40 protein-coding genes and 9 pseudogenes (1 of these 49 only partly in view) are annotated in these 57,671 nt (G+C 37.0%); 20 read left to right on the forward strand and 29 right to left on the reverse strand.

Translation table 11 applies throughout. The features are described 5' to 3' along the window. Positions 1-227 carry the beginning of an aldo/keto reductase gene (locus H3Z85_19700; GenBank protein ID QPQ51477.1) on the reverse strand. It extends 763 nt beyond the left edge of the window, so only the first 227 of its 990 coding nucleotides appear in the window; its start codon is at positions 225-227; its stop codon lies beyond the left edge, outside the window. 202 nt (positions 228-429) lie between these two features. Between H3Z85_19700 and H3Z85_19705 the strand changes: the two genes are divergently transcribed. The 3 genes from H3Z85_19705 (at position 430) to H3Z85_19715 (ending at position 4,760) form a co-directional block, all read left to right on the forward strand. Next, positions 430-1,713: an NAD(P)/FAD-dependent oxidoreductase gene (locus H3Z85_19705; GenBank protein ID QPQ51478.1), complete on the forward strand. Its 1,284-nt coding sequence runs from the start codon at positions 430-432 to the stop codon at positions 1,711-1,713. Between the two features lie 34 nt (positions 1,714-1,747). After that, a complete protein-coding gene (locus tag H3Z85_19710) occupies positions 1,748-2,740 on the forward strand; it encodes an SDR family oxidoreductase (protein QPQ51479.1) in 993 nt (330 codons plus the stop codon). Between the two features lie 172 nt (positions 2,741-2,912). Next, the gene (locus H3Z85_19715) at positions 2,913-4,760 is read left to right on the forward strand and encodes a chloride channel protein (protein QPQ51480.1); all 1,848 of its coding nucleotides are present in this window, start codon (positions 2,913-2,915) and stop codon (positions 4,758-4,760) included. Positions 4,761-4,873: 113 nt separating this feature from the next. Here the strand turns inward: H3Z85_19715 and H3Z85_19720 are convergent, their stop codons facing one another. The 3 genes and pseudogenes from H3Z85_19720 to H3Z85_19730 form a co-directional block, all read right to left on the reverse strand. Continuing rightward, positions 4,874-5,821, reverse strand: coding sequence for an aldo/keto reductase (locus H3Z85_19720; protein QPQ51481.1), 948 nt, complete (start codon positions 5,819-5,821; stop codon positions 4,874-4,876). A gap of 201 nt (positions 5,822-6,022) precedes the next feature. Next, entirely contained in the window at positions 6,023-7,831 is a 1,809-nt protein-coding gene (locus H3Z85_19725) for a hypothetical protein (GenBank protein QPQ51482.1), read from the reverse strand. A gap of 306 nt (positions 7,832-8,137) precedes the next feature. Next, positions 8,138-8,847, reverse strand: a pseudogene (locus H3Z85_19730) (hypothetical protein). 146 nt (positions 8,848-8,993) lie between these two features. Between H3Z85_19730 and H3Z85_19735 the strand changes: the two are divergent. Beyond that, positions 8,994-9,494, forward strand: a complete 501-nt coding sequence (locus tag H3Z85_19735) for a hypothetical protein (protein ID QPQ51483.1) — start codon at positions 8,994-8,996, stop codon at positions 9,492-9,494. Positions 9,495-9,549: 55 nt separating this feature from the next. On the opposite strand, the gene H3Z85_19740 is transcribed toward H3Z85_19735, so the two are convergent. The 3 genes from H3Z85_19740 to H3Z85_19750 all read right to left on the reverse strand — a co-directional run bounded on the left by H3Z85_19740 (position 9,550) and on the right by H3Z85_19750 (position 14,207). Further along, positions 9,550-10,581 carry an aminotransferase class V-fold PLP-dependent enzyme gene (locus H3Z85_19740; GenBank protein ID QPQ51484.1) on the reverse strand — a complete coding sequence of 344 codons (1,032 nt, stop codon included), beginning with the start codon at positions 10,579-10,581 and terminating at the stop codon, positions 9,550-9,552. A 109-nt stretch (positions 10,582-10,690) separates the two neighbouring features. Continuing rightward, the gene (locus H3Z85_19745; GenBank protein ID QPQ51485.1) at positions 10,691-11,110 is read right to left on the reverse strand and encodes a hypothetical protein; all 420 of its coding nucleotides are present in this window, start codon (positions 11,108-11,110) and stop codon (positions 10,691-10,693) included. An 85-nt stretch (positions 11,111-11,195) separates the two neighbouring features. Further along, the gene (locus H3Z85_19750) at positions 11,196-14,207 is read right to left on the reverse strand and encodes a T9SS type A sorting domain-containing protein (GenBank protein ID QPQ51486.1); all 3,012 of its coding nucleotides are present in this window, start codon (positions 14,205-14,207) and stop codon (positions 11,196-11,198) included. A gap of 236 nt (positions 14,208-14,443) precedes the next feature. On the opposite strand from H3Z85_19750, the gene H3Z85_19755 reads away from it, so the two are divergent. The 3 genes and pseudogenes from H3Z85_19755 to H3Z85_19765 all read left to right on the forward strand — a co-directional run bounded on the left by H3Z85_19755 (position 14,444) and on the right by H3Z85_19765 (position 17,553). Then, positions 14,444-15,097 carry a metal-dependent transcriptional regulator gene (locus H3Z85_19755; protein ID QPQ51487.1) on the forward strand — a complete coding sequence of 218 codons (654 nt, stop codon included), beginning with the start codon at positions 14,444-14,446 and terminating at the stop codon, positions 15,095-15,097. A gap of 584 nt (positions 15,098-15,681) precedes the next feature. Continuing rightward, the gene (locus H3Z85_19760; protein QPQ51488.1) at positions 15,682-16,413 is read left to right on the forward strand and encodes a subclass B1 metallo-beta-lactamase IND-2; all 732 of its coding nucleotides are present in this window, start codon (positions 15,682-15,684) and stop codon (positions 16,411-16,413) included. A 999-nt stretch (positions 16,414-17,412) separates the two neighbouring features. After that, positions 17,413-17,553: pseudogene (locus H3Z85_19765) on the forward strand (hypothetical protein). Between the two features lie 140 nt (positions 17,554-17,693). Here the strand turns inward: H3Z85_19765 and H3Z85_19770 are convergent. Then, positions 17,694-18,596 (reverse strand): TssN family type VI secretion system protein, encoded by a 903-nt coding sequence (locus tag H3Z85_19770; GenBank protein QPQ51489.1) that lies wholly within the window; start codon positions 18,594-18,596, stop codon positions 17,694-17,696. Between the two features lie 54 nt (positions 18,597-18,650). Further along, positions 18,651-19,591: pseudogene (locus H3Z85_19775) on the reverse strand (type VI secretion system baseplate subunit TssG). Positions 19,592-20,062: 471 nt separating this feature from the next. Between H3Z85_19775 and H3Z85_19780 the strand changes: the two are divergent. The 6 genes and pseudogenes from H3Z85_19780 (at position 20,063) to H3Z85_19805 (ending at position 26,549) form a co-directional block, all read left to right on the forward strand. Then, a complete protein-coding gene (locus tag H3Z85_19780; protein QPQ51490.1) occupies positions 20,063-20,854 on the forward strand; it encodes a S1/P1 nuclease in 792 nt (263 codons plus the stop codon). A 323-nt stretch (positions 20,855-21,177) separates the two neighbouring features. Next, positions 21,178-22,043, forward strand: a pseudogene (locus H3Z85_19785) (RNA polymerase sigma factor RpoD/SigA). A gap of 188 nt (positions 22,044-22,231) precedes the next feature. Beyond that, on the forward strand, positions 22,232-22,825 hold the full coding sequence (locus H3Z85_19790; protein ID QPQ51491.1) for a hypothetical protein: 594 nt from the start codon (positions 22,232-22,234) through the stop codon (positions 22,823-22,825). Between the two features lie 8 nt (positions 22,826-22,833). Beyond that, the gene (locus H3Z85_19795; protein ID QPQ51492.1) at positions 22,834-23,334 is read left to right on the forward strand and encodes a GNAT family N-acetyltransferase; all 501 of its coding nucleotides are present in this window, start codon (positions 22,834-22,836) and stop codon (positions 23,332-23,334) included. 23 nt (positions 23,335-23,357) lie between these two features. Next, a complete protein-coding gene (locus H3Z85_19800; protein QPQ51493.1) occupies positions 23,358-24,476 on the forward strand; it encodes an FAD-dependent monooxygenase in 1,119 nt (372 codons plus the stop codon). Positions 24,477-24,515: 39 nt separating this feature from the next. Next, positions 24,516-26,549 carry a S9 family peptidase gene (locus H3Z85_19805; GenBank protein QPQ51494.1) on the forward strand — a complete coding sequence of 678 codons (2,034 nt, stop codon included), beginning with the start codon at positions 24,516-24,518 and terminating at the stop codon, positions 26,547-26,549. A gap of 101 nt (positions 26,550-26,650) precedes the next feature. Here the strand turns inward: H3Z85_19805 and H3Z85_19810 are convergent, their stop codons facing one another. The 9 genes and pseudogenes from H3Z85_19810 to H3Z85_19850 all read right to left on the reverse strand — a co-directional run bounded on the left by H3Z85_19810 (position 26,651) and on the right by H3Z85_19850 (position 40,427). Next, positions 26,651-29,398, reverse strand: coding sequence for a multicopper oxidase domain-containing protein (locus H3Z85_19810; GenBank protein ID QPQ53957.1), 2,748 nt, complete (start codon positions 29,396-29,398; stop codon positions 26,651-26,653). A 104-nt stretch (positions 29,399-29,502) separates the two neighbouring features. Beyond that, positions 29,503-29,977, reverse strand: a pseudogene (locus tag H3Z85_19815) (DUF3347 domain-containing protein). A gap of 119 nt (positions 29,978-30,096) precedes the next feature. Further along, positions 30,097-30,396 (reverse strand): hypothetical protein, encoded by a 300-nt coding sequence (locus H3Z85_19820; GenBank protein ID QPQ53958.1) that lies wholly within the window; start codon positions 30,394-30,396, stop codon positions 30,097-30,099. Positions 30,397-30,698: 302 nt separating this feature from the next. Beyond that, on the reverse strand, positions 30,699-31,106 hold the full coding sequence (locus tag H3Z85_19825; GenBank protein ID QPQ51495.1) for a GNAT family N-acetyltransferase: 408 nt from the start codon (positions 31,104-31,106) through the stop codon (positions 30,699-30,701). A 245-nt stretch (positions 31,107-31,351) separates the two neighbouring features. Beyond that, complete coding sequence (locus H3Z85_19830) at positions 31,352-33,511, reverse strand: TonB-dependent receptor (GenBank protein ID QPQ53959.1); 2,160 nt, start codon at positions 33,509-33,511, stop codon at positions 31,352-31,354. 120 nt (positions 33,512-33,631) lie between these two features. Further along, a pseudogene (kdsA, locus tag H3Z85_19835) lies at positions 33,632-34,440 on the reverse strand (3-deoxy-8-phosphooctulonate synthase). Between the two features lie 304 nt (positions 34,441-34,744). Next, positions 34,745-35,272, reverse strand: a complete 528-nt coding sequence (locus H3Z85_19840; GenBank protein ID QPQ51496.1) for a DUF1697 domain-containing protein — start codon at positions 35,270-35,272, stop codon at positions 34,745-34,747. A gap of 87 nt (positions 35,273-35,359) precedes the next feature. Then, a pseudogene (locus H3Z85_19845) lies at positions 35,360-36,851 on the reverse strand (hypothetical protein). A gap of 90 nt (positions 36,852-36,941) precedes the next feature. Next, a complete protein-coding gene (locus H3Z85_19850) occupies positions 36,942-40,427 on the reverse strand; it encodes a DUF2723 domain-containing protein (GenBank protein QPQ51497.1) in 3,486 nt (1,161 codons plus the stop codon). 222 nt (positions 40,428-40,649) lie between these two features. On the opposite strand from H3Z85_19850, the gene H3Z85_19855 reads away from it, so the two are divergent. The 5 genes from H3Z85_19855 to H3Z85_19875 all read left to right on the forward strand — a co-directional run bounded on the left by H3Z85_19855 (position 40,650) and on the right by H3Z85_19875 (position 47,112). Continuing rightward, positions 40,650-41,687, forward strand: a complete 1,038-nt coding sequence (locus tag H3Z85_19855; GenBank protein ID QPQ51498.1) for a cysteine synthase family protein — start codon at positions 40,650-40,652, stop codon at positions 41,685-41,687. 83 nt (positions 41,688-41,770) lie between these two features. Continuing rightward, the gene (locus tag H3Z85_19860) at positions 41,771-43,042 is read left to right on the forward strand and encodes a pyridoxal phosphate-dependent aminotransferase family protein (GenBank protein ID QPQ53960.1); all 1,272 of its coding nucleotides are present in this window, start codon (positions 41,771-41,773) and stop codon (positions 43,040-43,042) included. A gap of 75 nt (positions 43,043-43,117) precedes the next feature. Next, a complete protein-coding gene (locus tag H3Z85_19865) occupies positions 43,118-43,996 on the forward strand; it encodes a DMT family transporter (protein QPQ51499.1) in 879 nt (292 codons plus the stop codon). A 10-nt stretch (positions 43,997-44,006) separates the two neighbouring features. Then, positions 44,007-44,747, forward strand: a complete 741-nt coding sequence (locus H3Z85_19870) for a hypothetical protein (GenBank protein QPQ51500.1) — start codon at positions 44,007-44,009, stop codon at positions 44,745-44,747. Between the two features lie 175 nt (positions 44,748-44,922). Then, a complete protein-coding gene (locus H3Z85_19875) occupies positions 44,923-47,112 on the forward strand; it encodes a radical SAM protein (GenBank protein ID QPQ51501.1) in 2,190 nt (729 codons plus the stop codon). 192 nt (positions 47,113-47,304) lie between these two features. On the opposite strand, the gene H3Z85_19880 is transcribed toward H3Z85_19875, so the two are convergent. The 3 genes from H3Z85_19880 to H3Z85_19890 all read right to left on the reverse strand — a co-directional run bounded on the left by H3Z85_19880 (position 47,305) and on the right by H3Z85_19890 (position 50,082). Continuing rightward, entirely contained in the window at positions 47,305-48,123 is an 819-nt protein-coding gene (locus H3Z85_19880) for a hypothetical protein (protein ID QPQ51502.1), read from the reverse strand. A 79-nt stretch (positions 48,124-48,202) separates the two neighbouring features. After that, on the reverse strand, positions 48,203-48,484 hold the full coding sequence (locus tag H3Z85_19885; protein ID QPQ51503.1) for a F0F1 ATP synthase subunit epsilon: 282 nt from the start codon (positions 48,482-48,484) through the stop codon (positions 48,203-48,205). 89 nt (positions 48,485-48,573) lie between these two features. Next, complete coding sequence (locus tag H3Z85_19890; protein QPQ51504.1) at positions 48,574-50,082, reverse strand: F0F1 ATP synthase subunit beta; 1,509 nt, start codon at positions 50,080-50,082, stop codon at positions 48,574-48,576. Between the two features lie 206 nt (positions 50,083-50,288). Between H3Z85_19890 and H3Z85_19895 the strand changes: the two genes are divergently transcribed. Then, complete coding sequence (locus H3Z85_19895) at positions 50,289-51,209, forward strand: bifunctional riboflavin kinase/FAD synthetase (GenBank protein QPQ51505.1); 921 nt, start codon at positions 50,289-50,291, stop codon at positions 51,207-51,209. Positions 51,210-51,288: 79 nt separating this feature from the next. On the opposite strand, the gene H3Z85_19900 is transcribed toward H3Z85_19895, so the two are convergent. After that, a complete protein-coding gene (locus H3Z85_19900; protein ID QPQ53961.1) occupies positions 51,289-51,747 on the reverse strand; it encodes a hypothetical protein in 459 nt (152 codons plus the stop codon). 134 nt (positions 51,748-51,881) lie between these two features. Continuing rightward, a pseudogene (locus H3Z85_19905) lies at positions 51,882-52,234 on the reverse strand (MmcQ/YjbR family DNA-binding protein). Between the two features lie 106 nt (positions 52,235-52,340). Between H3Z85_19905 and H3Z85_19910 the strand changes: the two are divergent. Further along, positions 52,341-52,997 carry an NAD(P)H-binding protein gene (locus tag H3Z85_19910; GenBank protein ID QPQ51506.1) on the forward strand — a complete coding sequence of 219 codons (657 nt, stop codon included), beginning with the start codon at positions 52,341-52,343 and terminating at the stop codon, positions 52,995-52,997. Between the two features lie 22 nt (positions 52,998-53,019). Here the strand turns inward: H3Z85_19910 and H3Z85_19915 are convergent, their stop codons facing one another. From H3Z85_19915 to H3Z85_19940, 6 genes and pseudogenes are all read right to left on the reverse strand, one after another. Then, complete coding sequence (locus H3Z85_19915; GenBank protein ID QPQ53962.1) at positions 53,020-53,445, reverse strand: VOC family protein; 426 nt, start codon at positions 53,443-53,445, stop codon at positions 53,020-53,022. Between the two features lie 167 nt (positions 53,446-53,612). Next, positions 53,613-54,187, reverse strand: a pseudogene (locus H3Z85_19920) (glutathione peroxidase). 36 nt (positions 54,188-54,223) lie between these two features. Next, positions 54,224-54,886: a histidine kinase gene (locus H3Z85_19925; protein ID QPQ51507.1), complete on the reverse strand. Its 663-nt coding sequence runs from the start codon at positions 54,884-54,886 to the stop codon at positions 54,224-54,226. A gap of 89 nt (positions 54,887-54,975) precedes the next feature. Continuing rightward, positions 54,976-55,698, reverse strand: a complete 723-nt coding sequence (gene kdsB / locus H3Z85_19930) for a 3-deoxy-manno-octulosonate cytidylyltransferase (GenBank protein QPQ51508.1) — start codon at positions 55,696-55,698, stop codon at positions 54,976-54,978. A gap of 232 nt (positions 55,699-55,930) precedes the next feature. Next, the gene (locus H3Z85_19935) at positions 55,931-56,923 is read right to left on the reverse strand and encodes a phosphatase PAP2 family protein (GenBank protein ID QPQ51509.1); all 993 of its coding nucleotides are present in this window, start codon (positions 56,921-56,923) and stop codon (positions 55,931-55,933) included. A 371-nt stretch (positions 56,924-57,294) separates the two neighbouring features. After that, entirely contained in the window at positions 57,295-57,642 is a 348-nt protein-coding gene (locus H3Z85_19940; protein ID QPQ51510.1) for a hypothetical protein, read from the reverse strand. Positions 57,643-57,671: the final 29 nt, after the last annotated feature.

Here is a 57,671-nt window from a genome sequence, read left to right on the forward strand (position 1 = left end):
GAAAATATAAACTCGTTCCGGTCTTTACCTTTTAAAAATTCACCAAACCTTCTTTCACTCTTTGTCAGTCCGTACCACGGAGAAGTATCATAATACCGGATTCCGGCATCCCACGCAGTTGTAAGGATTTCATGGGCCTGTTCGTCGGTAATATTCTCAAAAGCGGTACCTATGGCAACGCCACCTAAGCCCAGCCTGTGTTTTGCTGTTAAAATTTCTGGTTTCATATACTCTATTTTATGGTGTTGATATATAGCTATTCTGCAAACATCATGCTGACATGTCTGCAAAAAGAAAAAACAATGTGTATAATTTACTCAGTTTAAACAATCCGGTTTTCTATGTTTATTTAATGTTAAAAGTTCTGTTTCCGGTCTATTTGGTCTTGTTCTTGAATGAATTACAGAGCACCCCTTCAATATTCACTTTATGAAAAAGCACATTGTAATTGTAGGCGGAGGATTTGCCGGAATAAATCTTATCAAATCACTCCGAAACGACAAAAGGTTTAAAATGACCCTGGTAGATAAAAATAATTATCACTTTTTTCCTCCGTTAATCTATCAGGTTGCAACCTCTTTTATAGAAGCATCCAATATCAGCTACCCTTTCAGAAAACTTTTTTCAGAAAGTAAGAATGTGAAGTTTCATATGGGAACCCTGATTAAAGTAAATCCTGAGACTAAATCCGTTGAAACAGATACAGGAACCCTTACCTATGATTATTTGGTATTGGCGGTGGGAACAGAATCTAATTTTTTCGGGATGGAAAATGTACGCCGTTGTGCATTGCCTATGAAAAGTATTGAAGAAGCTCTTTATCTCCGGAACCATATTTTACTTACCCACGAAGAGGCTGCCAGAAATAAAGATATGAACCAGGCAGAAAAATTACAGAATATCGTTATTGCCGGTGGTGGGCCTACAGGTGTAGAACTTGCCGGCATGCTTGCTGAAATGGGAAAATATATTGCAAAGAAAGAATATCCGGAAATCAAATTAAGCCTTTCCGGCATCTATCTGATTGACGCACTTCCTGCCCTCCTTTCGCCCATGAGTAAACTTGCACAGGAAGCTGCATATGAAAAATTAAAAGAACTGGGTGTAAAAATCCTTCTGAATGTTTCAGTAAAAGATTATGTGGATTCCAGGGTTATTTTAAGTGACGGAAATTCCATCGAAACAGAAACCCTGATCTGGACTTCCGGAGTCATAGCCCGAGAAGTAAAGGGAATCCCTGAGGAAAGTATCGGCAGAGGAAGAAGAATACTGGTGGATGATTATAATAAAGTACAAAATACGGAAAGTATATATGCATTAGGAGATCTTTGCCTTATGCTTTCAGAAGAAAAATTTCCTAACGGACATCCACAGCTGGCACAGGTTGCTATTCAACAGGGTAGAAATCTTGCTGCCAACTTCAAACGGATTGAAGATGAAAAAGTACTGGAACCATTTCGATACCATGATAAAGGAAGTATGGCCATTATCTCAAAATATAATGCGGTAGTAGATCTTCCGAAGCATTCCTTCAAAGGTTTTTTAGCATGGCTTACATGGCTTTTTATTCATATTATTCCTCTGGTAGGATTTGGGAATAAAGTGCAACTGGCTTTAGATTGGTTTCGTTTGTTTATCACCAACAATCCTTCCATCAGGCTCATTCTTTTCCCCAAGAGAAATACAGGAAATGGAGCCCATATGAATCCATAATATTTTTACCAATCACACTTAAATCTATATTGTTATGAAAAATCAAAGAAAACCTCCTTTTTTTGGAGAAACAGTTGTCATTACCGGTGCATCCAGCGGAATCGGTAAGGCTACAGCAGAAGCATTTGCAGCGCAGGGCGCAGATCTTGTTCTGGCCGCCCGGGGTGAAGAAGCCCTTCAAGAAACCGCAGAAGTCTGCAGAAAATTAGGTGCAACGGTAATTGCTGTGCCTACCGATACTTCCGTGGCAGAAGAAGTACAGCACCTTGTCAACGAAGCTATAGAGTTTAGTGGCAAAATTGATTATTGGGTAAATAATGCCGGGGTACTGGCTTTTGGTAAATTTGAGGAAATACCTGTAGAAGTGACCGATCAGATTGTCAAAACCAACTTATTGGGATATATGCATTCGGCGCACGCAGTATTACCGGTTTTTAAAAAACAAAAAAGAGGTGTTTTATTGAATAATATTTCAATTGGAGGATGGATGCCCGCATCATACGGGACGGCTTACACTGCATCGAAATACGGAGTCCGCGGAATGGTAGAGACTCTTCAGGGAGAAGTTTCGGATTATCCGGATATTCATATCTGTGCCTTATATCCAGGATTTCAAAAATCTTCGGGAATAGAACATGCTGCCAATTATTCAGGGATAAAACTGAGTACTCCTCCCCCTTCATTTGATCCCCGCAAACTGGCTGCTTCTATTGTGGAAACGGCCAAGAATCCTAAAGATGTTTCCTATCCGGACTGGTCTGCCGTTGCCTTTAAAAATATTTATGAAATGTTTCCCGGGGTTGTCCGTTATATTTCTTCTGCAGGAATGCGGCTGGCTTTAAAGAAAGCCCATAAAGATAAAAATACAAGCGGAAATGTACTTGAACCCTCAAAAATAAATACGGGAATCAACGGAAAAACTTTATTTTCTGTTTCCTCTGGTACCTTAACATGGATCGTGGCTGGGGCAGCAGGCCTTATCGCTGCGGGATTATTATTTTCCGGTAAGCCTAAAAAAGTTGGTTAAATGATATAAAGGCTGATCACATGGACAACAAATGAGCTTACAGGTTCTCTTTTTAAGGATTCTGAAAACAGATTTGACAGACAAGTTAAGATCAGGTTGGGATTTTTTATCAGATATTTCATAAATTTACAGAGCGGTACCAATTGGGGTATGGCTATAAAATTTTTCTACGGTGAAAATTCACAACAAAAAAAAATACCTAAGTTTTCTTAAATTTAAAAGAGATTTCCAAAAATACGGACTAGAAAAAGCGCGCAGTTATGAGCTTATTTTACATTGGCTGAACAACAGATTGAGCAGAAATCAGTTTCTTGTTTTGTCCGGAATTCTTGTAGGCTGTACTGCAGGACTGGCAGGCGTTATTTTGAAAACGCTGGTCCATAACATCCATTATTTTATTACCAATAAAGTTCATTTTGAATACCAGATACTTTTTTACATTGTTTTTCCATTTTTAGGAATTGTCTTAACGACAATGATTGTTCTCACATTATTCAAAGGGCAGGATAGAAAAGGAATTGGGGCCATTCTGTACGAAATTGCGCAGAATTCAAGCATTGTAGCATCTGTAAAAATGTATTCCCAGGTGATTCAGAGTGCCATTACCGTTGGCTTGGGAGGTTCTGCCGGACTGGAAAGTCCGATCGCCGTCACCGGAGCTGCTATCGGTTCCAACTATGCACAGACCTACAGATTAAGCTATAAAGAACGTACTTTATTATTGGCTGCCGGAGCCACTGCCGGGATTGCATCTGCTTTCAATGCCCCTATTGCCGGGATAATGTTTGCTTTTGAAATCTTGCTGACAGGAGTCGTTTTTACAGACTTTATTCCTTTAGTAGTGGCTGCCGTTTGTGGAAGCCTTTTATCCAGAATTCTATTGCAGGAAGATGTTCTTTTCAGATTTTATACAAGAGAAGCTTTTAATTATAAAAATGTCCCTTATTATCTGATTTTAGGGTTGGTGACTGGGCTATATGCCCGTTATTTTGTCATCATCTCGCAGAAAGTTGAACATTTTATCAAAGGACTGAAGCTTTCAAGGATGCGTAAAGCCATGTTTGGAGGTGCTGTACTTTCTTTTCTCTGTGTACTTTTTCCTCCTTTATTCGGAGAAGGATATGATACCGTAAAGGCTTTCACCAATGGAAACACCTACTCGATTATTGAAAACAGTTTTTTCAGATATTTTGAGATCGGAGACTGGACAATTATTGTGTTTTTAGTATTGGTTTTACTTTTAAAAGCTTTTGCAACCTCTTTTACCATATTCAGTGGCGGAAATGGCGGAAACTTTGCCCCTTCTCTTTTTGCAGGCGGTACACTAGGATATCTTTTTGCATTGGTGTGCCAGCACATAGGATTTAAAGATGTTCCGGTAACCAACCTTGTTCTTGTAGGAATGGCCGGAGCCATGAGTGGTGTTTTATACGCCCCCCTGACTGCCATTTTCCTGATTGCAGAATCCAGTTTTGGATATGATCTGTTTATTCCGCTGATGATTGTTTCTGTAATGTCTTACCTCATCGGTAAATGGTTTTCACCTATTTCTCCTGAACTCAAATCGTTAGCAGACGAAGGAAAAATTTTCACCAATAAACATGATAAAAACCTTCTTTTTGCCTTGAAAACGGAGGATTTTATTGATCGATATTCACAGATTATCAATGAAAATGCCTCTATCACAGAACTATTTGAACTGGTTAAAAGCGGAAATAAAAACATCTATGCGGTCGTAGACGATAACAAAAAACTAAAAGGGATCCTAACCCTTGATGATATAAGACCTTATCTGTTTAATAAAGAAATGGATTCTTCGCAAACTGTATTTCAGATTATGAAGGCACCACCGGCCATTCTTCACCGCGAAAACAAACCTTTGGATATTCTTCAGACTTTTGACGATACCGGAGTGTGGAATCTTCCTGTTGTAAGTGCCGGCAATGATTTTATCGGTTTTATTTCAAAATCTTCAATTCTGATGAGCTACAGGCAGCTGCTGAAAGAATATTCTGATTAATTTGCTGATCTTTTGGAATTTTGTCCGTACGATCTGCAGGTTAATACTAAAAAACAGGACCTCCGCTCGATTTGAACGGAGGTCCTGTTTTAATCTGACAATAAGTATGATACCTAATATTGACTTGCAGTAGTAAGCAGTTCAATATCTTCTTGATCTAAGACCAGTTGGGGAGCATTAAACAAGGTCTGAAGCTGTGTAGCACTGGTAGCACTTACAATAGGCGCTGTGATCAGCGGATTGGATAATAACCATGCTAAGGCAACCGTACTTTGCTGAGTCTGATGCTTTTCAGTGATCGTATCTAACGCCTGTAATACCTCAAGACCTTTTGCGTTAAGATATTTTCTTACTCCTTCTCCTCTGGCACTTTTTGCGAAGTCAGCTTCATCACGGTATTTACCGGTTAAGAAACCTGCAGCCAGAGACCAATACGGGAAGACGCTCAGATTAAATTGTTCTACAAGCGGGGCATAATTTTTTTCAAAACCTTCTCTTTCCATCAGGTTATAATGTGGCTGTAAGGCTACATATTGGGGAAGATTCTCCTTTTCGGCAGCTTCAAAAGATGCCTGCAGACGTTCCGGGGAAAGATTAGAGGCTGCAATATAACGGACCTTCCCCGCTTTGATGATCTCGTCATATGCTGACAATGTTTCTTCAACGGGTGTGGTCTTATCATCAAAATGAGTATAATAAAGATCAATATGATCCGTTTGCAGTCTCTGCAGAGATTCATCAACTGATTTGAGGATATGCTTTCTGCTGATATCAAAACCGTGTTCTTTTGTTTCTGAACCGACTTTAGTTGCCAGAACGATATCTTTACGGTTAGAACGGCTCTTCATCCATTTTCCGATAATTTCTTCAGATTGCCCGCCTTTTCCGTTTACCCACCATGAATAAGTATCTGCGGTATCTACAAAATTAAATCCTGCGTCAGTAAACTGATCCAATATGTCGAAAGATTGTTTTTCATCCAGTGTCCATCCAAATACATTTCCGCCAAAATTGATAGGCGCTACTGCCAAATCGGTATTTTTTATTTTTCTTTTTTCCATAAATAATTTGTTATTATAAACTGCTAAGAAGTCTCTAAGGTAAGGATTGTCGGGCATTTCCGGGCATTCAAAATACCCATTTTACTCATAGTTATTTTAAATTATAATTATTTTTTTATGTAATACTGGTAAATATTTCATTTTTGAAATATAATATAGCAAAGCCCTCCTACCGGAGAGCTTTATTTTTCTATGAACTGATTATTTACTACCCTGTGGAATTTCAATAGCCATAAGATCCGATTTACATCTTTGCAGCTGATGATACATATTCTGCAGGTCGTCTGCAAAGAAAGATGAGGTCGAAAACAAATGATCATAATATGCAATACCCTCCAATAAATTGTTCTTGAAGGTATTCCACCTTTTTGTCTGTGAATGATTGATTATAGCCGTTGAATCTGCAATTTCCCTCTTGAGATAGTCAATGTACATGCTCAGCTCTTTGATAAACATGTGAGGACGCTGACTATCAGAAAGAATATTTGTGTTTCCGTAGATATGCTGTACCATTTCAGAAAGGGACACCTCTTTATCAAAAAAGGCGATATTAGGTCCGGGACAAATGACAACGCCTTGTTTCTCGCCTTTTACTTTAATATTCTGTTCGATATAAGCGGAATTGACAAGCCCGACACACAGGCATGCTTTATCCGTAATCTCAGCTTTTCTTCTAACGAATTCAGCGGATGATAATGTTTTCTTTTCTGCCTCCAGTTGCTTCAACTTGATATCCTGATATTTTTTGGAAGCAGTACAGGTTCCTTCCAACGAGAATTCTTTGCTTAATGCAAGGAGCTTTTTGGGACATGAGCTTCCATATTTTCCTTGAGCTTCTTTCTCATGTTTCAGTTTTTCATTGGATGTTCCTTTTACCGTATTGAAGGGAACTCCCAAAGGGGAAATATTGCTGAGATAAAGGTCTTCTTCTTTTGATTGTAACAGGAGATTTCTGGTTTCAGGATCTACAGATGTTGCTTCAGGAACCAATAAAAACGGTGATCCCCATCCTATGCTGTCAACATTGTAACGGCTAAGAAGAAGCTGATGTTCCTCTGCCGTTCCTACCCCGCCCTGCACTGTAATTTTCATTGCAAGGGGTTGAGTGATTACAGGTTTTCCTTTTTGTTCCAATGCTTTTACCATCAAGATGTGGGCAGACGCTATAAGATCCTGTTTTTTTTGTTTAAATTCTTCCATGATGGGCCCGAGAAGCATTCCTTCAGTAGCAAAGGCATGACCACCACAGTTTAATCCCGACTCTATTCTGTATTCTGAAACCCAAAGTCCTTTTTTAGCCAGAAAATTCCCCTGAATCATAGCCGAACGGAAATCACTTACTTTAAGAATGATTTTCTTTCTGATCACGCCATTCTCATCCGGGAAAAAATCATCGAATTCTTCTATATAACTATATAACCGGGGATTCATCCCTGCAGACAATACCATAGAAGAAGCTATTTTGCTATGGGCAAATCCACGAAGCGAAGCATGGGCATCATTGTACATGACAGGGAGTTGTTCTTTTTTCACGTAATGGTCTTTATCAACTTTCGTCATGATATTGACATCAATACTCCCGGGCTTCAGATTAGACTCGATAAAACTTTTGAGATGAGTACCCCAATTATTTTTTTGATTGATAAAAGACTGAAGATTGTTTTTTAAGTCTGAGGTATTGGGAAGCATCGCAATAAAATCTTTCAGCGCTTCTTTATTCTTGCTGATTTCCTGCTTGAAAGATTCAAATTTTTCATTGACGATATCGTCCACCATATCAAGATAGGCGGTGATTCTCTTTGCTCTGTAATCCTCTGTTTTAACAGAAATTTCAAGATAATTCAGATTAAACTTTTGATTGTAAAAGTTTTTCATTTTTTCCAGAATTTCGTCATCAATGATAGAGATCACAGATGAAATTCCATATTGGGCAACACGAATGGGGCTGTCTATCGTATAAGCCAGACCCATTACCGGGATATGGAAATTGTGTAACGGTTTAGTTGTCATTATGTTCTAATAAAAGTTTTTTTAATGCAACTAAAAATTCCTAAAACTAATTCACTGCCTAAAAATATCATTTTAAAATCAATTATGCATTGAATAATATGTATAATCAGGGAAAAATGTCAAATATCATGTGGATGTCTGCCTTCGTAGCCCTGAAATCAAATAAATAAAGTTGGAAGTGGTAAAATTTTATTTCCCACAGATTTCACAGACGGACACATATTTTATGCATAACAAAGTGTTCAAAAAACTTTTGTGACTTTGTGGTTAAAGACTGTTTAAAAAACGGTACTTATATCATTTTTTCTAATCAATTTTAGAATCTCTCAGCCAGGGAGATTCCACACTCCAGAATATAATATTTACACCCAGATAGTTTTGTGCATAATTCACAAACTCTTCTTTGGTAAATGGCTTCTTTGTTTTCGGATTGGTATAAGTTAAGGTCGGTTCCTGAACGGCCATGGCGACCAAAGACAATTTTCCCTTGTACTGGTGAAAAAACGGATAAGAATTTTTCATTTGTGCCTTTTTATCGGGAACAATGTCCGGTCCTCCCAACCCTATATTATTTTTATGGGCAAAATCAAAGAGCCTGGACATGTACTGATGATCGTTTCCCCACTCACAAGGAAAGAAATTCACATATTGTAAAACTATTGAGGAACCAGCCCGCCGGTATATTCTTTTTCATTTAAAATATAATCTGGAACATATCTTGCGTGAGGTTCAAAAAATCTGTCCTGAAGCTGAACAAAGAGCTTTTTATCTAAAGAAGTTAAATATTGCAGATCTTTCTCGATCGCAGAAAAGTCATAGACATCTTTTGATTTTTCCAGCATTCTCCAATGATAAACAATCTGAACACCTCCGATATCTTTTCGGGTAATCATCTTTTCTATAGTGTGAAGGTCGCCGGATGAAGTGTAAATATAGTTTTGTGGAGCCTGCCCCTTAAAAAATTGTAACCCCAAAAATAGAAATCCTAATCCTATTCTCTTTATAACCCTTTTCATACACAGATAGATTAAAAATAAAATACTATGAATCATTTTTCATGCCTAAATCTTCCCTTGTTTTAAACTTTATAAAATTATTCCTTACTATTTAAATACTATTATTAATTTAGCACTTCAAAATTTGATTTTAAATAACTAAGGATATGAAAAAATTAATTTTACTGGGCACAATTTCAGTATTGATGATCAATTGCAACAAAAAGACTGAAGCTCCGGCTCCAAAGGTTGAAACAGATACTGTTGCCGTATCAGAACCTGTAGTAGATACACTGGGACCAAAATCTTTCTGTTATGTAGGGGTTACAGGTAAAGACAGTGTTTTTGCTTCTATTGACGATAATCTGGGAACCATTACAGGAAAGCTGTCGTATAAAAATAGTGAAAAAGACAGCTCCAAGGGAGATGTGACAGGTTTTAAATCAGGAGACACCTTAAAATTAACCTATGAATTTTCCTCGGAAGGGAAAAAAAGCAAAAGGGATATTTACTTCCTGCAAAAAGACAATACGCTGACAGAGGGAATCGGCGATCATAAAGAAGAAGACGGACAATCCAAATATGCTGATGATAAAAAAGTAAGTTATAAGGACGGTCAGAAACTCACGGCAGCAGATTGTAAAGCAGTAGCTAAAGCGATAAAATAATTTTCGAAAAGTACAATAATAAAAACAGCCTTTAGTAGGCTGTTTTTTTATTTCGTTACAATTCTCTTTCGATAATCTCAATAAACCTGTTGACAGCCTCGTCACCGGTACTCCATGAAGTGATAAGACGGATGGCGGAAGATTCTTCATCTATTTTTTTCCAGACAAAAAATTCAAAGTATTCAGACAGTATCTTGATCACCTTATTGTTAATAATAGGAAAAATCTGGTTGGTGTAGGTATCTGAAAGAAACCGTACTCCTTTTTTCACCATAGCATTTTTGATTTTCATAGCCTGCCGGTTCGCATGCTTTGCCAGATCAAAATACAGATCATCCTTCATCAGTTCCATAAACTGAACTCCCAAAAGTCTTCCCTTCGCCAGTAATGCTCCTTTCTGTTTGATGTTAAATGCAAAATCCTCCTGAAGAGCCTGGTTATTAATCACAATCGCTTCTCCTATCAGAGCTCCGTTTTTGGTTCCTCCCAGGTAAAAGATATCGGTAAGTTCAGCTACCCTTTCAAGGCTGAGATCACTTGTTTCAGAAGTCAACCCATGCCCTAGTCTCGCTCCATCCATAAACAGATATAGCTTATTCTCTTTACAGAAGTCTGAAAGTTCCTCAAGCTCTTGATCCTGATAAATGGTTCCAAGTTCTGTGGAATTTGAAATATAGAGCAGCTTAGGCATCACCTGATGTGGAATATTTTTATGATTTTCCAATACCGGGATGATATCGGAAGGAGTCAGCTTTCCATCTTCTTTTTCAATGCTCAGAACTTTATGTCCGGTAGCCTCAATAGCTCCGGTTTCATTATTCAGAATGTGCCCTGTAGAAGCGGAGATCACACACTGATATGGTTTTAACACTGAAGAGATTACAATAAGATTAGCTTGTGTTCCACCCGACACCAGATAAACATCAGAATCAGTTTTTTTTATTTTTTCTTTGATTAATTCTTTAGCCCGTAATGAGTACTTATCTTCGCCATAGCCAGCCTGCTGCTCAAGATTACATTGTAAAAGGGTCTGTAAAATATGGGGATGACACCCTTCTGAGTAATCGTTTTTAAATGAAAATTTCATAAAGTAAAAATAAAAAAATACGAGAAGATTCCCCCTACGAAAAAGAGTTAAAAATATCAGAAATAATAGTGTACCAAAACTATGATATAAGGAAATTTATTTCACAAAATCAATAGGCTGACCCACCTGATATTCCCCACGGGGGTTTTATGTATATTTTATATTTTCTTTTACAGTTTTCTTTCAAAGGTTCAATATAATAAGCTTGTCCATTTTCCAGATAAGATCCTGTAAGCTTTCCGGAAGCAATGGTGAGGGTCATCAGTTTCGTGCCATCTTCGGATTTCCCTTTGAAGGTGAATATTCTTGCTTTTCGTAGTGCTTCACTGGTTTTATCAAGCATAATATATTTTGTCTCTTTGCCTTCGATATCGTACAAGGGAAAAGTCAGTTTTCCAGAAGAAGCTGTATCCAGTTTATTTTCCTGTATGAATTTTTTAGGATTAAAAGAAAATATAAACTGACGTGATTGTCCTTGTAATCCACTACAAAAGAGGACAAAACAGAATAATAACAATATATTTCTCATCCTTAAATAATTTAATATCCTTTACTTATAAGCCTTAAAAAAGGGCTATATAAATATAACCCTTTTTTACATTGCTTTTTATCAATTATTTTTTAATGACCTTTGATTGACTGATTATTGTCTTATTGTTCAACAATTTCAACATATAAACTCCTGTTTTAAATTTAGAGAAATTGATCTCAGAATTGTTCATGACATTTGTTTCCATCAGTCTTCCGGATGCATCATAAATTTCGTAATGGCTAATCTTTTCATCACTATAAATATGAAGATAGTCTTTTACCGGATTCGGTACAAGGCCGATCTGTTTTTTAGCAATATCCCCTGTTGCCAACGCTGCAGTAATAATCAGAGAAACATTATTTTTACTCAACTGGAGGCAGGTTTTGCTTTGGGTAAGCTCGGCAATAGATTTATTGAGAAGGTTAGCTGCAGTTCCCGTGTAAGAAATTCCCTGTACAGTGTAAGTTCCAACCGGTAAACTGGTGAAGTCGGCAGTTGTACTCTGCGCCACAATCGTATTGGTGGCTGTATTAATGGCTATATAGGTGTAGCTTAATCCGGCAGGCGTATCCATAACATTAAAGAAGCTTCCAGGTCCTTCATTGCTCACTGTTACACTAGCCCCTATTGCAGTGCCGCCCAGGTTTTTTGCCGTCATAAAATACTCAACACCTTTTTCAAGGTTTACAGAGAATGATCTGTAGTAGCTCAAGCTGGTTCCTGTTCCACTATATACGCCGTTAGAAGTAACGAAATTTGCAACATTTACCTGATTTCCTTTATACACCGTCATGATTACGGCATCAGGTGAAGGATAACTTATGGTATAGCTTCCTGTTTCCGTTACTTTAAATTTGTAAGGAATTAAACTTGTACTAGCCAGAATCTGATACGGAGCTGTACTCGTCTGATTATAAATATATAATGGATTCGGGCTCATATTGGCCGTAGCAAAAGTGATTATTTTTGAGCTGTAAGAATCAGCAGAGGAAGTCTGCGGCTGTAGGTTTAGATTGGCCTGGGCACTTCCCTGGATAGCTGTTACCACTTTAGCATTTTCCACCATTACAGACGGGAATGCATTACAGGTTGAATTGATGGTAAAATTCGTATTCGATACATCAAAGAACTCTGCATAATTATTGATCACCGCAGTCACCTTTATTCTTGCTTTATCTGTATAAGGAAGAAACGGAATCAATACCGTAGCGGTACCATTATTAGGAACATCAGAAGCAAGAGTGTATGGGAAAGTATCACCTCCGTCTGTGGACAGAAGAATATTTACCGTATTCTTTAAGGTATTGGTCTGATTTACATCCCATGTTACATTCATATTAGTATCGTTATTCACCGTTACATTGGTGTTGGGATAGGTAACAGCTAAAGGTCCCTGGTCTGTTACGGTTACTACCACCTGATCAGAATCTGCTCCGCCGGAAACGGCACTGTTATCTCTTACCGTAAACCGCATTTTCATCGTTCTAGCTACGAGAGGTAATGCTTCTGCGGCATTGGTAGGAGGAGTATTCTGATTATTGAGTACAAACCTCATTTTTGGGAAATACCTTTCCGTGGTCGTAGTGCTTTGTTCTGATCTGAATAATGGCGCTGTAGTACTGTTTACGGCAGAATAGCCACCGACACCGTTTATCGTACTGCCAAATGCTCCCTTATCGTTGGCACTGGCTACATCTACCTGATCCCAGGTATAAGAAAGATGAGTATCTTCTGCATCTGTTCCGATTCCTTTTAATTTGAAAGGAGTATTCTTTGGAATACTGATTGCCGTATTTCCTGCGTTGGCTACAGGAGGGGTATTGGCTACCGCTACTGCATTAAAGCAGGTAGAATATACACTCAGTGTATTGAGAATCTGGTCGATACTTTTCGCATGGAAATAATTCAGTCCGTTATTGCCGGAGTTCGTCTGATCATTGGGCGTTGTACAGTTGTTTCCGTATGCCATAATGGTAGATCCCGCACCGGGCTCTACGGCAGAATCACCATTCCAGCCCGCTGTACAGAAAGTCGGGCTTCCGGCAGATCCTCCAACGGCGTTGTATGTATGCCATGCGCCAAACTGATGGCCCATTTCATGCACAATCAGGTTCGCTGTTAAAGATTTTGGCATTGAAAGCGTCCATTGGCTCCATGCTCTTGCTTTAAAAGAAGAATTACATGGCTGTGGCCCCGCCTGTCCCTGGGCACTGCCTCCTGCTCCCGGCATAATATTAAAGGTATGTCCGATATCATAATCTGCATAAGGAAGTGTACCGTTGGTATTCATAATGTCAAATCCTGCCTGAGAATTTGCTGCAGAAGCAAAAGAAGCATTAACAGTAAAAGGGTCTGTAGCCGCATCTGTAAATAAAAGGGTTTTGTCTGTCGTTTTACTGATCAGCGTAAAAGAGATAGACAGCTCAGATTCGTAGATCTGATTTATCAGGTTCATCATCGCTACCAGCTCAGCCAGTGCCGCATCCTGATTGCTGAAAGATGAAGTAAACTCACCTGTAGTAGCCACAGCCATTCTAAATGTTTTCATCTGACCTCCATATGGAAAACCCGTGACGGATTTCTGAACATTGAGTGCATGGCCGATAGCCTCAAGACTTTTTTTGAATTCCGTTTCATCGGTACCACACTGGAAATTCTCGCCGAACATCTCTGAGGAGTTATAAATTCTATATTCTCCAGCCTGCGTTTTGTAAGGTTCAATGATAAAGTATCCTTGGGCAGTTTTGATCATTGCCGTTACTTTATCCCCGGCCAGGGTAAGTTTTATTCTCGATTGCCTGTCTTTGGAATATCCGTCAAAAGTAACAATATCCTTTAATCTTTTGTTAACAAGGTTATTCTCAGACAAAATAAACTCCTGCTGTGATCCGTCAATAAGTGTCAAAACAATAGACTGGTCAGCAATTTTCGAGGAATTCTTTTTCTTGCTTTCCACATTTCTTTTGAAATTTTCGACATTAAGTTTAAAAGTCGTTCCCGGAAGATGGGTGGCACGCAGTTCATTCGTGTTGGAAATCTGTGCATTGATCAAAAAAGAGGCACAAACCGAAAGGAAGGTAATTTTCAATTTCATTGTTGATGGTTTTTTTTTAAAGATAAATAATATATTAATACAAAATCACCAAATATTGTATAATTTATTGAAAATCAAAACAAAGACTGTATCAGTATCATTGAAATGATAGCTACTCTCCTCCTCACTACTCACAGCTATTATAAAAAAAGCAGGCTAAGAATACACTACTTCACCTTTGATTATATGATTTCAATTTTATTTTGTTAGATTTGTATTGAAAATCATCTAACATTTTGAAAACAACCCTAACAGAAGAAAATTACCTGAAAGCTTTGTTTCATTTAGTTGACAATGAAGGTAAGGTGACGATTAATGAACTCAGCAAATTTTTAAATGTAAAAATGCCGAGCGTCAATAATATGATGAAGAAATTCGCAGAAAAAAAATGGGTCATTTATGAGACCTACAAACCATTGATTGTCACTGAAAGCGGTAGACGAGAAGCTTCTCTGGTTGTTCGCAAGCACAGACTTACCGAAATGTTTCTCGTAAAGAAGATGAATTTCGGCTGGGAAAACGTCCATGAAATTGCAGAACAACTGGAACATGTGCATTCGCAAATCTTTTTTGACAAAATGGATGAAATTCTGGATTATCCTAAGTTTGATCCTCATGGGGAGCCTATTCCTGATAAAGACGGAAATATTATTGCTCAGGATCTGCAAAAACTGAGTACTTGTGAAGTTGGCGAAACAGTCGTTTTTGCCTCCGTTACTCTTTCGGATGATGCTTTTTTAAGTTACCTGAATGACAGAAAACTCCTTCTCAACACCAAAGTAAAAATCATTAAAATAGAAAGTTTCGACAAGTCTATGACAATAGAAATCGGAAATTCCAAAGAGGTCCTCAGTAAAAAAGCTACTGAAAAGATTTTGGTTAAAAAATAAAAAATACCGGTGGATGATATCTTTACATCACCGGTATTTTATTTACTTCTTCTGCTACTATTTTCTCTGCAAATCCTGTTGTTGTTTTACTGACTCTTCATAGAATGTTGATCAATACGGTCTATCTTTGCTCTTTCCGACCCAATTTTCATTGCAGGACTGGCGGTTTTACAGCTTAGCATGAAAATGACTGAGAGACCCAAAGTAAACAAACTAACTTTTATTTTACTGACTAAAATTTTCATATATACTTTTTCTAAATAAAAACAAACTGAACAAAAAACAGAGATAACATCATGTTTATCAATACAAAAAAAATAATTACACGTACTATAATTTTGACTTTATTGGGTTAATTTTTCTACAATTTTTAATTATGTATTTTCATTTCTAATTAAAAATTGTCTTTAAGTAAAATCACTGCACAAAACTTCTTTTTAATCTGCTGAAGCGTTAAAAAACGGTTAAATAGCTGTAAAGAAACAAACTTGTATTTTTATTTTAATTAGGTTTGCATATCTATCTGCCAAGACTTTCAGTCGATCCGGAAAACAGCAAATTTTAATTATTTCTCCATAAAAATTATGAAAAAAAGTATTCAGCTTTTGATGATGTCAATGTTTTTAAGCCCATTGATCAATGCCCAGGTTAAAGATTTTGTAATTGAGCCGCCTGTTAAACCCAACCTGTATCTTTATAAAAGTTTCGGAGTTTTCGGGGGTAAAGAATATTCTGCCAATGCTGTATATCTTACCACTAAGAAAGGAGTTGTCTTATTTGATGTCCCATGGCAAAAGGAACAATATCAAACCCTTATGGACACCATACAAAAGCGTCATCACCTTCCTGTAATTGCTGTATTTGCCACCCACTCTCATGATGACAGAGCGGGCGATCTAAGCTTTTACAATCAAAAAGGAATTAAAACATATGCGACCGCCAAGACCAATGAACTGTTGAAAAAAGACGGAAAAGCAACCTCAACCGAAATTATAAAAACAGGAAAACCTTACAAAATTGGTGGTGAAGAATTTATGGTAGACTTTCTTGGAGAAGGACATACAGTTGATAATGTTGTTGTATGGTTCCCCAAATATAAAGTACTGGACGGAGGATGTCTTGTAAAAAGCAGGACAGCCACTGACCTGGGATATACAGGTGAAGCAAACGTAAAACAATGGCCGGAAACCATGCGAAAACTAAAAACGAAATATGCTCAGGCCACTCTGGTAATCCCGGGACACGACGAATGGAAAGGCGGTGGCCATGTACAGCATACTCTGGATCTTCTGGATAAGAATAAAAAGCCGGAATAATGTAAGACATTAAAATGGTTCGGAAAAAATCGAAAGATTTTTATAAAGCCTATTATTTATACTTAAAAAATCCCGAATTTTCATTCGGGATTTTTATTTTTATAATGTATTTTATTAATCTAGTACACTCCAGCCTCTCTTTGGATTGGTATTGGTAGAGACCTCTTGTTCGTTGACAATGATATTTTCTTTTCTCTGACCGATATAATCCAGTTCACTTAATTTAGAGAAGATCGTTTCCAAACTTCTCAACATCTGCTGGATATATAATAAAGGTTCTCCGCAATTATGGTGATCGTAGTTGGTCTCCGCTACGATAGAAAGCTGGTTCAGTAAGGTGTGAGGGGCAATTTCGCTCCATTCCAGACTGTAATTCAGCATTTCTTCCAGTTCGGCAGGAACCAGTAGCTGGGTCGAGTTATATAAATGAAGAGCCAGTCTCGCAAAAGACTCGATCAGATATACCGGCGGTTGCCATGGCGTGATATTTCTGAATTGGAAATACATATCTCCAAAGGTATTGACCATAGTAGTACATAGAAACTTAACGTTTTGGGCCAATGCTGTGTTCTGGTTCTTATGGGAAGCTTTTTGAATAATTTTAAAAGCATACTGCTGTAGGTTACCAATAGACTTCGCATAGCTGTTATAATACTCTATCAGAGCTGGATGGCTCTGAATGGAAGTACAGGGCGGGATAAAATTAGAATCTACCTGAGCAATATTCGCCCTTAGATCTACCTTTCCGATGATCAGATAATTACCTCCGGAATAACTGCTGTTTAAAGAGCTTACAGGAAGTAGTTCTATGTGGTGATTAGGTTGCGCGTTAGGATGACGGGGCGGAATTTCTTCAGGATCGATATCACCGAAAGGTACTTTATCAAAAGGATTAACAGAGATAAGGATGTAATAATCTCCGTCTGCCTGTTCCTCGTTCATGGATTTCGCCAATGACTTTACACTGATTCTTCTGTCGGTAAGCTCTATACGGTAACCTGCCATCGTCACGGCGCTGCATCTTTTGATTACAAGTTGTACATCATTGGTGGCAGTATTATGAACATCAAAAATAGTACGATCTGTGTATTCGTTGGAAATAGGCAAAAGACCGTAATTATATGTAGTAATTCCAAGTGAGTTGGAATCTCTGATGGTATCAATTAAGAAATTATCCTGATCGTTAAGGTGTCTTTGGGAAACTTTCATCCCATCCACCCAGTTGATCGCAAAATGTTTAATAGGCTGTATCATGTTAATACTTTTTAATTTTTTTGTGTTTATGCTTTTCTTACAACTCCTTCCTCTTCATGCTGAATCACTCTCTTACAGATCACCACTTCATTCTCGGAAATGCTGTTGGTAGAAATGTCCTGGTCGAAATCAATATATTTTCTGAAGCTGAAAAATGATTTTTTTGTATAGAAAATCCAGTAATAAGGCTCTCTCTCTTCGTCAGAAAGATGGATGATAGACCCCGGATTCTTATGATTGTAATCGTCTACTACTCTGTAAAACCAGTCTCCAAAAGTAACTCCTGTCGGAAGAGTTTTCGCTTTAATTCTGAATCTGTTGGAGTCTTCTAAATTTTTGCTCAGCTCAACATTCAGTACCATTAACCGGTCAAAATCTGCGCCTTCAAAATCCGGCAGCTTTTGTTCAGGAGAATATCTCCATGTTTTATAAATATCAAAAGGTATGCTGATAAACTGAATATAGCAGTAATAAAATACCATGGGAACCACAAAAATCAACATACTTGTAGCCGCCATGACAGCGTATCCCGTTCCTTTGCTCATAAAGTTGAAAAGCAGAGTAAACAGATAGCCTCCTAAGGCAATACAGGTAAGTGAAAGTATCGATTCAAACAAAATGCTCATTGCCACGGAATCAATATGTTTTTTGAAATACTTATGCAGCAGATTAACATGAATAATCCCGAAAATAAGATAGATAATCTGTGCAATAAGGTACCAGTAAGGATTAAAAAGATTGCCGGCAAACCCAAAAATTCCCGGAATGGCCAGACACAAACTGCATAGTAGGACGTATACTATAATTACTTTAATCTTGATCGCAGGTTTATTTCTCCTGATTATACCCAGTATAACCATCATTATAATTGCGATTAAAGGCATTAAAATATACCTTAAAAAAATACCTTTTACTGAAGAAATTTCCATTTGTTTCTTTTCGAATTTATACTTTGTTGGTAGTTGTAAATATAATAAAATAATTTAGAGGAAAGTAGAGTATCCAAGGCGGCTGGCATTTCTTTCATCATCCTCAAGACTGAAGGAATATTCAACCTTTTCTGTCACAAAATTCTCTTCCACATCCACTGTTACAGGAAGAAAATAATCATACAGCGCCTGAAGTACTTTTCTGAAAGGGCTTCCGGGAATATATTTCTCCATATCCTCATAAGGAATAGGCCCGATATTCACCACCCAGTTCCGCTGCCCGTCCATGTGCTTTCCACTCGGAATATACGTTACTCCCAATCTGGAATTTCCCAATAACATAGAATCGTCATTTTTCTCTATTTCATCAATAATGTTCGGAGAAAAAGTAACGACTACAGGCACCTGTAAAAAGGCTGTCATACATCTTTCAAACCATTTTTTACTTCCTCTTATCTGATGAAAAAACGGCAGAATATGCATAAAGATGTATGCGTTTTGCTTATCCAGCATGGTAATCAAAGGCCAAAGCTCACTTACCGTTTCCAGCAAGGCATCTGTATTACTCGTAATATCAAACTCTGATTCTTTCAGTAAGGAACTGATCTCTGTAAAAAAAACTTCCAGCTCAAAAGGACGGAAAAATTTTCTGGCGTCCTCTTCTACTCTTTTTGTCTTCGGATTTCCCTTACAACGGTATCAACATTTTTTCTGGAGGCTCCAAGGGACGGAGGATGAAAAAGACCTTCAGGAAGATAGTCATAAATACCTTCTCTATAACTTTCTATCGTAAATACTTCCTCATCAAAACCTAAGTAACTGCTGGTAATACTTTTAATATCCTTAAGATAGGCACGGTCATTCACGCCGACTCTTTCAATAAAAATATTACTTACAGCCCGGTGGTATTTCAGCAGATTGACTGCCACAGCTTCAGCCTTGAAGTCGGTCTGGAGCTTATTGTAATTCATGTCTACAATATTATTCTCATGCATAGTGTTTCCTGTGATTATGACTTGTAAAGATAATATATCTCATAAGTTTGAAAAAATATTTTAACAATAATTTTATTCTAAAAATACTAATTTATTGATATTAGTAAGAAAATTTTTCTGCAAATACCGTAAAGATACGGAGAAAAGCCGGGTAAATCAAAGTTTATAATTTACATTTTAAAGTTCATAATCAGGTATTTAAACGAGAATATCCCAACACAATATGTACATTTTAATGATCAAATAAGTTTTTGTTTAAAATCATTAATTAGCGTTATCAATTGATTGACCCTATCTATAATTTTGAACTGCCACTTCCCTGTTTGTCCAAAAGTTCTACAAATCTGAGAATTTTCTCATGGCCGGAAGGTTAAATTTTATTAACATAATATTATAACAATAAATCGGCGATAGGTAATGCTCATTCCGAACGTGGGCCGTATCTTTGCAGACTGAAAATTGTTATTTAAAATGAAAAGTATTTATTCTAAAATTCTGATTTTAGCATTCATCGCCTCTTCACTTTATTCTTATGCGTGGGGATTAACGGGACACAGAGTTATCGCTGAAATCGCCCAGAACCACCTTTCCGGAAAAGCAAGAAGAGAAATCAGAAAGATCATGGGAAAAGAACGTCTTGCGTACTGGGCCAACTGGCCGGATTTTATCAAATCTGATACAACAGGAGTATGGAAGCAGGCTTCATCATGGCATTATGTAAACATTGATCCTCAGACTGATTTTAAAAATTTCGGAGATAATCTGAAAATGCAGGCCGGACCTAGCCTTTATACCCAGGTAAACACCCTGTCAAGCCAGATTAAAGACAAAAATACATCTGAAAAAGACAGAAAAATTGCTTTAATTTTCCTTATTCACATCATGGGAGATCTGGCACAGCCTTTACACGTAGGAAGAGCAGATGATTTAGGCGGAAATAAAATCAATGTCACTTATTTCGGAGATAAAACCAATTTGCATTCCGTTTGGGACGGAAAATTAGTAGATTCCCAGAAGTACAGTTATACGGAATATTCCAGACTTCTGGATATTAAATCGAAAGAAGAAGTAAAGCAGATTCAATCCGGAACCCTGGAAGACTGGTTATATGATTCTCATAAAATTGCCAATAAAATCTATGCACAGACACCTGACGGTTCAAAATTATCCTATGACTATCAGTACAAGTTTAATGAAACGCTTGAAAGACAACTTCTATATGGAGGATTGAGACTGGCAAAAGTTTTGAACGAACTTTTTTAAATCAAAATTATTTTCAACAATTATATATATAAACGGGACTTCGGTTTCGTTTTTTTTTTCACAATCGTGAAGACTCATCAATCATAATTTTTCATAAATCTGCAAACAGATGATCATAATATACCGGCAGGTGGAATAATTTTTGCTTGTATAACAGTGAAGAAAAAACACAAAACCTACTATTTATCAATGACTTAAATTGAATATTTTAGTTTTTTACTGTATTTTACATCATGCAAAATATAAAAAAGTAAATCTTGTGTAACCTTTTTACCTTTTCAAACGTATATTATATAGTAACTCTTTTTTGAGGATAAAAATAAATGAGACAATTAAAGATCACTAAGCAGGTTACCAATAGGGAAACTGCTTCATTAGACAAGTACTTGCAGGAAATTGGTAAAGTAGAACTGATCACTGCGGACGAAGAAGTAGAATTGGCACAAAGAATACGTGCTGGCGACAGAGCTGCACTTGAGAAATTAATCAAAGCCAACCTTCGTTTCGTAGTTTCCGTATCTAAACAATACCAGAATCAAGGCCTTTCTTTACCCGATTTGATTAATGAAGGTAACTTAGGATTGATGAAAGCGGCAAAAGGTATGATGAAACTAGAGGTTTCAAATTTATCTCTTATGCAGTATGGTGGATCCGTCAATCAATTTTGCAGGCGTTGGCTGAGCAATCAAGAATTGTAAGACTTCCGTTGAACAAAATTGGTTCCATCAATAAAATTAATAAAGCATACGCTCACCTTGAACAGGAAAACGAAAGACCACCTTCTCCGGAAGAATTGGCCGAAGTTCTTGACATGAGCGAGGAGGATATCAAAGAATCTATGAAAAACTCCGGAAGACACCTGTCTATGGATGCACCTTTAGTAGAAGGTGAAGATTCTAACCTTTATGATGTATTGCGTTCAGGAGAATCACCAAGCCCGGATAAAGATCTGATGCTTGAGTCTCTGCAAATCGAGATTGAGAGAGCATTGAATACTCTGACTCCAAGAGAGGCTGATTTGGTAAGATTATACTTCGGACTGAACGGGAAACACCCAATGACTTTAGAAGAAATTGGTGAAACTTTCGACCTTACAAGAGAGAGAGTACGTCAGATCAAAGAAAAAGCGATCAAGAGATTGAAACACAACACCAGAAGTAAGATTCTGAAATCTTATTTAGGTAAATAATTTTCGCGTACAATGTAACAGGCGGAGTTTGATTTTCAAACTCCGCTTTTTTTTGTAACAATATCCGAAATATAGTCAACTAATTAAAATCATAGTTCAAATAGGAACTGAAGAGAATTTAAATGCGTATTTTTAAATATTGATGCAGAATGATTTTCTATAGTAAACACCGTTAACAAAAACAATCTATGAAAAAAATGATCTTCGCCTCTGCCATAGCTCTTTCTTTATTTTCCTGCAGAGAAAACAAACCGGAAAATGCCGTAGAAGATAATGCCGTTGACAACGCAGAATCTTCAGTGTCAGCCTCATTTAAAAGTTATCGTGGGAATGACACAACCGTTGATAATATCTATTTTGAACTGATTAAAAATGATAAAAAGCTGACCGACCTCAACACCAAAATTGTGAAAACATTTGAGGAAACAGGAAAAGCTTTAGCTCAATATAAAAGTGTTTTAAACACCTCAGCATCATTTTATCAGGATGCAGCCCAGCAGACAAAACAGATTCAGGATACCCTGATCAGGCAGCAGATAGAACAGGAAATTCTGGCCAGCTCGGAACAGTATGATCTTAAAGTTAAAAATATTACAGATCGTATCAACCAGATTACCAAAAACAATGAAACACTTACTAACTTATATACTGCTTTTAAAATCAGAAAAACGCTTCCCGAAATTGAAAAATATCAAAATGCACATCCTTTAAAAACAGATAGCCTGGATAGCTTTATCAGCAGGCAAAACAAACTTCTGGAAGAACTAAAAAATGTAAAATAACACCTCTTATGAATTATACTACGAAATGGCTTACAGATAAAACACGTGTTGAAGAACTCGTAGATTTTTTTATTACCCACAAAACAGATTCCTATATTTCCCACAGTGAAATTATGTATGGCAGAGCTCTTGATTCCGAACACTGGAATCCTGATCTGAGAGCAGTACTGAGAGCACAACTGATGGAAGATTATAACTATGATGAGACGTCAAAATTAAAGATTCTCATTGCAGAAGATGAAAACGGAAAAATTGCAGGAATGCTTGTTTTCAATGTAATCAGCAGTCCTTTTAAAAAATATGCGGTTTTAGAAGATATGCTTTTGGATCAGTCTGTGAGAGGCCAGTCTCTGGGAAGTAAATTGCTGCAGGAAGTAATTGAAGATTCCAAAAACTGGGGCATCAGCTTTATCATGCTGGAAAGTGGAGTCAACAACCATGGTGCTCATCATTTTTTTGAGAAGTATGGATTTCAGAAAGTGTCTGAAAGTTTTATGTTAACATTATAATGTAAACTTAAAAAAGTATCCTGATGAATTCAATTTCAATAATCGGAGCCGGAATCGGTGGATTGACTCTTGGGAATGTTCTCAAGCAGCATCAATACGATTTTACCATCTACGAATCTGCCCATGAAATAAAACCTGTTGGAGCCGGGATCATGATGGCAGTCAATGCAATGCAGGTTTTTGACCGGCTAGGACTAAAAGAGAAAATTGAAAGTGCAGGAAACAAAATTCACAGAATTACGATAGCCGACGAATCCTTACGGACGATTTCACAGACAGAAATTCTTGACCTGGAAAAACAATACAACTCTTGCAATGTAGCCATTCACCGCGCTGAACTTCAACGGATTCTTGCCGAAAACCTCAAAACAGAAGACATTCTTCTCAACCATTCTCTGCAAAAAATTGAAAAAAAAGAAAACTACATTATAAATTTTGAAAACGGAACCCGGATAGAAACCAAAGTTGTTTTCGGAGCAGATGGTATAAAATCCAAGGTAAGAAATCAGATTCTGAAAACCGGTACCATCAGAAGTGCAAACCAAAAGTGCTGGCGTGGTCTGGTGGATTTTGAACTGCCCGAAAAATATCATCAGGAAGCTTTTGAAATGTGGGGCAAAGGAAAAAGGTTTGGCTTTGTAAAAATTTCTGATAAAAAAGTCTACTGGTATGCCTGCATTAATGAGAAAAGTTTTAGCCGACACGCAATGATTTCTGATATTTTCAGTGATTTTGATTCTTTAGTTCTGCATATTATTGACTCTACTGCAAAGGAAAATATTATTTGTAATACTATTTCTGACCTCTCTCCCATCCCGGACTGGTATACTGAAAATCTATGCCTGATCGGAGATGCGGCCCACGCTACGACGCCCAATATGGGACAAGGTGCCTGCCAGGCGATTGAAGATGCGTACATCATCGGCAGGCTACTGGAAAAAACCGATGATTTCAATGTAATATTTGAGGAATTTCAGAAAATAAGAAGAAAAAAGGTAGATTATATCGTTAATACAAGCAGAAATATCGGAAAAATTTCTCAATGGGAAAAAGGAAATACTTTACGTAACTTCTTCATGAGATTGATTCCGGATAGCACCCAAGAAAAAATGGCTCGTAAAATTATTGAACTGGAAATGTAGTATTTATGTAAATTTAATAACCTTGAAAATAATAAAAAAATGAAAAAAATCTTTTATGCATTACTCCTCATGTTAGGGTTTCAGAGCTTACAGTCACAAGACATCCCGCTATTGGACAGGGCACTTTTTTTTGGAAATCCTGAAATTTCAGGAGGCAAACTGAGTCCTGACGGAAAATGGATTTCTTTTACAAAAGAGTATGAAGGAATCATGAACATCTGGGTAAAAAAAATTGATGAACCTTTTGAAAAAGCACGCCCCCTGACAGATAGCAAAAGACCGTTGAACGGATACTTCTGGTCTGATGATGGGAAGTACATCCTGTACGTGAAAGACAAAAACGGTGACGAGAATATGAATATTTTTGCCGTAGATCCAATGGCAAAAGCAACCAAAGGCGTGCCCGAATCAAGAAATATCACACCTCTACAAGAGGTAGCTGCACAGATTTATATGGTCAGTAAAAAAGATCCTGATCTGCTCATGATAGGATTAAATAACCGTGATAAAGCATGGCATGACCTGTATTCTTTAAAAATTTCTACAGGGGAACTGAAAAAAATATTTGAAAATACGAACCGCATCACAAGATATAATTTTGACTGGGATGAAAAACTCAGAATAGTAAATAAAACTGATGAAAAAGGAAATACCCAGTTTCTGTATAAAGATGGAGATCAACTAACGCCGATCTATGAGACATTGGTTACAGAGGAAGCATATATTCCCAGCTGGAACGAAGATAATTCTAAATTCTATCTGGTGACAAATAAAGGAGACATCGATAAGTCTACCCTATTTTTAATGGATCCGAAGACTAAAAAGACGACCAAAATAGAAAGTGATCCCAAAGGAAAAGTAGATTTCGGCAACCTATTTATAGACCGCAACACCAGAAAAATCATTGCAACGTCTTATACCGGTGATAAGACTGAAAATTACTGGAAAGATAAAACATGGGAAGACAATTACAAATTCCTCCAGAATAAATTTCCTGGAAGAGAGATAGACTTCTCCAGTTCTACAAAAGATTATTCTAAATCTTTAGTGACAGCCTGGGGAGATCAATATGCTTCCGAATCTTACTTCTTTGATGCAAAAACCAAAGAGCTGGTTTTTCAGTACACGCCAAGAGCGGAGTTAAAAAAAGTTGAAAAGTATCTTGCTTCTATGACTCCTATCACGTACAAAAGTAGTGATGGTCTTGAAATTCCGGCTTATCTTACTTTACCGGCAGGATCAACGGGCAAAAATGTACCCATGGTCGTTCTCGTTCACGGAGGGCCAAAAGGACCCAGAGATTATTGGGGCTACAACTCTATTGTACAGTTTTTGGCGAACAGAGGTTATGCGGTATTGCAACCTAATTTCAGAGCCAGCGGAGGTTACGGCAAAAAGTTTCAGAATGCAGGAGATTTGCAATGGGGAAAGCTGATGCAGGATGACATCACCTGGGGAGTTAAACACTTGATAGAAAAAGGAATCGCTGATAAAAACAAAGTAGTTATCATGGGTGGAAGCTATGGTGGCTATGCAACATTGGCAGGCTTAGCCTTTACCCCCGAAGTGTATGCTGCCGGAGTAGACATTGTAGGACCTAGTAATCTTTTTACTTTACTGGATTCGGTTCCTGCTTACTGGGAATCTTTCCGGGCGGCATTATACGGAATGGTAGGAGATCCTAAAACAGAAGAAGGTAAAAAACGTATGTACGAAGCAAGTCCTTTATTCAGTGTAGACAAGATCAATAAACCATTATTGATTGTACAGGGTGCCAATGATCCGAGGGTTAAACAGGCCGAGGCAGACCAGATTGTCATTGCTCTTCGTGAAAAAGGTAAAAAAGTGAACTATATTCTCGCAGATGATGAAGGCCACGGATTCCGTAAACCGGTGAACAGTATGGCCATGTATGCTGAAACTGAGAAATTCCTTTCTGAAGTTATCGGAGGAAGATATCAGAAAGATATGCCGGAAAATGTGGCAAAGCGACTGAAAGAAATGACCGTCGACATAAAGTCTGTTACCTATACCCCGGCAAAAGACACCAAAGAACAAAAAGTTTCAAAGTAAGACTCAAATGTATAAAACAAAGCCACTTCAGCAATGAAGTGGCTTTAATTTTTCAAACAAGATGTATGCAAAAGATGTTTGAAACTTATTGTACTATAAATTTAATAGGTTAAGGTAACACCTGCTCCCCAGCCCATTTCATTATCATAATTTCCCGAAAGTGATAACCACTTTTGTACGATATACCTCAATCCGGTTGAAAACTCTCCGTCCGAATTCACACTGAAATTACCCCTTAACCTTCTTGAAAGCGGAATATCTTCCCGGCTCAGTTCCAGCAATACTTTTCCATTTTGGTCGACACTTGCATCAGCAGTAATCAACATAGGTAATACATACTGCATCCCGACTATAAAGGCAAACTTATTTTTTGAAGCTTTCTGTTGTCCAAACCATGTTTTCTTTCCGTTGAAGCTCATTCCCATACCTTCAGCCATCTGCCTTTCCATAATTTCGTGGTTCTTTTGAACCCTGAATCCGGCATATGGAAGCGCCCACTGGAATTTTCCTAAAAATCTACCCACTTTTGCACTTCCTTCAAAATGATCAAAGTTCCAGTTTGAATGAAATTCATTAAGATTGGCCCATCTTGGTCCGAACATCGTCATGGTTTCAGCATGTATTTTATTGCTTGCTACATCCAGCATCGCCATTGAGCTGATCATCTGGTTATCTTTCATAAAATTCTTCCAGGCCAGTTTCCTGTTTGGAAGCTGTGGATTGGGTTTTGAATTTTCATAACTGAATATTCTTCCCATTCCTGCCATCATATGGTATAAAATATGGCAGTGGAAAAACCAGTCTCCATCCTGGTTAGCCGCAAACTCAATCGTTACGGTTTCCATTGGCATAATATCTACTACATTTTTCAACGGAGAATAGTCTCCTTTTGAATTGATAAGCCTGAAATCATGACCGTGAAGGTGCATCGGGTGGCGCATCATGGAGTTATTATACAATTTGATTCTTAAAATCTCTCCTTTTTTAATTAAAATCTTATCCGTTTCAGTTACTGTTTTATTATCAAGGGTCCAAAGATAATGGTTCATATTTCCTTCGAGGGTAAACTTCATTTCACGAAGGCTGTCGGTAGGAAGTATTGTTTTTTCAGGAGATTTTAAAATATTGTAAGAAAGCCTTTTGATGGTTTTCTCTTCTTTCATATCCATCCCTGAGTGCTGAGAATGATCTTCTATCTTGTCTTCCCTGGTTTTTACACCCATCATTTCATTCATATGTTTCATGGTGGTTTTTCTTTGATTTTCAGATAATTCCGGATACATTACCTCGTTCATGTCCATCATCTGATTTCCCATTGTCATATTCATCGGCTTCATATTTCCGCTCATTTCCATCATGCCGTTCATCATTTTCATGCCTTCAAAAAGCATCAGCCTCGGTAAATTGGGGGCTTCCACTTTCTCTCCGGAGCCCAGCCAAAGGGAAGCATGACCGATTCTGTCTTCTGATGTAGCACGGAATTCAAAGCTTTTATTTTCCGGAATGGTAACTTCAATATCATAGGTTTCTGAAACCCCGACAATCAGTCGGTCCACCTCTATCGGAACCACATCATTTCCGTCATTTCCAACTACCTTTATTTTTCCTCCGCCATAATTTAGCCAGAAATAGGTTGATGAACCTCCATTGGCAATTCTTAACCTCACTTTATCACCGGCTTTCAGATTGGAATAATCTGAACTTGGAACTCCGTTGATCAGGAATTTATCGTAGTATACATCACTTACATCCATTGCTTCCATTCTTTTCCATTCATTCAGGGCTTTGGTTCCCAAATTCCCGGACTTGATTGCCTCCCAATAACTTTGCACAGCATTTTTCTTTACAGCATACCAGTCTGTATTGGCCATATGAAGTCTTCTGGCAATCTGCATGGGATCATCATCACTCCAGTCTCCCAACAATACAGGAATCTCTGCATTATATTCAGTTTTCGGTTCCCCTTCTCGTTTCTTGAATACCAAAATACCATTCATCCCTATTTGCTCCTGAAGGGCCTCGTGAGAATGATACCAATAGGTTCCGTTTTGAGAAATTTTAAACTTATATAGATGGGTTTCACCCGGCTTTACAGGTTTTGTGGTTAAGTAAGGAACTCCGTCATGTTCATTGGGCAAAATAACTCCATGCCAGTGAAGTCCGGTATTTTCCTTGAGCATATTGTGCAGATAAATTTCTGCGGTATCTCCTTCTGTAAAGTATAAAGTCGGGGCCTGAAGTTTACCGTTAATCGCCAATGCTCTGCGATTTTTACCTGTAAAATTGACAATCGTGTCTTTGACATATAAATCATAACGAATGGTCTTTCCTCCAAAGGTTACCTTACCGTTCTCTGAATTTCTTTTCAAAGCTCCACTTTCATTGGGTTGCTTCTCTGCAGCAACATGATTATGGTTTTCTTTTTCAACCAGTTCCATTCCGCACTTAGGGCATTTTCCCGGTTTAACAGAAATTACTTCGGGATGCATAGAACAGGTGTAAGCCGTTTGAGATAAAATTTCAGTCTGGCCGGTTAATGTAGTGCCCTGGGCCGATTTTATTTGTCTTATGGCATTTGTCTTTTTAGCTTCTTCAGGCTTCTTTGCCTTTTTAATATCAGCCTTGGTTTTATGGTTTTGGGGTTCTGTCGGCTTTATTTTTCCCTCTGATTTAGGAATCGGTTGAGCAGGTACTGATTGTACTGCAACAGTTTTTTTCACCAAAGACATTCCACATTTAGGGCAGTCTCCAGGTTTTGAAGAGACCACTTCGGAATGCATCGGGCAAGTATAATACGTCTTCGTTGCTTGAGCAAAAGTAAAAACAGAGAATAAAAGTAACAGAAACATTATTATCTTTTTCATAATATTTCGAACTTTTTAAAAGCTGCATAGATTAAAGTAACATTTACATTAACCCATGCAACTGTTTGTTATATAAATAAATACGGTATTTATTTAATTTCTGACTTTACGCTTCCGCATGAAAGCATGGATTTACCATAGTATGGATTAGCAATCTGCTTTTCATTGCTCAACCAGCTTGCATCAGCCATTGGGCAATATTGTACATATACAGGTTTTTCAGACAGCTTAAATTGTTTTGTCAACGCGATCATATTATCAGAAAGATTCATAAAATTTTCTCTCTGAGCTGTAACAGTTCTGGCTTCGGAAATTGAAGACGCATCTTTTCTAAGAATGTTAAGATTACCTTCGGAGACCTGTTTATAATCAATAGTTGAAGCGGTTTTGATAAACTCTGTAGCGGCTTTTGAAGTTTTATCTGCATCATCTGAAGCTAATGCTGCTTTAATAGCAATATAGTTCTGATACAATTTGGAAACCTGGGCATCTTTTTTTAGACTGCGCTGAAAGTGAAATAACTGAGAATAAAGATAATGCTGCTGTAATGATATACTTTTTCATTGTTGTAAATTTTAGAATTAATTTTTTAAATAGAGAATAATTAAGCACAAAGGAATATGCGCCAGAACATGTCGTCATTGTACCGATATGATGTTCATACCAACAACGACTGACGAATTCTAAATTCTAAAATTACAATGATTGATGTAGATAGGTACCGGCCGGAATTCCGGCGGTGCATTGATCTGGATCTGAGTGAATTTGGTAGCTGAAAAAGACCTATCAATAAAAGCAAACTGGTGCTTCACCGGGACTTCTGAAATCTGCCCTAAAAACTCAAGATGTAGCAGATCTGATTTTTGGGAATCATCAACTTTTACAATTTTGATTTCTGTTTTGCAGCATTCCTTTTTATTTTTAACGCCACATTTTCCACAGATATCATCTGCTTTCTGACTTACAGAAACCAATTCTTTCATGCAATAGTGAATGCTAAAAGCCGCTCCGGAAGAAAACCCGAAGTAGAAAATAGAAAACAATATGGCAAGAATCTTTTTCATTGGTAGAACAAAGTTAAAAATATCAGTGAGATCATTGTTATAAAATTTGGTAATGTTGTTACAAAATTCAGGAAACAGAATAAAACTTCAATTTTAACAGACTCAGGATTTGGTACATCAGTTTTAATAAATTTACAAACAGTTTCATGATAAGAACAAAAAATTTTCAGAAATTAACTTTTCAATAGTTCTCATTGGCTCCTCAATTACGCTTTTTCATTTTAATAATCTCTTTGGATTATAAACGCTTCTGAAATTCTTTTCATCCCAATTTTATCGTAGAAATTTAATGCATCTTCTGAAGAATGGAGAATTATTTTACATTCTTTTCCTGCATGTTCTCTTGTTATTTCAATTAATCTTTTTCCAATATTTAAATGCCTAAATTCTTTGTTCACACAAATATCAGATAGGTAACAACAATAGCTAAAATCGCATAATGACCGGGCAATACCTACTAATTTATTTTCTGACCAGGCAGATACAACAAGATTTGCATTATCAAACATTTTCTGTAAACGAAGGTCATCATTCATATTGCTAATTGGTAAATAATCGGACATGAAAAACAGATCTTTAATTGTTTTAATTTCTATCTTTTCGTTTATTTTAAATATAATATTGCTCATATCATTTTTACTAACCTTCAAATTTACATATTCCATCAATATAATATATACCTTTACATTTATAAATTAACTAGTTTAAAATCAATCAATTGTTGTTATTATAATGTACATCTTGAAAAATAGGAGTTGTCTATATCAGAAAAACCATAGTTATAAAATTCCGGGCAAATAAAATCCTCTGAATTGTTTTTCAGAGGATCTTTTTATGTTTTATCTACCCGCAGATAATTCTGATTAAGTAAACTTTACAGTTTAAATTCTAACTTCACATTAAAGAAACGTCCTGTAAGGCGAACCGGAACAGGATACATATAATTGGTATTGTAATCTGTTACCCATTGGTTGGCAACTGTATTATTAATATTAAATGCATTGAAAACCTGAACTCCTAATGTCAGCTCCTGGAAATTTCCCCAGAAACCGGACGCTTTATTTTTATTTTTCGGATCGATAAATACTTTCGTTAGCCCGATATCTACCCTTTTGTAAGCAGGTAATGTCTTCTGATAAGTATATGCAGAATTAAAGTCAGGTTGCCCGTTGCTGTCAAACATTACAGGAGCTCCCGTAGGTAATCCCATTGCATAGACCAGTGTAAGGTTAACTCTCATTGATGGAAACTGCGGCATATAATCCTGATAGAACATTGCAAACCTGAAACGCTGATCGGTTGGTCTCGGAATATTTCCTTTTCCATCAATATTCTCATATACTCTGGCATAACTGGCAGATAACCAGGAATCTACCCCGGGAACAAACTCTCCGAATAAACGGGTATCAATTCCATAGGCGTATCCTTTAGAATTATTCTGTCCTGAATACCGGATTCTTACATTATCCATATAATAAGGAATCAGGTTATCCATCTTTTTATAATAAAGTTCTGTGGTAAGCTTAAATGGACGGTCATACATCTGAAACTCATAATCATTGGCAAGAATCAACTGTATGGAACGCTGTGATTTTATATTGAAATTGAAGTTCCCATCCAGGTCTTTAATTTCCTTATAAAAAGGTGCCTGATAATAAATTCCTCCTGAAAGCTTAAATAACATATCGCTATCCCAGTCCGGTTTTATGGCAAACTGAACTCTTGGGGAAAAAATGGTTTCTTTATTGAAACTCCAGTTGGCTACACGTACCCCGGCATTCACAAATACCTTGCTGGCTCCCCAGTAAAACTTCTGGGAATATTGTGCATAAGCAGACAGTCTTGTAGGTTCAATATTGTTTCTTCCTGCAATATAATAAGCCAGCTTGATGTCTCCGGTGGCACCTGTTCTCGGATCGATAACTTCCGGTCTCGGAAGGCTGTATCCTGCAGAATCAATTAATTTCCATTCATTGGTAAAGTCTTTCAGATTTTCTTTTTCATATTTAAATCCGACTTCAATATCAGTATTTACATTAGGTGAAAATTTTGCCCTGAACTGAGTTCCGTAGGTTCTTACAAACAGATCATTCCGGGCATGTTCTATCTGTCCGCCGGTATCAAATGATGAAACCGGTTCTTTGGTTACAGGATCAAAAGTCTGCAGTTCGTATCCGGATTGTATCGAATAGTATTCTCTTTCCCTGTTCTGATAAGCGAACGCATCCAATGTAAGTTTCCAGTTATCCGCCGGCTTATAATTCATTGAAAACGTTCCCATCATATTTTTGTACTTGTCATTTTCTTTACCATCATACCCGATATTAACAGTAATGGGCTGCTGAAGGCTTCCAAATGTAACACTTTTGTACTTGGGAATCATCTCATAATCATTCTTAGAGTAATAGCCTATGAATGACATGGAGAGTTTATCACTGACATGGTAATTAAGGTAAGACTGAAAATCCCAATAGGTAGGATTAAAGTCTGTATCTTCCTTTAATGTATTGAGAACAAGGTTGGTATTTCTATATCTTCCTGAGAATAAAGCGGTAAACTTTTTGTTTTTTGACGCAAGGCCTGTTGTAAGTCTTCCTCCGATTAAACTCGCTTCTCCTGAAACCTCAAATTTTTCAGGTTCACGGTAATAGATATTTAAAGCAGAAGACATTTTATCACCATATCTGGCTTCAAATCCTCCTGCTGAGAAATTCACTGTTGAGACCATATCCGGATTAATGATACTCATCCCCTCCTGTTGAGAGTTTCTGATCAGGAAAGGTCGGTAGATTTCAATATCATTAATGTAGATAAGGTTTTCATCGTAGTTTCCACCACGTACCATATATTGGGATGAAAGCTCAGTATTGGAGTTTACAGAAGGTAAGGTTTTGATAAGACCTTCAATTCCTCCACTGATAGAAGCCACTGCTTTGGCCTCTTTTGCTGAAATTTTCACGTTGGTAAGGTCGTTGGTTCTTCCTGTCGTTTTTTTCTGGAATACAACTTCCTCTATATCGGTCACTTTAGTGATTACCGTATCTTTTTTCTCTGCTGAGAAAAGAACAGTACGGGAACCAAAAGGCTAAGCGGTAAAACTAGTTTTTTCAAAAGAAATATTTTAGAATTTCTAAAATTAATGTTTTTTTAACAATTACAAAATCGATTCTCTAATTCTCGTTAATTTTTGTAATAAATCTTCTAATAAATCTAATCTTAACATGTTGGCACCATCAGAAAGTGCTGTTTCAGGGGTAGGATGTGTTTCAATGAAAAGTCCGTCTGCCCCCACTGCAATTCCCGCTTTAGCAATCGTTTCAATAAGTTCCGGTCTTCCTCCGGTAACCCCGGAGTTCTGGTTAGGTTGTTGTAAAGAATGCGTAACATCCAGAATGACAGGTGCATATTCTCTCATGGTAGGAATTCCTCTATAATCTACAATCAGGTCTGTATATCCGAAAGAATTTCCTCTCTCGATAATGGCAACTTTCTGATTATCTGAATCTGTTACTTTCTGAACGGCAAATTTCATGGCTTCCGGGGAAAGGAATTGTCCTTTTTCAACGTTACACATTTTCCGGTTTTTGCTGCTGCAACCAAAAGGTCTGTCTGGCGTACTAAGAATGCCGGAATCTGAAGAACATCTACATATTGTGCTGCCAATGCCGCATGCCCATTTTCATGAATATCCGTTGTAGTAGGAATATTGAAGGTTTCACCAACTTTTTTAAGAATTTCAAGAGATTTTTCTTCACCAATGGACGTAAAAGAGTCCACGCGGCTTCTGTTGGCCTTTTTGAAACTTCCTTTGAAAATATAGGGAATATTATATTTGTCTGTGATGGTAATAACTTTCTCTGCAATTCTCAATGCCATATCTTCTCCCTCAATAATACAAGGTCCTGCAATAAGAAAAAAGTTTTTTGAATCTTTGTGCGAAATATTATCTAAATACTGAATCATTTTGTTGTAATTAAAAAGTTCAGTAAAAATACTGAGAAAGTTTTAGAAATGGAAATTATTTGAGAAGAGATCGGATGTAAGGTTGCCGCTTGCAAAAGGCAGCTACCCTATTTTGCTTCTGAGCCTACACTCCTAGTGTAATGACCAAGATTACGGATAACTTTTATAAAGTCTGCGTTATCTGCAAGAGCAAAAACAGGGTAAAATATAAGGTCTGAATCATGATGAAATAGCCGATGGAATTTTGATAAAAAAGAACAGGCTAAAGCCCGTTACCATTGACTTTTTATATTGTAGATAAGAACTACCCCATCTTTTTCAAGACCTTTTCAAATGTATTGATATTCCTGCTGGTAAACTGATCTTTGAGATTTTTCTTTCCGAGCACCTTTCCAAAAGTTGAATCCAGTGTATTTCCTTTCGGAACCTGCCAGTAAAACATATTGTCAACGATTTCCGCCTGCTCGTTGTCTGCCTGTGCGGCTTTTTGAAACTCTTCCATCAAAACATTTTCTACTCCCGGGATCCCGACAAAAGCATAAATATGGGCATCATCTTTCTTTTCGAAAGGTATACCGTTCCAGAAATTTCGGGTTTCTTCTTTAGATTTTACAAATAAAAAGGCTTCATAGGCAAAGTGTTCCGACATTGCTTTTTCAAGGATTGATTTTAACTCATCAGCATTTTTGTCGGAAGAGAAAACAATATTCCCGGAAGCCAGCACCGAGCTCACTTCTTTCATTCCCGCTTCTTTAAAAACCTGGCATACATCTGCCATTTTCATATTGGTTCCCTTTACATTAACACCGCGGAGGAAAGCACAGTATTTCATAAGTTTGAGAGATTTGAGTTTTGGTTAGAGAGTATTAGTGAGAGAATTCCTCAATAATCACTTTTGACTTTAATACTCTTTAGTTTTTTAATCAATTCTAATATATAGATTATAGTCTGTTCCCGAAGGTTTCAGATGGTAAATTTTTTCCAGCATTTTATAGTCACTGTACAGGTGATCTTTTACCCTGAACTCCTTTAATATTCTATAATGGGTCTGATAATAAAGAGCATCAGCGGTGTTTCCTTCGTACAGGTTTTTATAGGAGAGAAGGTACTTTGGTTTTCTGGTTTTTACCGTATTGATCCAATAATTCTTTTTGTCTTTTTTGATTTCTTCCTGAACCTGTTTATCTACCAATCCTACCTCATCAATGGTTTTTAATCCTGAAAAGTAAGGTACATAGCCGGCTGGTTCCAGTAAAATCCATTGGTTTTTGTCCTTTTCATATTGGTTTAAAAATACTCCGATTGTTCTGCGGTAATTCCATTCTCCGTTTCCGGTTGCAATGGCATGAATGGTCTGAAAAGCCAGCATAGGAAGAATATAAAATATAGCCAGTAATGAAAGCCATAGATTTCTTTTCTCTTTCTGTTCCAGCACAAATATCAGTACAGGTACAAAAGGAGAAGCTGGGGAACCCAGTAATACCAGTCGAATAAACTCTTTTGCGAGATAAAAATAATCTGCTTTGCCCATCCGAAAATGAAAATTATCCATAGGAAATAATTCCTGTTTTGTCTCTGTCTTACTAAGTAAATAAAACAAAGTAATTCAAAAATCAATACGATAATGGTTACCGGATTAAAATTGCCCGGAACTTTCAACATTCCCCAGAAGTTTCCGAAACTTATCAGGAAGTAATCTATGTTTTGCTGAAAGGTAAAGCTCTGCTCATACAAGAGTTTCTTTGCAGTAATGGTATTATTCACAAGTTCTCCGAAGTAGAACCAGTTAAAAGCAACGGTAATTAAAACGCCCCAGATCCCGCCAAAGACGTAATTCCATCTTATTTTTTTGTTCCAGAATACATCTACAAGAAATACGATTCCTAAAAAGATGACCGTATCAATCCTGGTGAACATAATGAGAACCGGAAAAAGGGTCAAAACCCATTTTTTCCCTTTATGAAAGCCATAATACAAGAGACACATTTCCAGAAAAAACAAAATTCCGTATTCCATTCCGAGGATGGAAATTTTAATGGACGGTGGAAGGATTCCTATTAAAAATATAAAAACAGCCTTTTGTAAAGGATTTTTAAGAACCAAATGAGACAACAGTAATGTGCCTATGGTGAAAAGCACTGAATTGAAAATTAAGAGTGGCTCAATAAAGTTTTCTTTGCCAAAAACCAGATTGAAGAGATAAGACACAAAAACATACAAATGAGTAGTAGAAGCCGATATTTTAGTATCACCATTGAAGCCTATTACTCCGTAATCCAATAGATTCTGGGCAACTCTCCAGGTGATAAAAGCATCTTCCTGAATATAATGTGTTAATAAAAAAGAAGTTTAACAACAACTGTAAAAATTACAGCATAAATTGGGAACTTTTTGTTCTTTGTGTCAACCATTATGTATTTTTAAGTTTCACAAATATAGTCTTAAAATTCAGTATTCCCAATAATAAAAAAACGGAACCGAAGTTCCGTTTTAAAAGTCTTTTATTGTGTTGCTTTGATTATTGCTGAAGTAATCTGATTTTCTTTTTCTTTTGAATAGGTAGAATCAAAAGGCTCCATGACATCAAACATATATTGGTAGAAAGGGGTGATTTTCTGAACCTCTTCAGATTCTTTCATAGCTTTCTCTTTGCCCATCTGCTGCAGATCTTTTACAAAAGCATTGAACTTTTTATCAATCGGCTCGATGGATTTAACCAGATAAGCATACGCTTTTTCTTTCTGTCCGATTCTGGTATAAGCATCGGTAACGGCTGCTACAACCAGAGAATATTCCATCGGTTTCGTTCTCATTTGTCTTCTCAGGTAGCTTTGATCTGATTTTGAAAGGCTGAAATAATAGTCGTACTCTTCAAAAATTCCTTTTTTAAGTACTTCTGCCAACTGAAGACCTTTCTGCTCCTGACCTGCGATAATATATCCTGATACAATAGAGCTTAGCGAGCGTGGATCATTATATTTCTCAGCCGGAATTTCTTTTGCAGCAAGATCCAATAATTCCAACGCTTTTGCTTTCTGTCCGCTTAATGCCAACGCAGAAGCAGCTCTGCTTGCTGACATTCTGTAGCTGATAATATTTGATGTAGCCGTTTCGTCAAAATGGGCATTTAGATCTTTAAAGTTCCCCCATCTGAAGTTTTTCACCACATTATAAAGAGAATTGGCATCTACTCTTCCCATATCTCCATCAGCAGTCTGAGGGGTATGAATTGGAATCAGTCTGTAACTGAAACCGTCAAACTGAAGATATTCATTAAGGTAGAAAATATTTTCGCTGTCATAAATTCCTCCTGAAGAGAAGTTAATAGGACGCTTCCAGTCAAAGTTTGCCAACATATCCAGTAAGATCAGATTGTTTTTGTACAATGTGTTTCCTTTGTAAGTAATCATAATCTGATTCACTACATTCGGAAGATCCGCCTGATTGATGATTCCTGCTTTTAAAGCATTTTCTTTATTAACAGGAAGAATAAATTTGTTGACAGGAAGAATGTTATATTTTTCATATTTCTCTTCTCCGAAATACATCTTCAAAAGCTGATCTTTTTCAGGAGATTTGAATTTGATAAAATCAATAGCTTGTTTCAGTGTCAGAGAGTCTTGGGTAAGATATTTTCTGAATGACTGGAATTCTGTTTCAGGAGCTCCCTGTTCTTTCAGCATAGAAAAAACGCCTTTCCAATCCTCTTTTTTCATCATATAGATCTGGTCGTTGACGCCATCTCTGTAATCTTCATGAGTCAGCTGACTTGGAATTCCCATCGCGTTATAGGTTCTTCTCTTCACCTGATCTAAGTTCCATGGTGTAGAGGCCAGTGTAAAGTTAACCACCTTTACATCATCTCTGAACCTTTCCGTTTCCTGGATGGCCCAAACCGGATAAGTATCATTATCTCCGTAAACGAATAAAATATCATTTTTCGGCAATGATTTCAGTACAGAATAGGCATAATCATAAGCAGTATATCTGTTACTTCTGTCATGTACATTGTAATTCTGGAAGCCCATCATAAATGGAACTCCTAATAATACAACACCTAAAGCGATATTCGCGCCGTTAGATTTTATTTTAGATTGAAGAAACCATAGAATAGCTCCTGCCCCCAATCCGATCCAGATCGCAAATGCATAGAAGGAACCTACCATTGCATAATCTCTTTCTCTTGGTTCAAATGGTTTTACCCCTGTATAGAAAATAATTCCGACACTTGTTATAATGAACAATGATAATAGGGCGTAGAATCTTCCAAAATCTCTGTTCAACTGGAAAAAGAATCCTATTAAACCTAAAATTAAAGGAAGGAAGAAGAATTTTACCGTACTTTCATTTTTAAATTTAGCAGGCATTTTATCCTGATTTCCTACAATCGCATTATCAATAAAAGGAATACCGGAAATCCAGTTTCCGTTGGTACTTTCCATATTCCCTTCCAGGTCGTTTTGTCTACCTACGAAGTTCCACATCAGGTATCTTACAAAATAATATCCGTTCTGGAAAGAAATGAAATAATCCATATTCTGAAGCAATGAAGGCTTCTGAACATTGATCAGGTTATAAGGTTTTACTTTCAAATAGTCTGCTGCCGTAATCGACTTGTCTTCATACTTTGCTCGCAATTCATCAAAAATCTGCTTAGCCTGTGGATTATCTGCCACATCTTCATTAGCATAATTGAATGTAAAATCAGGAGCTCCATACATTGAAATATAATTAGCCATTACACTCTTATCCTCATTAAACATTCTAGGCATCAGGCTTATCTGAGACTTGCTGAATACATAATTGAAACGGTCTCCTGTTTTTCTATACGTTCCGGTTTTCTCATCTTTTTCATAGATTTCACCGGTTTTCTGTGTTTTAAAACTTCCGTCTTCATTCTTTTCGATTCCGTTTGCATCAAGGAATGCCGTGTAATTCTGCCCGTAAATAGTCGGCCAGTCACCATACTGTTCCCTGTTGTAATAATCCAGCATACCAATTGCCGTATCCGGGTCATTAAGGTTCATCGGCGGATTAGCATTGGCTCTGATAGGAATCACCATCCAGCAAGAAAAACCAATAATCATAAATACCACTGACAAAGCCGCGGTCTGATAAAGTTTTTTCTTAGCTTTTCTCGCATATTTAATAATAAAATAACAGATCGCAGTCATCAGAATAAACGCTGCAATTGTTCCTGAATGGAAAGGGAGTCCGAGACCGTTGACAAAGAAAATTTCCAGTCTTCCGAACATGGTCATAATTAAAGGGAAGATAATTTTAAAAACAACAATCAAAATTCCCAATGTAATAAGGTTGGCCCAGATGAAGTTCTTCCAGGTAAACTTATAATTTCTTGCATAGTATACAAGACATACCATAGGAGTTGCCAGCATACACATCATGTGTACCCCAACCGAAAGTCCCAAAACAAAGAAAATAAGAATAATCCATCTTTCACTGTCTGCTGCCTGATACTCATTTTCCCATTTCGTAATCAACCAGACCAAAAGAGCGATGAACATTGAAGCCATCGAATAAACCTCTCCCTCTACTGCAGAGAACCAGAATGTATCCGAAAATGTGAAGCACAATGCTCCCACTGCTCCGGCAAATAAAATAGAGATTTCCTGATGTTTCGTAATTTCTTCGAAATCTTTGTTTAAAAGTCTTCTCACCAAATGAGTGATCGTCCAAAACAAAAATAAAATAGTCAGCGCGCTGAACAATGCAGACATCGCGTTGATTACGATGGAATAATGTTCGCCATTTCCTAATGCAAACATGGCTGCCACAGCACCCACAATCTGGAATAATGCTGCCCCGGGAGCGTGCGTTACTTCAAGTTTTACTGCAGAAGAAATGTACTCGCCACAATCCCAGAAACTGAAATTGGGTTCTATTGTGGACAAGTACGTGAAAAACGCAATGACGAAAATCACCCATCCTAAAACGGTGTTCCATTGCCTAAAAGTCCAATTTTTCATAGTATTAAATCAATTATGCGAAAATAGGGCTTTTATATTATTTTATGTTGGTTTTAACAAAATTTAAAAAATTGGCGTGGAATTTGCGATTATACTCGTGCTAAAACTATAAACCTGAAAATAAATTTTTACAAAACGGGCGTCTAGAAATCAAACAAAAGTTTAGTAATTATTTATTTTTTTGTATTTTTGCAGTCAGATTTTTATTGAAAATAACAAATAATGAGTAATGTTTACGATAATATCCTTGGCCTAATAGGACACACTCCTATGGTGAAGCTAAATACTGTCACAAAAGATATTCCAGCAACCGTTTATGCCAAGTTAGAATCATATAATCCTGGACATTCCACCAAAGATCGAATCGCTCTTCATATTATAGAAAACGCAGAGAAAAAAGGCTTATTAAAAGAAGACTCTGTAGTTGTAGAAACTACTTCAGGAAACACTGGGTTTTCTATTGCGATGGTATGTATCATCAAGGGATATAAATGTATTCTCGCTGTTAGCGACAAAACCAAACCGGAAAAAATTGCCTATCTGAAGGCATTGGGAGCTACTGTATACATATGTCCTGCGAATGTACCGGCGGATGATCCGAGATCATACTATGAAGTGGCTAAAAGGATCGCACAGGAAACACCGAATTCCATTTATATCAACCAGTACTTTAATGAGCTCAATATTGACGCCCATTATCAGACTACAGGTCCTGAAATCTGGGAACAAACAGAAGGAAAGATCACTCACCTTTTTGCTTGTACCGGAACAGGAGGAACACTATCGGGTTCAGCGAAATTTTTGAAGGAAAAAAATCCGGATATTAAGATTATCGGAGTTGATGCAGATGGATCAATATTGAAAAGCTATCACGAAACAGGAGAAATTCATAAGGAAGATGTACATCCTTATCAGATTGAAGGAATGGGAAAAAACCTGATTCCAGCCGCTCTTCTTTTCGACAAGGTAGATGAGTTTGTAAGAGTAAATGATGAAATGTCTGCGTACAGAACCCGTGAAATTGCTTTGAAAGAGGCTATTATGGGAGGTTATACAACCGGAGCCGTAACGCAGGGACTTATACAATATGCACAGTCTCATGAATTGACTGAAAATGATGTAGTCATTTTAATATATCCTGATCATGGCTCAAGATACATCACCAAAGTATACAGTGATAAATGGATGGCCGAACAGGGATTTGTCAACAACTGTGTTCACAATTACGACGAAGTTTTCAAAACAGAGTTTATCAAATAAGAACAAATAAAATCACGATATAAATAAAGCCTTTTGCGTGTTCTACAAAAAAGGCTTTTTTACTTAAAAATTACGAAACAATGTTGGATATTTTTGAAAGAATAAAAGAAAATCCAGGACCACTTGGACAATTTGCAGATTATGGAGAAGGATATTTTATCTTCCCTAGATTGGAAGGTCCTATCGGCCCTAGAATGCAGTTTCAGGGTAGAGAAGTAATTTTCTGGAGTGCCAATGATTATTTAGGATTATGTAACCATCCTGAAGTAATAGAAGCGGATGCAAAAGCGGCTGCAGAATATGGAATGTTTTATCCGATGGGAGCAAGAGCGATGTCCGGAGAGACAGACCAACACCTTCAGTTGGAAAGAGAATTGGCAGATTTTGTACAAAAAGAATCAGCATACTTACTGAATTTCGGTTATCAGGGGATGGTTTCTACCATTGATGCTCTGGTAAGCAGAAATGATGTCATTGTTTATGATATGGATTCTCATGCCTGCATCGTAGATGGAGTGAGACTTCATTCAGGGAAGAGATTTACCTATAAGCACAATGACATGGAAAGCCTTGAGAAAAACCTTCAGAGAGCAACGAAAGTAGCGGAAGAAACAGGAGGAGGAATCCTTGTGATCACGGAAGGAGTTTTCGGAATGAGAGGACAGCAAGGTAAGATCAAAGAAATTTGTGACCTTAAATCAAAATATCAGTTCAGACTTTTAGTAGATGACGCCCACGGATTCGGAACACTTGGTAAAACAGGTGCCGGAGTTGGTGAAGAACAGTGCTGTAATGATCAGATTGATGTCTACTTCTCTACTTTTGCAAAGTCAATGGCCGGTTTCGGAGCCTTCCTTGCAGGAGATAAAGAGATTATCAGATATCTGAAATTCAACCTGAGATCACAAATTTTTGCGAAGTCTCTTACGATGCCGATGGTAATCGGAGGTTTGAAAAGACTGGAACTTTTAAGATCCAGACCTGAGATCAAAGCTAAGCTTTGGGAAAATGTAGACAAATTACAGAATGGGTTAAAGGAAAGAGGATTTAATATTGGAGATACCAATACGTGTGTGACTCCGGTCATGATGCAGGGAACTCCGGTAGAGGCTACTCTTCTTGTAAAAGATTTAAGAGAAAACTTCGGGATCTTCACATCGGTCGTTGTATACCCTGTGATTCCGAAAGGAATGATTCTTTTAAGATTAATTCCTACAGCTTCTCATACCGATGCCGAGATTAATGAAACACTGGCAGCCTTTGAAGCGATTCACGATAAATTAGTAAGTGGTTACTATAAAGAGCAGGAGCAATTATTACTGCAGGAACAGGGATTAAGTTTTAAACCGATTTAATTCATACCATACAAAAAACCACTGATTGATTCAGTGGTTTTTTTATTTTAAAAACTATAAAAGCTATTAAAACAAATGAAACTTAGAGGGTATATACTGGGCGTTTTATCAGCCGTTTCTTATGGATTGATTCCTATTTTTATCCTGCCCATCAAGCAGGCTCATTTTTCGATGGATATTACACTGTTTTACAGATTTTTCTTTTCAGCACTGATGTTGGGTGGATATCTGATTTATTCCAGACAAAATTTCAGGATCAATAAAAAAGAGGCTTTGATCTTGGCTATTTTGGGAATATGCTATGCCCTTTCCTCTGAATTTTTGTTTTTAGGATACGATTTTCTTACCCCCGGAATTGCCTCCACAGTTCTGTTTATCTACCCTATCATTGTAGCGTTGATCATGTTCTTTTTTTATAAGGAGAGGCTTACCAAATTATCTGTAGGGTCATTGCTTCTTGCCTTTATAGGGGTTATCATTTTATGTTTAAAAGGCAACGGATTCGAAATTAATTTTGCCGGACTCGGGATTGTCATGCTCAGCTCATTATTTTATGCGCTGTATATGGTGATTGTCAATAAATCCCATCTTAAAGTTTCAGGGTTTAAGCTGACTTTCTATTCAATGCTTTTTACCTCCCTGTTTTTTATGACCAAATCTTTTATAGGCCATGAATCATTTGTTATTCCTTCAACCACTATCTTTTTTAACTTTCTTATTTTTGCTTTTCTTACTACAGTGATATCCAGCTTATGTCTGGTATATGCTATTAAAAATATCGGTTCTACACCGGTAGCTGTTTTGGGAGCACTGGAGCCTGTAGTGGCGGTCATGGTAAGTGTATGTATGTTTAACGAAAAATTCACCTTCAATCTGTTGATCGGGATCACCCTTATTTTACTGGGAGTTATCCTGAATGTTATTTCTGATCGTAAAAATACGGCTCATGCTTAAATAGTAAACTATGCAGAGGTTACAGCAAATAACGAAGGAGCAACTATATCTCTATTTAAAAAATCAATCAGAAAATTTCTATTCTGTCGTTTCTTCAGCACTTGATTTTACAATTTTCGGAGAACAGTCTTCAGATGATGAGGATCTTTCCGAATTTCTTGAAATGCTGGATAAAGAAACTGCAGAAAAAATAAGAGCAGTATCTTCACAACCCGATGAAGGCAATCTTCATACAATTGTTCTGGCACAAAATGAAAGTTCGACCACTCTGGATATAGTGTCTGAGGATGATGAGGGATACAAAATTATCCTTCTTGGCAAGGATCTTGATCTCTCTGAAAATCTCTTTGTAGAAGAATACACGGTTCTGATTGTCATGGGAAATATAAAGGCTGAAAATATCGTGGTCAACGGTTCCCTTTACTGCTCCGGAAGCCTGTCCTGTTCCGTATTATTTGGAGCATCGGGTAATGATAATGAAACATATGTTGAAGAAAATATATCCTCAGATCTTATTGCTGAAAATGGACATTATACGGTAGCTGAAGGGAGTATCCATTCGAAATATTTAATAAGCCTTCACAATGAGATTCAGGGAAAAGCCGGAAGATTTGTTGAAAACATACGTCTGGATGGCTTCAATGACCCGGAAGTTCTGTCGGATAAAATTTTGGATGAAAATGGCTATTTCCATGAAGGCTATTTTCTTGAATTTATCCGTAATAATACTCCCGATGCTGTATTTAAATAATTTTTGTTCAGGATAAAATAAGCTAATTTTTTTACATCTATGAATACAGTGATATACGGAAGAAATTGTTTGGCATATAAGCAAGTCTGTATAACAATATTTCAACCCTGTATATAATCAGGAGCAAAAATTTTTTTCTGAAAAAACTTTGGAATAACTTTGCAAAAAATTTCTGTTGAAAGACCTGCTTCTTATTACTCCGCCTTTTACCCAACTTAATACTCCTTATCCTGCCACTGCTTATATTAAAGGATTTTTAAATACCAAAAATATTTCAAGCTATCAGGTTGATTTGGGGATTGATGTTATTTTGGAATTATTTTCAAGAGACGGACTTGAAAAGGTTTTCAGTATGAAAACAGACCCCGCAAATGCATCTGAAAATTCCCGGAGAATCTTTGCATTACGGGAAGAATATTTAAAAACGATAGATCAGGTTATCCCCTTCCTGCAGGGAAAAACACCTACATTGGCAAGACAGATCTGCAGCATGAATTTTCTTCCGGAGGCTTCCCGTTTCAACCAGTTGGATGATATGGAATTCGCTTTCGGGAATATGGGTTTACAGGATAAAGCCAAACATCTGGCAACATTATACCTTGAGGACATCTCTGATTATATTGTTGAGAATATGGATGCAGACTTCGGCTTCAGCAGATATGCAGAGCGTCTCGGAAAAAGTGCGAACTCTTTTGATGAATTATATTCAAAATTATCCGGTGAACAGACATTTATCGATGATTTTACTTTAAAAATTCTTCGTGAAAAAATAGAAGCTGTGGAACCAAAGCTTGTCTGTTTTTCCGTTCCGTTCCCAGGCAATTTATATTCCGGTTTCAAATGTGCCCAGTTTATAAAAAAGAATTATCCTCACATTAAAATTGCTATGGGAGGAGGATTTCCTAATACAGAATTAAGGGAAGTACAGGATCAGAGGGTTTTTGAATTTTTTGATTTCATCACATTGGATGACGGTGAAGTTCCGCTCGAGCTTCTTTGTGATATTGTAGTGCATTCCAAAGAAAATCCTGAATATAAAAGAACTTTTTTGCTTGAAGATCAGCAAGTCGTTTATAAAAACAATTCAAAAAAACACGATTATAAACAAGCAGATATCGGAACTCCGGATTACACCGATTTGAAGCTGGATCAATATATTTCGGTCATTGAAATTGCCAATCCTATGCACAGCCTGTGGAGTGACGGACGATGGAATAAGCTCACCATGGCCCATGGCTGCTATTGGGGAAAATGTACTTTCTGTGATATCTCGCTGGATTATATTAAGATCTATGAACCTGTTTCTGCCAAAATTCTTGTTGACAGAATGGAAGAGCTTATCAAAACAACCGGCGAAACAGGTTTCCATTTTGTAGACGAAGCTGCACCTCCGGCTCTGATGAGAGAGGTTGCTCTGGAGATCCTACGAAGAAATCTTGTCGTTACCTGGTGGACGAATATTCGATTTGAAAAAAGCTTCACGAGAGATCTTTGTTATCTGTTAAAACTTTCGGGTTGTGTTGCTGTTTCCGGAGGACTTGAAGTAGCCAGTGACAGACTGTTGAAATTAATCGACAAAGGAGTTTCCGTAGAACAGGTTGCCAAAGTGACCAGAAATTTTACCGAAGCAGGTATTATGGTACACGCGTATCTGATGTATGGCTACCCTACCCAAACTGTTCAGGAAACAGTGGACTCTTTAGAAATGGTCCGCCAGATGTTTGAAATGGGAATTCTCCAAAGTGGATTCTGGCATCAGTTTGCCATGACTGCCCATTCACCGGTCGGGATGAGTCCTGAAGATTTCGGGGTCGTTCCGGTAAAACAGGAAATTCACTTTGCCAACAATGATATCGATTTTAAAGATAAAACCGGAATCGACCATAACAAATTCAGTTTCGGCCTCAAGAAGTCTCTTTTTAATTATATGCATGGAGTGAATTTTGAAATGTCACTCCAGGAATGGTTTGATTTCAAAATTCCGAGAACAAATATTCATCCCGACTATATTCACGATTGTCTTTTAGAAGAAAATGAATTTGTTTTTAAAGGAAATTCAAAAATTGTTTTTTTAACCAAAAACGTAATCGCTGAGAATCGGATAAAAAATAAAAAGAAATATTCCGGTGCGTATAGCCTTCTGACATTCCACTTAAAAACCAATATTGTAACGGTGGAACTTGAGCAGGAAAAGGCTGAGTGGCTGATGAAAATTCTGGAAGAACATGCCATTGAAAATTTAAAAAAACCTACAGTTCAGCAACTTAAAAATAATTTTGAAGAAAATTTTGAAGATTTTGAGTTATTTTGGTTTTCGAAACCCATGCAGCAATTGAAAGAAAATGGGGTGATTTTAAGTTTATAAAACCGGTTAGTTTTTTCTCAAGGATTTTTGAAAACTCGCTTTTTTTCTGAAACGGCTATAAATTTCTGTCATTCCGTAGGAATATTTTATGTTTTGGCTAAAGCCAATGAATGTGGAATTCTTATGTAAACGGGCTAAAGCCCGTTTCTAATGATGCTTATTTTCCCGCAGATCGCATTTTCCAATCTTTTTCTAATGGGGCTGCTCTTTTACCACAGGACCTACAGATACCTTTTCCTGTATTTTAATAAAAGTAGGATCCATAATGGCCAGCCTTTCAGCAAGTGCTTTATAGGTAGGAAATTTCAAAATGGAAGCTCTGCCTGACATTTCCTTATAGATCGTGAAAGACTTTCCTCCAGCAGTTTTTAATTGTTTTGTAGTGGTTATATATTTTCCGATATACTTACTTTTGGCATCATAGATTTCGATATCAACGAAAGTCTTATCCATAATCGTATCATCTGAACCGAAACTTACCGGCAAATTGGTAAAATATCCTACCGGGACACCATTGCTTAAAATTTCGCCTACCTTATTGACTTCAATATTCATTTTATCAATTTTGGTTTTCACTGTATATCCTTCCTTGGTTTTGGTGTCAAGTTTTCGTTTCGGAGGATTGGCAAATAGTTCATCGAGGTTTTTCACATTGATTCCTTTATTATCAATGATCTTTAATCCTTTTATAGAAGTATAGACTGCGGACTTTTCTTCTCCTGAAAATGCAGAAGGGGAAATATAATCCAATTCAAGGGTTTTATCTCTGTTGTATACCCGGTTAATCTGAATATAGCTGTCACGAACGGAGTCGACAACGCTTTTATCAATAAACTTTATAGTATACAGAGGGGTTTCCTTCAAATCCAAAAAAGTATATTCACTGGATTTGTGGGTAAGTTTTGCTACCGGGATTCCGTCTAAATTAATAATTCCTCTTTTGGTCTTGATATTCTGTGCATGAAGGGAAATGACCAGAAGTGTAAAGAATATGATTATACTTTTCTTCATAGAATCAGACTTTTACATACATAAAAAAGTGTAACACAAAGTTACACTTTCTTGAAAATATATTTAGCTTTTCATTTAATTATTCACAAAGGATAATTCCTTTATTATGATTAAATTCTACAACACCGCTTTTGATAGCATAAGCAAAAACAGAGTCTTTTCCAGCTTCTTTGGTAAAGTTTTTAGCAAAAGCTTCATCAATAGAATTAGCAAATAGCTTTACCTCACCTCCGATCAAAGAAGAAACGATTCCCGCGTGGTTTTTCATGATGTGAAATTCACCATTTTTCCCAGGCAATAATACAGATTCTACTTCTCCTTCAAAAACTACATATTCTGGTGTTAAAATTTTTATATTCATTTTAATTTAGATTTGAAGATTTCAGATTTCAGATTTCAGACAACCTTAACGTCTCATGTCTAGTATCTGATCTCTTTATGTCTAATTTATTAAGCGTTTTCAGCTAACATTTTTTGTCCTGCTTCGATAGCTTCCTCGATAGTTCCTTTCAAGTTGAAAGCTGCTTCTGGTAAGTGATCTAATTCACCATCCATAATCATGTTGAATCCTTTGATCGTATCTTTGATATCAACCAATGATCCCGGAATACCTGTAAACTGTTCTGCTACGTGGAAAGGCTGAGACAGGAATCTCTGAACTTTTCTCGCACGGTAAACTACTGATTTATCTTCTTCAGAAAGTTCTTCCATACCAAGGATTGCGATGATATCCTGAAGCGCTTTATATCTTTGAAGAATTTCTTTTACTCTTTGAGCACAGTTGTAGTGATCGTGACCGATAACTTCCGGAGCAAGGATTCTTGAAGTAGATGCCAATGGATCTACCGCCGGGTAAATACCTAATGAAGCAATCTTTCTGTCAAGTACTGTTGTTGCATCCAAGTGGGCAAACGTTGTTGCAGGAGCCGGGTCAGTTAAGTCATCCGCAGGTACGTAAACCGCCTGTACTGAAGTAATTGAACCATTTTTAGTTGAAGTAATTCTTTCCTGCATCGCACCCATTTCAGAAGCAAGAGTCGGTTGGTAACCTACCGCTGATGGCATACGACCAAGAAGTGCAGACACCTCAGAACCAGCCTGTGTAAAACGGAAGATGTTGTCTACGAAGAAAAGTACGTCTCTACCTTGTCCGCTTTCACCACCATCTCTATAATACTCAGCCAATGTAAGACCAGAAAGTGCTACTCTCGCTCTTGCACCTGGCGGCTCGTTCATCTGTCCGAAAACGAATGCTGCTTTAGAATCTTTCATAGCTTCTAAATCTACTTTAGAAAGATCCCAACCTCCGTTTTCCATAGAGTGCATGAAATCATCACCATACTTGATAATACCTGATTCCAACATCTCTCTCAAAAGGTCATTCCCTTCTCTCGTTCTTTCACCTACTCCGGCAAAAACCGAAAGACCTCCGTGTCCTTTTGCAATATTGTTAATCAACTCCTGGATCAATACTGTTTTACCTACACCGGCACCACCGAACAAACCAATTTTACCTCCCTTTGCGTAAGGTTCCACTAAGTCGATTACTTTAATACCTGTAAATAAAACTTCTGCAGAAGTTGAAAGTTGATCAAATTTTGGAGCTTCTCTGTGGATAGGAAGACCTCCGTCTTTAGAAATATTTTGAAGTCCGTCGATAGCATCACCAACTACGTTGAATAATCTTCCGTTTACAGCCTCACCGATTGGCATGGTAATAGGATTTCCGTATCCGATTACATCCTGACCTCTCTTAAGACCGTCTGTAGCGTCCATTGCAATACATCTTACTGTATCTTCGCCAATATGTTGTTCTACCTCTAAGATTACTTTTTCACCGTTTTCTTTTGTAATTTCTAACGCGTCATAGATTGCTGGAACAGATTCCACATCTGTGAAGACAACGTCGATTACCGGACCAATAATTTGAGAAATTTTACCTTTAATTTGGTTTGCCATTGCTAAATTTTTTCTTGGTGCAAATATAGTGATTCTTCATAAACCCACAATTGGTAAAAAAAGATTTTTATCATGCTTTTATAAATTTCCCTATGCAGGAATTTTCCAATGTAGGAATGATTTTTTCCGGTCAAAAATATTGCGACATTGTTATATTGATAGATTGTTACATTATATCTATATTTGCAATCAAAAATTTCTCCGTTTTGAAAGTTTTCAAGAATTTTAAAGATTATTCCTCTCAGAAGCCTTTAGCATTGTCTCTGGGTATGTTTGACGGGGTACATCTTGGGCATAAAAGTATTATTGATGAACTGATAAAAGTAGGTGCAGACAACAATCTGGAAACTGCCATCCTTACTTTCTGGCCCCATCCCAGGTTTGTTTTCAATCCCAATGAAGATTTAAAACTTCTGAATACTTTAGAAGAAAAGAAACAACTGATAGAAAAATATTGCATTGATAACCTGTTCCTGAAAGAATTTGATGAAGAATTCAGAAACTTGACAGGCGAAGAATTTGTACGCCAGATTTTAATTGACAAACTGAATGTAAAATACCTTATTATAGGTTATGACCATTCTTTTGGAAAGAATAAAAGCGGAAATTTTGACCTTCTGGTAAAATTATCCAAAGAGCTTGGCTTTGAAGTAGAGCAAATGGAAGCTATTAATATTCATGAAAATAACATTAGCTCTACAAAGGTTCGCAATGCCCTTTTAACCGGAGATATTAAGGAAGCCAATGAAATGTTGGGATACTCCTACTCTGTTTCCGGAACGGTAGTCCACGGTAAGAAAATCGGGAGAACAATAGGCTATCCTACTGCGAATATCGATACTGAATCATTAAAACTTCTTCCTAAAAAGGGGGCTTATATCGTTGAAGTTGACGTAAAAGGACAACACTACAAGGGAATGTTGAGCATTGGGACCAATCCTACCGTAAACGGTGAAAAATTAACCGTTGAAGTTTATATCCTTGATTTTGATGAGGATATTTATGATGAAAGAATTACGGTAAGATTCAGGGATTTTCTCCATGATGAAATCAAATTCGAAGGTATTGAAAAGCTGATTGAAAGACTCGACGAAGATAAAAGATTAACAGAAGAATTTAATTTCTAAAAGATACAAAAAAGGCTGTCTCACTATGGGGACAGCCTTTTTTCCTATTTTCTATTGGTTAAAATCCTATTGTAAGGGTTTATTTCAATACCTTCAAATATACCTTCTGGGTTTCTCCATTCAGTTTTACGTTAGGGAATTGCTTATCGTGATCGATAAAGATATCTCCTTTCTCACCCGCTTTTCCGTTGCCGTCTGAATCCCAACTTACGGCAACATAGTATTTAACAGGTCCTGCCGGCTTCGGATTAATTTTACTTTCAGCATCTTTCGGAACGGCAAGATCTATGGTAAACGGAACAGATTTTTGTTCAAATTCCTGTTCTGTAATTAATGTTGCCGGCGCATCTGCCAATCTTTCATCTGCTCCGTACAGACTCACTTTGAATTTAGGATTTTTAATCACAAACTTGTCTGTCCCGGAAAATTCCAATTTCAGATTGTCGGAACCTTCTGCTGCAGTCGCAGTTTCTGTAGGTGGAGTTTCGGTAGTACCGGCGTTGTCTTTTGGAGCCGGCTTATTGCAGCTTGTCAGCATCAATGTACCAGCCGCCATGAATAATAAAAGGTGATTTCTCATTTGTTCTTTATTTTATTAATGTTGATTTAGTATTTCACTCCTATTTGATAACAAATTTCGTACCTAAAAGAAATCAATTTAAATGTACAGTTTTATGAATTATTCACCAGATCCCGGGCTTTTTTAGTCAAAGACTTAAAAACCAGATTATAGGACTGGTCGATGAGTTTAAAAATTAAATCTTTTTTCAATCCATCAAGCATCACGGAGTTCCAATGGGTTTTATTCATATGATAGGCACCGGTAATCTGAGGATGTTGTTCCCGTAATTCTGCACTCCATTCCGGATCAGTTTTCACGTTAATTGATAATGGCTTCTTTTCAAGCCCCATCAGTAAGAACATTTTAGTATCTACTTTTAACACAAGTGTTTCGTTATCAAAAGGAAAACTTTCAGTAACCCCTTTTTAGCAAGACAATAGTCTAAAACTTCGTTGGCATCCATGGTATAATTGTGAATAATGAATAATGGTTGATAATATTCTTTTAGTCTTTCAATCAAATTTAGTAAATTTAAGAAGAGAAAAAAAGTTTCACCAATCACAATTATTATGAAAGCTTTGGTAATCGGTGCTACAGGCGCTACAGGAAAAGATCTGGTCAACCATTTACTCAACGATAAAGATTTTGAGGAAGTTGATATTTTCGTAAGAAAACCCGTCAATATTCAAAATGACCGGCTGAATGTGCATGTGGTCAATTTTGAAAAACCTGAAGAATGGAAAGAAATGGTGAAGGGAGATGTAGCCTTTTCATGTCTTGGTACTACTTTAAAAGCCGCTGGAAGCAAGGAAGCACAGAAAAAAGTAGACTTTGATTATCAGTATGAATTTGCAAAAGCAGCGAAGGAAAATAATGTTGAAGACTATATTCTGGTTTCCGCTTACGGTGCGAACCCGACATCGAAAATTTTCTACTCTAAAATGAAGGGTGAGCTTGAAGAAGCCGTAAAGCAGCTTCATTTCACCAAAATAACCATTTTTAAACCGGGAATGCTCGAAAGGAAAGATTCTGAACGGACCGGGGAAGTTTTAGGAAGCAGGATTATAAAATTTGCTAACAAACTGGGACTGCTGGAAAGCCAGAGGCCCTTACCTACTGATATTTTAGCAAAGGCCATGATCAATTCTTCAAAGATTAAAAGCAATGGGTATTCCAGTATCAAACTGGGGAATATATTTTGTTTTGCAGAGAAAACAACTACGTGATCATGAATGGAGTGAGTATCAATTATTTTGTGGTGGTACTTCCCATTTTCTGTCCTAATTTTTCGTACTCGATATCATTAGGCTCCCAGAGTTCTATTTTGTTTCCTTCAGGATCCATTATATGGGCGAATTTTCCATATTCATAGGTCTCTATCTTGTCAACGATTGTTACATTTTCTTTTTTAAGTTGTTCAATGAGTTTTTCGAGATTATTTACCCTATAATTAATCATAAAATCTTTTTCAGAAGGCTGAAAGTATTTTGTCTTTTCACTGAATGGACTCCATTGGCTGAATCCTTTTTTGGAATTGTCAGCGCCCTGGAACCATTCAAACACGGCACCATATTCGTTGGTAGCAAGGCCTAAATGGTCTTTATACCATTCTCTCATTTTCTTAGGATCTTTAGATTTAAAAAAGATTCCGCCAATGCCGGTTACCCTTTTCATATCATCAGATTTAATTTCAGTAACCGCTTTAAATGCAAATCCTGACATAAATGAAGCCAGAATGCAAAGGATAAAAATTATTTTCTTCATGGATATTTGAAATTGGGTTAAAAATAAAAAAAAGCGGATGTAAAACACCCACTTTGTAAAAATATACTTTTTTATCTTTATTTCAGATATTTTGTAACCGCATCGTCTGTCGGCTTCGTTGTGCTTACAAAAGTATCGATTAGTTTTCCATTCTCGTCCAGTAAAAACTTGGTAAAGTTCCAAAGGATTGTTGTATTCTTTACCCCGTTGAGTTCCTGCTCTGTCAGATATTTAAAGATAGGTGCCGTATCATCTCCTTTTACTGAAACTTTAGCAGCCATCGGAAATGTAACGCCATAATTTTTCTGGCAAAATGCACCGATTTCAGTATTGGTACCAGGCTCCTGTCCTCCAAAATTATTGGCCGGAAAACCTACGATAACTAATTTATCTTTATACTGTTCATATACTTTTTCCAGGTCTGCATACTGGGGAGTAAATCCGCATTCTGAAGCGGTGTTAACGATAAGGATTTTTTTCCTTTAAAATCGGCAAAATTAATTTCTTTCCCGTCAAGGCCTTCTACTTTGAAATCATATATTGTTTTTCCCATAAGTTCTTTGGTTTTAGCTTCAGAAATTTCAGTTTTTTGGTTGGTGCAGCTTTGCAGAAAAGCAATTGCGGAAAGCAGCATTAAAAAAATATTTTTCATTTCTTATTCATTTTATACAGTATGACTGCAATTAATTTAAAATTTAAAAATATTAGCCGGAAAAACTTTGTTGACATCAATTTTATTGAATAGCATTACATAGTCACCGTCTTTTTTAGGGCTTGAAGATTCAATTCTGAAAGGCATTACAAGATTTCCTACTTTTTTATAATCGGAATATACAACCGTTTCATCTTTTTTCACTTCTTTTAAAAGCATATATGTATTAGTATCAAAAAAATACAAATTTTTGTTCACATTCTTGGTCAGCTCTACTTTATGGCAATAGATCTCTCCTACTTTTTCTTTTCCAAGATATTTTGCGGCAAAACCTTTATTTTCCCAGTCGATGAAATCATTGTCAAAGCTTTCGGGAATATATTCAGGGTATACCTGAAGTTTGTTGGCTGCATAATTCATTGCATAGCCTTTTGTTCCGTCAAAACCTTCAATAGCAGTTTCTTTTCCACCGGTTGTAATTAATGTTTTCGTAAGGTTAGGACGTTGCTGGTAAATCTTTATAGGATATTCATCTTTAATTCCCAGGACTACTTTTCCCTGAAGCAATACTGAGTTTAAAAGTTTCCAATTGGTTAATCCTCCGGATAATTCAATGTTTTTGTCTATAATTTCTTTTGCGGTTTGTGCAAAAACTAAATGTGAACATATCAGGCCAAATACTAGCAGTAACTTCTTCATTAATTTTATTTATAAATTCAAATATAAGGGGATTTGAGATAAAAAGCAAAAACGTCGAATTGCCCTATTCTTTTTGAAATGATTGCATTTTAAATTAATTTCCTTGCTTTTTCCAGATCTTCAGGCGTATCAATGCCTACTCCCACGAAATTCGTTTCCACCATTTTTATTTTCATTCCATATTCAAGATAGCGGATGCATTCTATCTTTTCTGAAATTTCCAGAGGTTTCATTTCCAGTTTTGAAAACTGAAGCAAAGCTTCTTTCCTGAAAGCGTATACACCGATATGTTTATAATAGTTTATATCATAGGACACCTCCCGGTGAAACGGTATCACAGAGCGGCTGAAATAAAGGGCAAACCCATTATTGTCGGTAATTACTTTTACGTTATTGGGATTTTCAATTTCTTCTTTTTCAAATAATTGAATTTTTAAAGAAGCCAGAGAAATTTCTTTGCGGTCATCATTTTTAAAAACTTCTATTAATTGCTTTAAAGGGTCCAGTTTAAGAAACGGTTCGTCTCCCTGGACATTGATAACGATATCACAGTCAATATTCTGTACCGCCTCAGCAATCCGGTCACTTCCCGTTTCATGTTGTCCCGTCATTACTGCTTTTCCTCCGTTTTTTACAATTTCATCTAAAATGATTTCAGAATCTGTTGCGACAAAAACTTCATCAAACAAACCGGTTTCAACAACATTCTGATAGGTAGTTGTGATAACAGTTTTGTCTCCTAAAATCTGCATCAGTTTTCCCGGGAAACGGCTTGCCTCATAGCGTGCAGGGATGACAGCGATAATTTTCATTCAGTACAATATTAATTAAGTATCTTCAGGCCAATATCTCCAAAAAAAGATGATATGGCTTATTCAGACCAAAAATAGTGAAAAGTATTTTAGTTTGATCTATAAAATGTGGTATTCTGCCCCATAGTCTTCATAAATCCTTCGAATTCTGCCTTTTAAAAAAACAAAATTCCCACATTTTCATTAAAAATGTGAGAATAGGGTATAGATTTTTATTAAATGAGTCAATAAATTAAAAAGAGAGTTTCACTCCTACCATATTGTATTCCCATTGACGGGATGCCATAAGGTCAAATTTATATTTTGTTTTTCCTATAGTCCCTTCTGTTGAAGTGTATCTGCTTTTTGAGATGGTTTTTCCTATAAAATATCCCATCAATAATGCCAACGGGTAATCTGAAGCCCAGTGTACTTTGCTTTGCATCATTTGAAAGCATAATGCTCCGGCCAGGGTGTATCCAACAGGTTTTATCCATTTTGCATCAGGATAATTGTCTGCAATAACTGTTATACCGGCCATAAATGTTGTTAAATGACCTGATGGCATGGCATCGTAATTGGAGGTATTTTTGCTGAAGGCCGAAAAACTTGGAAAAGGATTCCATGCCCCTCCTTTGTTACCATTTTCTTCTGCAATAAACGGGCTTTCTCTTCCGGTAATCCTTTTAATGGTCTGAGTGAAAACTCCGGAAAGAATTAAACTTTCCATCAATCCGCTCGCTGTAGCCTGTGCTCTGTAGTCATTTTTGATTAAACCGTAAGTCCCGAAACCAATTCCCAACAAAACCAGTGTAGAACCGTTTCCGATAAGGTAAAGAGTGGACCCGATATCTTTGGGTATTTTAAAAACACCCCCAAGTTTGGTGTAATTGTTATCCTTGTCCATTCCCCATCTCTCACCGAGTTCCCTCGAATTATCGATCAGTTTCTGATCAAAAGGTAACAGGATCAATGTGGAGGCCACTGCTCCACCTAAGTAATAAGCATGATCTTTTGCAACAAAATCTTTATTGGTATCAATAAAATTTCGGGGTAATTTGGTTACAAAATCAAAAAGTTTGGGTTTAGGGTATGTTCTGACCGAACCATCTTTCAAAGTATAGGTTTGTACTTTCGGTGCATCCGTAGATAATTCCTGTTGTAATTCTTTTACCTGCAATGTATCCACTTCCTGTGCACATATCATTACAGAAAAAGGTAATAGCAAAAATCTCAGTTTTTTCATCGTTGTCGTTTTCAACCCTGTTTATTCTTATAAAAGCCCCAAAGGTACTTCCAACTTGACTGTACTACAAAATGTTTAGCTGATTTTTAATTTTTATTTAATTTTTTTTCAAAAAAAGAGATCTATGATCAATTCATATAATTAAGTAAAAAAATAATTCCATAGATCCAAAAAACATAGATGGAGGAGTAAAAAAAGCCCAATCCAAGACTTTTTAATATATTTCCTTTACATTTTCCCGAGTTCTTGAATACCAACCTCAATGCCTTGAAAAATATCCAGTACAACATGGCACTTAAAGACAAAACAGCAGACCAGAAAAAGAGTCCGAGTAATGGTAAAAGAAAAATGAGCAAAATTGAAAATACAATCTATAAAACAACAGAAAGCACAGCGCCTCCTATTCCATCTCCTGCGTCGGGTAGATCAAAGTCAAAGCCATCTATTGTTGGAGCCTTATCTGCATAACGTTTAATTAGTTCTTTATTCAGGATATTTCCTATATTATCTTTTAGTCTTAAACCATAATACAAACCAATGCTTATAAATAAGAAAAAAGATCCTGCAAGAATGGATGTTGATAAGATGGAATTCTGGAATAAAGAACGATGAGAAGCCATCCCGGAAATCCACACACAAAGGATTACCAACGTAATGATTGCTAATGTAGAATAAAACAGAAGTTTTGTTGGCAGAAGTTGTTTCCCTGAAGGTTTCATTAAATGAGATCCCTATTAAAAAACTTTGG

This window comes from Chryseobacterium indologenes, assembly GCA_016025055.1.
In the GTDB taxonomy this organism is placed as follows: domain Bacteria; phylum Bacteroidota; class Bacteroidia; order Flavobacteriales; family Weeksellaceae; genus Chryseobacterium; species Chryseobacterium indologenes.

Bases quoted from the DNA above. Each gene is read 5' to 3' on its own strand.
- H3Z85_19705 (QPQ51478.1), top strand. From the start codon at position 430: ATGAAAAAGCACATTGTAATTGTAGGCGGAGGATTTGCCGGAATAAAT.
- H3Z85_19710 (QPQ51479.1), top strand. From the start codon at position 1,748: ATGAAAAATCAAAGAAAACCTCCTTTTTTTGGAGAAACAGTTGTCATT.
- H3Z85_19720 (QPQ51481.1), bottom strand. From the start codon at position 5,821: ATGGAAAAAAGAAAAATAAAAAATACCGATTTGGCAGTAGCGCCTATC.
- H3Z85_19725 (QPQ51482.1), bottom strand. From the start codon at position 7,831: ATGACAACTAAACCGTTACACAATTTCCATATCCCGGTAATGGGTCTG.
- H3Z85_19735 (QPQ51483.1), top strand. From the start codon at position 8,994: ATGAAAAAATTAATTTTACTGGGCACAATTTCAGTATTGATGATCAAT.
- H3Z85_19740 (QPQ51484.1), bottom strand. From the start codon at position 10,581: ATGAAATTTTCATTTAAAAACGATTACTCAGAAGGGTGTCATCCCCAT.
- H3Z85_19745 (QPQ51485.1), bottom strand. From the start codon at position 11,110: ATGAGAAATATATTGTTATTATTCTGTTTTGTCCTCTTTTGTAGTGGA.
- H3Z85_19750 (QPQ51486.1), bottom strand. From the start codon at position 14,207: ATGAAATTGAAAATTACCTTCCTTTCGGTTTGTGCCTCTTTTTTGATC.
- H3Z85_19760 (QPQ51488.1), top strand. From the start codon at position 15,682: ATGAAAAAAAGTATTCAGCTTTTGATGATGTCAATGTTTTTAAGCCCA.
- H3Z85_19770 (QPQ51489.1), bottom strand. From the start codon at position 18,596: ATGGAAATTTCTTCAGTAAAAGGTATTTTTTTAAGGTATATTTTAATG.
- H3Z85_19780 (QPQ51490.1), top strand. From the start codon at position 20,063: ATGAAAAGTATTTATTCTAAAATTCTGATTTTAGCATTCATCGCCTCT.
- H3Z85_19790 (QPQ51491.1), top strand. From the start codon at position 22,232: ATGAAAAAAATGATCTTCGCCTCTGCCATAGCTCTTTCTTTATTTTCC.
- H3Z85_19795 (QPQ51492.1), top strand. From the start codon at position 22,834: ATGAATTATACTACGAAATGGCTTACAGATAAAACACGTGTTGAAGAA.
- H3Z85_19800 (QPQ51493.1), top strand. From the start codon at position 23,358: ATGAATTCAATTTCAATAATCGGAGCCGGAATCGGTGGATTGACTCTT.
- H3Z85_19805 (QPQ51494.1), top strand. From the start codon at position 24,516: ATGAAAAAAATCTTTTATGCATTACTCCTCATGTTAGGGTTTCAGAGC.
- H3Z85_19810 (QPQ53957.1), bottom strand. From the start codon at position 29,398: ATGTTTCTGTTACTTTTATTCTCTGTTTTTACTTTTGCTCAAGCAACG.
- H3Z85_19820 (QPQ53958.1), bottom strand. From the start codon at position 30,396: ATGAAAGAATTGGTTTCTGTAAGTCAGAAAGCAGATGATATCTGTGGA.
- H3Z85_19825 (QPQ51495.1), bottom strand. From the start codon at position 31,106: ATGAGCAATATTATATTTAAAATAAACGAAAAGATAGAAATTAAAACA.
- H3Z85_19840 (QPQ51496.1), bottom strand. From the start codon at position 35,272: ATGAAATACTGTGCTTTCCTCCGCGGTGTTAATGTAAAGGGAACCAAT.
- H3Z85_19850 (QPQ51497.1), bottom strand. From the start codon at position 40,427: ATGAAAAATTGGACTTTTAGGCAATGGAACACCGTTTTAGGATGGGTG.
- H3Z85_19855 (QPQ51498.1), top strand. From the start codon at position 40,650: ATGAGTAATGTTTACGATAATATCCTTGGCCTAATAGGACACACTCCT.
- H3Z85_19865 (QPQ51499.1), top strand. From the start codon at position 43,118: ATGAAACTTAGAGGGTATATACTGGGCGTTTTATCAGCCGTTTCTTAT.
- H3Z85_19870 (QPQ51500.1), top strand. From the start codon at position 44,007: ATGCAGAGGTTACAGCAAATAACGAAGGAGCAACTATATCTCTATTTA.
- H3Z85_19880 (QPQ51502.1), bottom strand. From the start codon at position 48,123: ATGAAGAAAAGTATAATCATATTCTTTACACTTCTGGTCATTTCCCTT.
- H3Z85_19885 (QPQ51503.1), bottom strand. From the start codon at position 48,484: ATGAATATAAAAATTTTAACACCAGAATATGTAGTTTTTGAAGGAGAA.
- H3Z85_19890 (QPQ51504.1), bottom strand. From the start codon at position 50,082: ATGGCAAACCAAATTAAAGGTAAAATTTCTCAAATTATTGGTCCGGTA.
- H3Z85_19900 (QPQ53961.1), bottom strand. From the start codon at position 51,747: ATGCTGACAAGCTGCAATAAGCCGGCTCCAAAAGACAACGCCGGTACT.
- H3Z85_19910 (QPQ51506.1), top strand. From the start codon at position 52,341: ATGAAAGCTTTGGTAATCGGTGCTACAGGCGCTACAGGAAAAGATCTG.
- H3Z85_19915 (QPQ53962.1), bottom strand. From the start codon at position 53,445: ATGAAAAGGGTAACCGGCATTGGCGGAATCTTTTTTAAATCTAAAGAT.
- H3Z85_19925 (QPQ51507.1), bottom strand. From the start codon at position 54,886: ATGAAGAAGTTACTGCTAGTATTTGGCCTGATATGTTCACATTTAGTT.
- kdsB (QPQ51508.1), bottom strand. From the start codon at position 55,698: ATGAAAATTATCGCTGTCATCCCTGCACGCTATGAGGCAAGCCGTTTC.
- H3Z85_19935 (QPQ51509.1), bottom strand. From the start codon at position 56,923: ATGAAAAAACTGAGATTTTTGCTATTACCTTTTTCTGTAATGATATGT.
- H3Z85_19940 (QPQ51510.1), bottom strand. From the start codon at position 57,642: ATGAAACCTTCAGGGAAACAACTTCTGCCAACAAAACTTCTGTTTTAT.